This is a genomic window from Mucilaginibacter lutimaris (assembly GCF_042676625.1).
In the GTDB taxonomy this organism is placed as follows: Bacteria; Bacteroidota; Bacteroidia; order Sphingobacteriales; family Sphingobacteriaceae; genus Mucilaginibacter; species Mucilaginibacter lutimaris.
In genome coordinates this window covers 1,898,738-1,939,380 of the sequence record NZ_JBHTIA010000003.1, presented here as the reverse complement: position 1 = coordinate 1,939,380, position 40,643 = coordinate 1,898,738, and the positions used below count along the sequence as shown (strand labels likewise).

Here is a 40,643-nt window from a genome sequence, read left to right as displayed (position 1 = left end):
AATTTGTGTAAACCTATTTTAGTACTTAACTTTAAAGTGTAAATCAACCCCAGTATTAACAACCAATAGTGTAAACTTTTTTCAGGACGGGTCATTTTTGAGGGTGTCCCATTCCGTCCCGTTTTTTAACCAGTGGGACACCCTCTCATAAAACCATAATTATTTGAACCATAATACATTACCTCTAATTAGCAAAGTTGAAGTTTAACTGAAATTAATAGGAAAAAAATTCTAAAGCATTGTATTGCAATATGTTACTATTTTGTATCGTACAGTGACGCAAATAGTGGGACACCATTATATAACCCTGATAGTTTAAAGCTCAGATCAATCACTTTCGGTTTTGTTTTTAATAAATTGTAATTTTTTTGTTGGAAATGATTATTTATATATATTTACGAAGTAATCCTAATTAGTGCAAGCGCACATACCCGATAACGTGAAAAGGTTTTTTGCTTTATTTCTGCTTAGCATACATCTGTTCAACACAGGTGGTTATACCTTTATCTTCCAATATTTCATCCATCAATCAGAACTAACCATTGTTAAAAACATATACGAGAGCAAGGTTGATGCTACCCAGCTTGTACAAATTAAAGTGCCTGTAAATAACAAAGGCATAACCGATTGGCCCGATTATGAAAAAATACAAGGCCAGATACAGCTTAAAGACGGCTTTTATAATTTTGTAGGGGTTAAAATGACCCGCGACACCATGTATCTGGTTTGTGTGGCAAACAGTGTAAAAACCCAGTTATTTAAGGCAAATACAATTTTAGCAAAAAACGTAAGCGATGCGCCGTTAAGTAAAAAGGGCGAAGCGCCTGCAAAGAAAGCTTCCTCATCAGTTTCGGATTATAACTACCCTGTGGTTACTTACACCTTCCTGAGCTTTGATGATACTATTGAAAGGATAGTAAACCCTGTATCTTCTAAATTAACAAGTCCGTATATCGAATCGCCGGGTAAACCCCCCAACCACATCGGCTGATTAATATATCCCAAAAGATTTATTGTTTCTTAATTTCTGCGACACAAAGCCGTGCATTTGTCGTAATGCATCATATTTTTTGTTAGCAGCAGTTAAATAAAACCTATAAGCATCAGCTACTGATTTGTGAGATTTTTAGCAGCTGATGCTTATTAAACACTTGTTAAGCCCATTACTTTAAATTATTATATGAAACACTGTTTACTTAAAATAAACAGGTGCTTTATTGCTCTTTTGGCCTGCGCGGCATTCTCTCAGTCGGCAAGCGCGCAAACCGAAAATGATGCATTAATGATACCTAAAAACTACTTCTGCGCCGCCGGTGTGTACACCCATAATAGCTGGGATAAATACTGGGAAGGCACCTTCAAACGCGAAAACTTAAACTTAGGCACTATTAGCAGCAATGTATACGCTGTTGGCGGTAATTATGGTTTAAGTAACCGGATCAACTTATTGTTCATGATCCCTTACATCAAATCAAACGCCTCTGCGGGTACTCTTAGAGGTCAAAGCGGTATACAGGACATCTCTTTAGCTTTTAAATGGATGGCTGTAAAACAAGAGCTGGGTACAGGTTTATTAAGCGTACACGCCATTGCAACCGGTAGCCTGCCTGTTGGCAATTATCAGGCAGATTATTTGCCGCTTTCACTGGGCTCGCGCAGTAAAAGCGTTGGTTTAAAAGCTTTGGTAAACTATCAAACCGGCCGTTTCTTCGTAGCAGGTTCCGGTCAGTATGTACGCAGGAGCAACATTACCCTCGACCGCGACTCTTACTACACTACCGAAATGCACTACACCAATCAGGTTGCATTACCCAACATGACCAACTTTTTGTTCAGCACTGGTTACCGCAGCTTAAAGTTCAATGCAGAGGCTGTTGTTACCCGTATGAATACTATTGGTGGTTTCGATATCACCAAAAACAATATGCCTTTCCCAAGCAACAACATGGATGCTACGGCGGTGGGCACCGTATTTAAATACATGTTCCAAAAATTACCGGGCCTTGAGCTTACGGCAGGCGGCAACTACGTTGTTGATGGCCGCAACGTTGGGCAGAACAAGTCTTTTTTTGCCGGCGTGTACTATGTATTTTCTGTTAAAAAGGATAAATCTGAAAAATAAGATAAGTGATGAAAAAGAATATATATAAAGTTTTACCTGTATTGATGGCGGCCCTTGTGGTTTTCAGTTCATCATGTAAAAAAGATATACAGGAAAAGGACCGCAGCCAGGATTACCCGGCTTTAGCCCCGGTTAACCTGGACCTTAATGCCGATACCTGGACGCCTATACTTACCGGCTCAAGTACTTTTACAGTGGCTACGCCTGATGCTATTACCACGCCAAACTACCTGGCAGATCTTAATGAGATTAAAAGTTACCAGCGTAACCTAACGCAAGAGCAAAAGGATATTATCAAGTACTGGAGCGCAGGTTCGGTATTGCGCTGGAATGAAATTTTACGCGAACTGGTTGCCAGGCATAACCTGCCGCCATACCAAAAAGACGACGGCACTTACCCTGCGCCAAGCGCGGCGAACCCTTTAGCTTATCCTTTGTTCCCGTTCTCTAATCCGCCTTACGCGGCACGTGCATACGCTTACGTTAGCGCGGCACAGTACGATGCATTGGTACAGGCCTGGAAATTTAAAAAACAGTTCAATCGTGCAGCACCATACATTAATGATGCCGGCGTACAGGCATTAGTGCCCAAATCAACCCTGCCGTCGTATCCAAGTGAGGACGCAGTTGTTGCCGGTGTTACAGCCAAAATGATGGAGTTACTGTTTCCCGGCGATCTGGATTTCATCCAGAAGAAAGTTGCCGAAGAAAAGCTTTATCGTATAATGGCAGGTGCCAATACCCGCTCTGATATGGATGCCGGCGAAAGTTTAGGTAAACAAGTTGCCGCGGTATTTTTAGCCCGTGCGCGTAGCGATAAAGCCGGCGCTGCCATAGGTACACAAGCCGATTGGGATGCTTTAGCTACCAACACGGCAGCAGCAGGTAATACTCCGTGGAAAAGCTTGGAGTTACCTTTGCGCCCACCAATGCTGCCTTTATTCACCAAGGTTACACCATTCTTGTTCCCTACTACTACAGTTGTTGCTTTGCGCCCTGCGCCGCCATATAAACCCGGTACTCCGGAGTTTCAGAAAGAGAGCGACGAGGTTTTAGCCATGAGCAAAGATCATAGCCGCGAACACGAGCGCATTACCGCTTTCTGGGCAGATGGTGTAGGTACGGTAACGCCTCCGGGCCACTGGAATACCATTGCCGCCGATGAGTTTGTAAAACACAATTACAGCGAGGTGCGTTGGGCGCGTAACTTTGCATTGCTAAATATGGCCGAAATGGATGCCGCTATTGTATGCTGGGATGCCAAGTATGCTTATTTTAACCCGCGCCCAACGCAAATGGTGATGAACATCAAAACCCTTACAGGTATACCAAACTTCCCGTCGTATACATCCGGTCACTCAAACTTTAGCGGCGCGGCTGCAACAGTATTGGGTTATTTAGTGCCCGAAAAGGCCAGTGCTTTTATGGATATGGCTCGTGAGGCGGCAATGTCGAGGTTATATGGTGCTATCCATTACCGTAGCGATTGCGAAGTTGGTTTGCAAACAGGTATAAAAGTTGGCGAATACGCTGTTGCCCGTGGCAAAGCAGACGGATCTAACTAATAGACAGATAATGCTTAGGACCGAACAAAAGATACACTATGTTTTGCGGATAGCCATAGCTATGTGCTTTATTGGGCATGGGGCTTTTGGCATCATTACCAAGCCAATATGGTGTAACTATTTTGCAGTATTTGGTATTGATACTAATGCCGCTTATGCTTTAATGCCATGGGTAGGCGGGGTTGATATATTAATGGGCGTTATAATGTTGTTTTACCCTATGCGTGCCATTGCCTTATGGCTGGTAGTATGGGGTTCTTTAACAGCATTTTTACGCCCGGCATCAGGCGAACCATTTGCAGAGTTTATTGAGCGCGCGGGCAACTTTGGTGCCCCGCTTGCTTTATTGATCCTTTCTGGTGGTATCAAAAACCTGCGCCAGTTATTCGTGCGGATAGATGCTGATGCTATGGTAGACGATAAAACGATTAACAATGTATTTAATTGCCTAAAGATCATCGGCTTCCTGTTACTGGTAGGTCATGGTTCCTTAAACCTGATACAAAAAAAGGGCTTACTAAGCCAATATGCGTCTCTTGGTTTTACAAACCCGGCTAAGGTGGCCCTGTTTGTCGGTGTTTTTGAAATAGCTGCGGCTTTAGTAGTATTAATAAAACCCATCCGTACGGTACTTTTAGTATTTATCATCTGGAAGATCTCAAGCGAATTACTCTATCCGCACTATGAAGTGTTTGAATGGATTGAACGTGGCGGAAGCTACGGCACCCTAATAGCTTTATGGTTTGCAACTAAATACGTTTCCTCAAATCTCACAATAAATTCTTTACAGAAACAAGACTTTCAACCTAAATAAAACCCTGTATTACAGGTTGCGGCTAACCAAGGTTAGCCGCATTAAACATTTACTTATAACAAATTATCAAGATGAAATTCACTTACAAATTCCTTTTAGGGAGTGCTATATACTTATTTTTAAACAATACGAATGTTAACGCGCAGGGTTGCGTGGCTATACGCAGTACAGGCGGTTTATGCGCAATGGATGAACACCCCGATAGCACCACATCCGGTGGTGCATGGCTTTTTAATGCCAACAGCAGGTACTACCGCTCATACAAACACTTTGTAGGTAAAGAGGAACAAAAACAGCGTATTGAATTAGGTACAAACGTTATCAATCATTCATTCGCCCAGGATTTTACGCTTACCCGTATTTTTAACAACCGCTGGTCGTTTTCGGTAGATCTGCCTGTTCTTAACAACGTCCGTTCATCACTGTACGAGCATGGCGGTAAAGAGCGCCACGAAACACGTTCATTCGGTATTGGTGATGTTAGCGTTAAAGTATATGCCTGGTTATTAAACCCTGCAAAAGCCCGTAAAGGGAATATACAGGCAGGCTTAGGGTTAAAATTACCTACAGGCAGCTACAACTACCAGGATTATTTTCAGAATACGGGGCCAGGCGGCACAAAATTATTAGGCCCTGTAGACCAGTCTATACAATTAGGAGATGGTGGTACAGGTATTATTACCGAGCTTAATGGTTACTATAACTTCTCTCACAATTTTGGGCTGTATGGCACCTTCTATTATATGATAAGCCCGCGCGAGCAAAACGGGGTATCATCTGCACGTGGCGGCACACCATCAGCCAAAGCTGTTGCCAATGGCAGCGATATTATGAGTGTACCCGATCAGTTCATGATAAGGTTTGGTGCTAATTACGGCGTGGGTAAATTTAACTTTTCGGCAGGTGTGCGCGAAGAATGCTTACCGGCAAAAGATCTTGTAGGTGGCAGTAACGGTTTCCGCAGGCCGGGTTACATTATCTCGGCAGAACCGGGCATAACTTACAGGTTAAAAAGATTTTCGGTTTACACCTACGTGCCAATTGCCGTAGTACGCGACCGTATACAAAGCACGCCGGATAAGATAACAACACAAACCACCGGTGTTTATACTCAGGGCGATGCTGCGTTTGCAGACTATGCCGTTAACGTAGGCGTATCGTTTAAACTTTAATAGTAATGGTTATATATGTTAAGGCCGGGGTGGTTCCCGGCCTTTTTTGTTTAATTAATTATGCTTTTTACTTTTAAATAATAGCTTTACAAAATGAACTCAGCTGAACAAAACTTTAAAGAATTAGGCTTAAACCTACCGCCTGCGCCAAAACCGCTTGGTGTTTATAAACCCTGTTTAATTGATGGTAAATACCTCTATTTATCGGGCCACGGAACCGTTCAGGATGATGGCAGCCTTATTATTGGCCGCATAGGCGATACCATTAACCAGGAGGATGGCAAGCTTGCCGCAAGGCAGGTGGGCTTGGCCATGCTGGCAACCATTAAAGCCAACTTAGGTAGCCTGGATAGGGTGAAACGCGTTATAAAAGTATTGGGTATGGTAAACTGCACGTCCGATTTTGAAAAGCACCCATATATCATTAACGGAGCAAGCGAGCTGTTCGCCAAAGTTTGGGGAGAAGAAAACGGAATTGGTGTACGCAGCGCTGTTGGTATGGGTTCGTTACCCGATAATATACCGGTAGAGATAGAAGCCTTATTTGAACTGGTTTAAGCGGCATGGCATCGACAGAATGGTATATTATAGATAATGTTGACGAACTGGACACCCCCGCGCTGGTAGTTTATCCCGACAGGGTGAGGTATAACATAGCACTGGTGAAAACCATGATAGACGATGTTGACCGCCTGCGCCCTCATGTGAAAACGCATAAGAGTAGGGAGGTGTCTGAGCTGATGATCGGGGCAGGTATCACCAAATTTAAATGTGCCACCATTGCCGAAGCAGAAATGCTGGGCATGGCTGCCGCGCCGGATGTGTTGCTGGCTTATCAACCTAATGGGCCAAAGCTTAAGCGCCTTTTACAGTTAGTTAAAGCATATCCTCAAACGGCATTTTCTTGCCTGGTAGATAATCAAGAGACTGCAATAGCAATTTCAGCGGCAGCGCAAGCCAACAAGATCATTATACTTGTTTATATCGATCTAAATATCGGCATGAACCGTACAGGGATCGTTCCTGCAGAGGCCTTAACATTGTACGGGGCGATTGCGCAACTACCGGGTATCAAGATTTTAGGCCTGCATGCTTACGATGGCCACATTCACGATAGTGACTACAGCATCCGTGAGCAACGCAGCGAAGAAAGCTTCGCCCCGGTTTTAAAGCTGGCGGATGAGATTATGGATAAAGGGTATCCAAAGCCCATTGTTATAGCAGGGGGCTCGCCAACGTTTCCTATCCTTGCAAAAAGGAAAGAAATGGAATGCAGCCCCGGCACGTTCGCGTACTGGGACAGAGGGTACCAGCATGCTTTTACAGAGCAGCCTTTTAAAACTGCCGCATTGGTAATAGCGCGTATTATTTCATTACCGGACGATGGCAAGATCTGCATCGATGTCGGTCATAAATCTGTTTCTGCAGAAAACGAATTAAACAGACGCATTCACTTTCTTAACGCGCCTGAATTAAAATTTATCAGCCAAAGCGAAGAGCATTTAGTAGCCGATGCAGGTCCTGATCATCAATATAAAATAGGTGATATATTGTACGGTTTGCCTTATCACATCTGTCCGACAGTCGCTTTATACGAACGTGCCATAACAATCGAAGATTATGTAATTAGCGGCGAGTGGAAAACAACAGCAAGGGACAGAAAAATAACTATTTAACCACTTACTTAATTAACCACCCGCAAAACCCATGTTTATCATAGATGCCCACTTAGACCTTAGCATGAACGCGCTGGAGTGGAACCGCGACCTTACCCGCCCGGTTGTTGAAATTAACCAACGTGAAGAGGGAATGACCGACAAACCCGATCGTGCAAAGGCAGTAGTTTCGCTCCCCGAATTACGTAAGGGTAATATTGGGTTGGTTGTGGCTACACAAATAGGCCGCTATGTTGCACCCGATAATCACTTACCCGGCTGGCACTCACCTCAACAAGCCTGGGCGCAAACACAAGGGCAGCTCGCCTGGTATAAGGCAATGGAAGCGGCGGGGCAAATGACACAGGTTACCGATCTGCAGAGTTTAAATAATCACCTTGCTGTTTGGTGCGATGGTAAAGAAAATACTGATAAACCTATAGGCTATATCCTTAGTCTTGAGGGGGCCGATTCTATTGTTGATATAGGTTATTTGGAAGGCGCTTATGATAGTGGCTTACGGGCACTTGGCCCTGCGCATTATGGCCCGGGCAGGTATGCTAATGGTACCGATGCTACAGGTAAAATGGGGCAGAATGGACTAAACCTGCTTCGGGAGATGGAGCGCCTCAACATCATTCTTGATGCCACACATTTATGCGATGATGCCTTTTGGCAAGCTTTAGATAATTTTAACGGCCATGTTTGGGCCAGCCACAACAATTGCCGCGCACTGGTAAACCATAACCGCCAGTATAGCGATGAAATGATAAAAGCCTTGATAGACCGTGGCGCTGTAATAGGCGCGGCCCTCGATGCCTGGATGATGGTGCCCGGTTGGGTGAGGGGACAGTCAACCCCACGTCAAATGAATTGCAACCTTGAGGTAATGGCACATCATATTGATCATATTTGCCAGATAGCAGGTAATTCCCTGCATGTGGGTATGGGAACCGACCTTGACGGAGCTTTTGGCCGTGAGCAATGCCCTTACGATCTGGAAACCATTTCCGACATGCAAAAGGTACCTGCCTTATTGCAAAAACGGGGTTATACCGATGCCGACACTGATAATATGATGCATGGCAACTGGCTGCGTTTTTTAAAGAATGCCTGGAAATAAGAATATGGGTGCAGAACAGGATAGATTGAATAGTACCGGATGGAAAAAATGGGGGCCTTACGTAAGCGACCGCCAGTGGGGCACCGTTCGCGAAGATTATAGTGCCGATGGCAATGCCTGGAACTACATTTCGCATGATATTGCACGCAGCAAAGCCTATAGATGGGGCGAAGAAGGGATTGCCGGGATTTGTGATAATGAGCAGCTATTGTGCTTTTCTATAGCATTATGGAACAAGAAAGATACCATCCTTAAAGAGCGCTTTTTTGGGCTTAGCAATGCCGAGGGTAACCATGGGGAAGATGTAAAGGAATTGTATTACTACCTGGATAATACGCCTACACATTCGTACATGAAAATGCTGTACAAATACCCGCAACAGCAATTCCCATATGTGCAATTAGTTGATGAAAATAGAAAGCGCGACCGCACACAGCCCGAGTATGAGCTGATGGACACCGGCATCTTTAACAACAACGAATACTTTGATGTTTTTGTAGAGTATGCCAAGCAGGATGTTGATGATATACTGATAAAGATAACTATACACAACCGGGGCAAAGCGGCGGCAAGCTTAAACCTGCTGCCAACCGTTTGGTTCCGTAACACGTGGGATTGGGGTTATAATGATTATAAACCACAGCTATCTACCAGTGGTGATAATATTATTAAGATAGACCATAAAGAATTAGGTACGCTAAATTTGGTGACCGATGGCACACCCGAATTACTTTTTTGCGATAACCAAACCAACACCAAACGGTTTAGTAATATTGATGATGGCAACTCTTTTTACAAGGACGGCATTAACGATTATATTGTAAACGGTGGCCAAACTACTAATCCGGCTAAAACGGGTACAAAAGCTGCTTTTAATTACGACATAACCATACCTGCCGGAGAAAGCTATACCATTAAATTAAGGTTGGCAGAAAATACAGAAAACAGCTTTACGGCCTTTGACGATATTTTCGCTTCGCGATTACAGGAGGCAGATGATTTTTACGCTGCTATTCGCCCTCATGATGATAATAGCGACAAGGCAAACATACAGCGGCAGGCTTTTGCCGGGATGCTTTGGAACAAGCAATTTTATTATTACAATATTCACCAGTGGTTAAACGGCGACCCAGCCGAACCCGGGCCGCCGGTACAACGCCAACATCAGCGTAACAGTAAGTGGCAACATTTCAATAGTCAGGATATTATATCGATGCCAGATAAGTGGGAGTACCCTTGGTTTGCCGCCTGGGACCTTGCCTTTCACTGTGTGCCATTAGCTGCTGTGGATATGGCCTTTGCAAAACGGCAATTAAATCTATTAATTAAGGATTGGTATATGCACCCCAACGGACAGTTGCCTGCTTATGAATGGGATTTTAGTGATGCCAACCCACCGGTTCATGCCATGGCCACCTGGAAAATTTACCAGATTGATAAGAAAGCCAACAACGGCAAAGGGGATACCTTTTTTTTAGAGCGTATTTTTCATAAACTAATGCTAAACTTTACCTGGTGGGTAAACCGCAAAGATGAAGCCGGTAACAATGTTTTTGAAGGCGGCTTTTTAGGGATGGATAACATAGGCGTGTTTGACCGTAATACCAAATTTGCTAATGGCGCTCATTTGGAACAGGCCGATGGCACCAGCTGGATGGCCATGTACTCGTTAAACCTGTTGCGCATAGCGGCCGAGCTGGCCGAAACAAATAAAGCATATGCAGATATAGCTTCCAAGTTTTTTGAGCATTTTATTTATATATCCGCAGCCATGTCCAGCCTGGGCGAGGGGGGCACCAGTGGCTTGTGGGATGAGGAAGATGGCTTTTTTTACGACCAGCTACGTATGCCCGATGGCAGCGCGGAAAAAATGCGCATCCGCAGTATAGTGGGATTAACGCCTTTGTTTGCCACTGAAGTACTGGATGAAGTAACAATTGCCAGCAACCCAATATTTCGGGACAGGATGGATTGGTTTGCCGCCAACCGGCCAGACCTTGCGGGTTTGGTATCCCGCTGGGATGAACGCGGCGCAAACAATAAGCACCTGATAAGTTTACTACGCGGCCACCGTATGAAGGGCATCCTTAAATATATGCTTGACGAGAACGAGTTTTTAAGCGATTATGGCATCCGCTCCTTATCTAAATACCACCTTGGTAGTCCATTTAGCGCAAACATAAATGGTACCCAATTCAGCATTAAATATGTGCCTGCCGAAAGCGATAGCAATATGTTTGGCGGTAATAGCAACTGGCGCGGGCCGGTGTGGATCCCGATCAATTATCTTATTATAGAAAGCCTTAACGACTTTTACCAATATTACGGCGACGAACTTACCGTAGAGTGCCCTACAGGATCGGGCAATATGATGAACTTAAAGGAAGTCGCCAATGAGATATACCGCCGTATCTCAAAGTTATTTTTGACTGATGAAAATGGCCGCAGGCCAAGCAACGGAACTGATGATAAGGTACAAACCGATCCCTATTTTAAAGATCATATCCTTTACTACGAATACTTTGACGGCGACACAGGCCGTGGCTTAGGGGCTGCCCACCAAACCGGGTGGACGGGGCTAATAGCGAACTGCCTGTACCATTAATCGCTGTAAGAAACCATCATCGCTTTTTTTCTAACTTTAGAATAAGCTATTCCTATTAAGCCTTCATAACCTTCACGATGGCGAAATACTACAGCCTGTTTATCGGCTTTAACTTTCAGCCAGTCGGCTCTGTCTGCTTCGTTGAAGTTTGGAAAAGCATCTTCAAAGGTTTGTTTATCACTTATAGCAGGCGATTCAAAATTATCTTCATCAAAATAATGTTTGAAGATCCCGTTAATCTGTGTTGTTTGCTCACTTGCAGAGATCGAGTCAGGATCGATCAAAAGATCGATAGTAGTAAAGCGGTACTGGTATAATAAATCGCCTTTCGAATTCTTAACTTCCAGCAAACCTTTTGATGTTAAAAGGCTGTCGCCATAAACTCTAAGTGTAAAAACATCTTTATCGGTTAAGTTCGAAAAAATATGTTTTGCAGAATATTCTTTTAACAATTTGGTTGTATCAATACGGGTCGCTATATCATCTTCAGATCCCGGCTCTGGCGGAACATTAGAACTCACAACAGCATCGGTTTTAATGGTGTCTATCTTTTGGGCGTGCTGTTTACTGTCGCCACATGAGGCGAGTGCAAAAAGTAATATAAATGAAGCTATTGTGTTTTTCATGATTTAATATTGCTGTAAACAACAACCTATTTTGTGACCGATGGTTTTGTTTACAAACCAATGCGTTGTTTTGACACAATAAATTTTTTTGTTCGAATTATTTGATTTAGATTTACTTACCAAGTAAACTAAATTATAAATTAATGAATTTTAACAGGCGCAAGTTTTTGCAAAGCACGGGCACTTTAGTGCTTAGTGGTGCGGTATTATCGGGTAAAGCAGCATCTTTTTTAAATCTTAAGCACCCAATAGGCGTACAGTTATTTACGTTTTTTAACGTAATGGATGCAGACGTTAAGGGTACTTTAAGCAAGGTGGCAGCAGCAGGATATACCGAAATAGAATCGGCATTTAGTAAAAAAGGCGGCTATTATGGCTTAAAACCTAAAGAATTTAAGGCTTTGGCAAACGGGTTGGGATTAACCTGGAGATCTCACCACGTGTTGGGTGCGCCCTTTAAATTACCTGCCGGTGCAAAAATGCCTACCACGCCAGATGGTAAACCAATAGTGATACCACCAATGTTGAACCTGCAGGATAATATGCAACAATTGGTTGATGAAGCTGCAGAAGGCGGTGTAAAATTCCTGGTGTGCGCCAACACACCAACCGGCACGCCCGAGGAACTAAAAGCATCCATAGCGGTATTAAATAAAACAGGAGAGGCCGCCACCAAGGCAGGTTTAACGTTTGCCTATCATAATCATGATATGGAGTTTAAGATCCTGAGCGATGGCACCATACCATATGATCTGCTGCTTTCTGAAACTGACGCCAGGCACGTTAAAATGGAACTTGACCTTGCCTGGGCAGTTAAAGCAGGTAAAAACCCGGTAGATCTGTTTAAGGCAAACCCCGGCCGTTTCCCATTATGGCACGTTAAAGACCTTGATGCAAGCCGCGAAAATATTTTACCAGTTGGCAGCGGCACTATTGATTTTAAGCCAATATTCGCGGCGGCTAAAACCGCCGGCATGCAAAGCTTTTTTGTGGAACATGATATGCCGAAGGACCCTTTTGCAAGCATCAACAGCAGCATAAAATACATCAATAAAAATATAAATGTGTAGGTAGATAGGGTTTGTACAGGCTATTGTAAATAAGACTGTACAAACCCATCGTTATTTATGGCGCCTATCAGGGCGTTTATAACAGCTTTCTCGGGCGCGTTAGCGTCGAGGTCTTCGGCATAATCTTCCAGTTCATCAAGATAAGCTACCGCTTCTTCTTCATCTTCAAAAAGCAAAACCAAGTCACCGTTTACTTCTGTTTCCGTCCCGTTAGGCGGGCTTGGCAGGTTTGTTTGCTCGAATGTATGATAAGCTAATGTTTGAGATGGTATATCTATTTTAAGCATGGTAGTTTAATTTATATGCTTTAGCTCAACACATTAACTTAAGCTTTGGTTTTGCCCCGTTCTTTTATATAACCGGTAAAACGGATCTGCTGCCTGTTTTGGCTGATTACGCTTAAGTCGGCATTGCCGTTACTGTAAACCTGTAACGTCATTTGTGTGCCGTTACGGGTATCGTTGGTTTTAATACGGATAATATAGCTTCCATTCTTTTGAGCGGATGTATTGTAGTCAAACTTTGTTGATTTGAATTTGATGCCATTATCCTCATTATTATTATAACCGGCGCTTGAATAGGCCACACCGAAGTAAGGCAAATATGCCTCAACAGTATCAGGCATAACTGTAAGATCATACGGAGTGGTTAAATAACGCGACCCGCCGCCAAGGGGGTACATATAATTTGCCTGGAATATATACTCCTTAGCTTGTACAAGTTGTTTTACTTCCGCCGCTTTTTTGGCTTCCTTTTGAGCTTTAGCGCTCTGGGCCTTTGCCGGCACGGTTGCGGCAAAGGCAACCATTGCCACAAAAAATATTTTAATTAAAGTTTTCATTGTTAACTGCTTATATAATATAACGTTGTTTTTATTAGACTTAATATCTTCTTAGAGGTTTAATATAAATACTACGTTTGGCGGCGACTTACTGTTTGATTTATAGTGTTTCATCTTATGTTTTATAATAAGATGCAGGCAATGGAGATATTCCACAAATGAGAAGTAAAATAGTCTAGTCAGTCTGAGCCCGTCGAAAACATGGGCACTTTGCAAAATGGTTCGGAAAGCTAATGACGTATCTGATGAAAAAAAAAGAGCCGCTCATATTTTGAGCGGCTCTTAAAGTTTATCCCCTTTAAGGGGATAGGGTTATTATATAAGGCTAACGCTGCGGTTAACAAACTCGGTAAGTTCTGCACCGGTTAGTAAGCCTTGCGATAACAATGCAAGATCAAAAGCTTGTTTGGCAAGCTTTGCCTGCACGGTTTCGTCTTCGCCCTCTAAAATGCGGCTTATGAGTTTGTGGTTACCGTTAACAATTACTTTGTAATTATCGGGCATGTTACCGTAAAAGCTCATGCCGCCGCCCATGGCTGCCATATCTTTCATACGGCGCATAAACTCGTCCATGGTAACGGTTACCGGTAATTCTTCGGGGTTTAAGCTTTCTAACTCAACGCGGTAAGCCGGTTTGTTAATAGCTTTATCGAAAATGGCTTTTATTTTGGTCGATTGCTCTTCTGTTAAAACATGCTCAGGCGCATCGTCCTTTTTGATCAATTTATCGGCAACATCGGCATCAACACGTTTAAGAGATGTTTTCTCCAATTTTTGCTCTAACTGGCTAATAAAATGGTTGTCGATAGGGGAATTCATCACCAAAACATCGTAACCCTTTTTACCAGCCGACTGTATAAACGCGTCCTGTTTCTCGGCGTCGTTGGTGTAGATGTAAACCAGCTGGCCGTCTTTGTCGGTTTGTACGCCTTCTACTTTTTCTTTGTATTCGTTTAGCGTAAAGTTTTCTTTGGCGGTGTTAGTTACCAAAACAAAATCTTTGGCTTTGTCGTAAAATTTTTCTTCGCTTACCATACCGTATTTTACAAACAGGCCAATATCGCCCCATTTTTCTTCAAAACCTTTACGGTCTGCTTTAAATAGCTCGGCAAGTTTGTCGGCTACTTTTTTAGTGATGTAGCTGTTTATCTTTTTAACGTTGCTATCAGCCTGTAAGAAGCTACGCGATACGTTCAACGGAATATCCGGCGAATCGATAACGCCATGCAGCAACATCAAAAATTCAGGAACAATGTCCTTCACCTCGTCGGTAATAAATACCTGGCGCGAGTATAGCTTGATCTTGTTGCGGGTTATCTCAAAATCATTCTTTAGCTTAGGGAAGTATAAAACACCTGTCAAGTTGAACGGATAATCAACATTCAGGTGGATCCAGAACAGCGGATCTTCGCTGTATGGATAAAGCTCTTTGTAAAACTTCAGGTAATCCTCATCTGTTAACTCATTTGGCGCTTTCGTCCAGATAGGGTTGGTATCGTTAATGATGTTATCAACCTCAACAGATTTGTATTTCGGTTTACCTTCGTCATCAACACCATCTTCTTCTTCCTGTTTAGTTGTACCAAATTTAATGGGCACAGGTAAGAATTTGGCGTATTTATCTAATATCTCTTGTAAACGGTGCTGGCTTAAGAACTCTTCCGATTCGGCGTTGATATGCAGAGTTATTTCTGTACCGCGTTCTTCCAGGCTGCCTTCGCTAATTTCAAACTCGGTGCTACCGTCGCAGATCCAGTGGGCCGGGGTAGCGCCATCCTGGTAGCTCAGGGTTTCAATTTCAACCTTATCGGCAACCATAAACGCTGAGTAAAAGCCTAAACCAAAACGACCGATGATCTCATTGGCGTCTTTAGCCTCTTTGAATTTCTCCATAAACTCGGTAGCGCCGGAGAAGGCTATTTGGTTGATGTATTTTTTTATTTCCTCGGCCGTCATACCAATACCATTATCAGAAATGGTGATGGTCTTTTTGTCGGCATCAAAGGCAACTTCAACGCGCAGTTCGCCAAGATCGCCGTTATATTGCCCTAATGATGCAAGGCGTTTGATCTTTTGGGTAGCATCAACTGCATTAGATACCAGTTCGCGCAGAAATATCTCGGTATCAGAGTATAAGAATTTTTTAATGATGGGAAAAATGTTCTCGGTATGTATCGAGATGGTTCCTTTTTCTTGCATTGTATGATATGTTTTAGTTTGAATAAATGATATGTAATGCAGATATCAATGGCCGTTCCAAAGGGTGTCTGCTTGCCAAATTGGCAGAGAGATATTGGGGAGGTAAGAGGCAGGACAGAAAGAAGTAAGAAATAAGAAACATGAGTCATTGCCAGCTTAGCGTGGCAATCCTCGATAGAAAAGCAAGCGATGTACCTATCGAAGATTGCCACGTCGCTATCACGCCTCGCAATGACGCGTTTTTATTTCGACCCCACGCTTGCCGGTGAAGAAGGTGCGGCAGGAGTAGCAGGTTGCGCCGCAGGTGCGGGTGCATTTTGGGCGAAGCGTTTGGCTATTACAGCTAATTGCTCATCATTTAGCTTTGACGTGGCTTTAAGCAACTTAGTGAAATAAGCAACTTCTTCGGCGCTTGCAGGGCAGCCTACATTATCGCCGTAGGTATCTAACGATGCACCGGCAGGGCGTACCTGGCTATCACCTAAAACTTTACCTTTTGCATCCATTATCACCCAAAACGGCAAGCCGGATTTTTCGCCTTTCAGCCTTGTCATTACCTCTAATGCACCAGGGTTTTCGAGGTTCTTCTTGGCAGGCTGCTCCATTACGTCAAGTGTGGCTATAACGTAGTTCTTGTCTATTAACGGCTTAATAGCAGCATCGGCAAGGGATGCTTCCATCTTTTTACACCAGCCGCACCATGAGGCATGGAAGATGAGCATTACTTTTTTATTTTCTTTAGCGGCTTTGGCATAAGCCTCCTTTAATACAATTTCACTTGCAGGCAAAGCGGCGGTTTGTGCAAACCCCGACTTAACCGCGAACAGCACAAATAAGATAAATAGTAATTTTTTCATGGCGATCGATTTTAAAGCAATTTACAAATTATTAGATCAAATAAAAATATACTGCTCTAAATCAGTCATTAAGCTTTAGTTATTGGCAAACTGCAATATAAACGATGCGCCCTTACCCTCAACAGATTGTGCCTGTATATTGCCTTTGTGCAGCAGCATGATCTGTTTACAAAGGCTAAGGCCAATACCGCTGCCGGTTTTGCGGGTACTAAAGAACGGGATAAAGATCTTATCCAGTAACTCGGGCGGCATACCAAGGCCATTGTCTGTTACTTTTACCAAAATGCGGTTGCTGCTTTGCGTTTCGGCAGATAAGGTGATGCGGGGTTCTTCTTTATCTTTAACAGCCTCAATGGCGTTCACCAGCAGGTTTATCATCACCTGGTCTAAAAGGTTAATATCCGCTTCTATTGACAGTGCAGGATCTCGCAAAATTATCTCCAGTTCGATATTCTTTTTCTCCAGGGTTGGGCGCATTAAGCTGGCAAGGTTCTCAAACATGTTACGTACCAATATCTTGTTCAGGTCGAGCTTGGTTATTTTATTAAGGCTGCGGTAACTTTCGGTAAACTTAAGCAAACCTTCGCTGCGGCGTTTTATGGTATCTATACCGAGGGAAATATCCTCCAGGTCATCGCTCTCGATACTGTCGGCAATTTCGGGGCTTTGCAGGCGGTTCTTTAAAGTATCTGCCAATGAGGAGATAGGGGCCACGGAGTTCATGATCTCATGGGTCATCACGTTAAGCAGCTTAGACCATGCCTTTGATTCCGTTTCGTCTAAAGCCTCGCTCACGTTTTGGAACGCTATAAGCTTATATAGCTTTTCATCGCTACGCATAATACTGGCGGTAACCAGCATTTTAACCTGCTGCTGGTCGCGGGTGATGGATAGTACCTGCGCTTCGCCTGGCTTCATTTTCACTACATCTTTGTACAAACCCGGCTCGCGCTTCTCAAGCGAATGGATAGTTTTTAAATATGGGATACTGATGAGCGATTTAAAAGCCTCATTTATCCAGGCTATCTCTCCGGTTTCTTCCTCGTACGACAGGATGCCCGTATCTACCAATTCCAGTATCTTTTGCAGGTAATGGTATTGAGTTTCGCGCTCGCGGCTAATGAGTTTAAATGTGGTATTAATATCATTAAAACCTTTGCGCAAAGGCTTTAACTCGTTTGGTGCCTTGCGCACATCGAAGTGCCGCGAAAAATCACGGTAGTGGATAGACTCCACGAACTGGTTCACCTCATCCTGCGCTTTTTTATTAAAACGTATCAGATCCAGTACCGAATAAACTACCAGTGGCACAGTAATTACGCCGTAAAGTATTTGCCCGCTGGTTGCCACTATGGTAGTAGCCAACACAGCAACAAATAGTAAAAGCACACGCAGCACCAGCCGCCATTCGTAACGGTTAAATATCATATTTACTTAATCTGCGGTATAAGGCGGTACGGGTAAGCCCCAGTTCTTTGGCGGCGCGGGTTATGTTGCCGTTGTGTTTTTCAATTACACGTAATATGGCGTTCTTCTCCAGCGTACTTAGTTGGATATTATCGTCGTCAATAATGTTTTCGCCGGGAGATTCCAGTACCGAGAATAACAGGTCATCTGCTTTTAAGAGCTGGTCATCTGCCATAATTACTGCGCGCTCAATAGTGTACTGTAACTCGCGCACGTTACCCGGGTAGCTGTAACTGCGTAATTTATTCAGGGCCGTAGCATCAAAATCAATTGCGGGCTTAAGATATTTTGTGGCGTACATTTTAGCAAAGTGCTTCGCCAGTACTACAATATCCTCGGCGCGTTTGCGCAACGGTGGCATGTTTATTTCTACCGTATTTATACGATAAATTAAATCCTTACGGAATTTATTTTCGTTGGCCAGTTCCTGTAAAGGCACATTGGTAGCACATATCAAACGGATATTAATATCAACCGGCTTGTTCGTACCCAAGCGTGTTACCTGGCGGTTTTGCAGCACGGTTAACAGTTTAGCTTGCTGCTGCAGGCTGATGTTACCAATCTCATCTAAAAACAATGTACCGCCTTCCGCTTCTTCAAAACGGCCCATGCGGTCCTCTCGGGCATCGGTATAAGCGCCTTTTTTATGGCCGAACAGTTCGCTCTCGAATAAAGAATCGGTTAATGCGCCCACATCTACCTTAACAAACGGCTTGTCGGCACGTAAAGATCGCTCGTGAATGGCCTTCGCCATCAGATCTTTACCGGTACCGTTCTCGCCTAGTATCAGTATATTGGCATCGGTAGGGGCAATCTTATTTACTTTATGGAAGATGTCTTCCATCACCTCGCTATCGCCAAGTATATTGGTTTCGCTGCTACTGCCTTTGCCCGATGCTTTTGTGCTTTTACCGGTACCGCCCTCTTTTTTATCAAGCAGATCTTTAATGGTATCTATAAGCTTCTCATTATGCCACGGCTTTACCACAAAATCGTTAGCACCCTCTTTAAGGGAACGTACGGCAAGGTCAATATCGCCGTAAGCGGTTATCATAATAACGCAAACGTTGGGCTTCCATTCTTTTATCTTACGGAGCCAGTATATACCCTCGTTACCGGTGTTTATTGCGCTGTTATAATTCATATCCAGCAACACCAGGTCAACTTCGTTCTTTTGCAAAAGCCAGTTGATGTTTTCGGGGTTCTTCTCGGTAATTATTTCTTTGGTCTCTGTTTTAAGCAATAACTTAACAGCCGTAAGCACATCTGGGTCGTCGTCAACAATTAAAACGGTTGCTTTCTTAAGTATCATTTATTGATAGTGATTTAGTTCTGTGGTTAATAGTAATACAGGTATTTATACCCGCACAATTACCCCTGCAATTTAGTTGTTTGATACGAAATATCGTACCAATTGGACTATAATAAGTATAATTTTGCTATTCAACTATGATTGGTAAACTATAAGCCGCAACGCCTAAAAAAGCATTGTATCATAACCGAACACTTGCTGTAACAGAAGCGTACGGTGCAATATTGCAATTTTAGCACAAGTTACTGTAATTCAGTATTTTAATTTGTGGCATGTGTTTTTGTATCTAATCATCAAATATTTATAAAACACAGTGGATAGAGTTATACAAAAACAGAAATGGAGCACTAAGCGCCTGATGACCATAGCCGGTATTACGGGTGTAGTAGTATTAGTTGCCGGCAGTATATTTTTTACATCGGGCAAAAGCAAATTGAATGTAGATACAGAACGTATCACCGTAAGCGAAATAAAGAAAGGCGCTTTTCAGGAGTTTATCCCTGTTAACGGCGTTGTATTACCACTTACTACCATATACCTTGATGCGGTTGAAGGTGGCCGTGTAGAAGAGAAATATGTTGAGGACGGCGCCTCACTAAAAAAAGGCGACCCTATTATCCGTTTATCAAACACCGACCTGGAGCTGAACCTTGCTAACCAGGAAACAGCAGTATACGCGGCACAAACGCAGATGCAGATCTCGCATAACAACGCGCAGCAAAATACCATTACTAAATTAAACCAAATGGCCGATGTGGATAACGCCTATAAAGAAGCAGAGCGTGTTTATACCCTCGATAAAAAGCTGCTAGACCAAAAAGCCATAGGGTTACAGGAGTTTAAAGCTGCCGAGAATGCTTATAACTACCAGTTGCGCCGCAAAAGGTTAACTACCCAGATATTAAAACAAGACACAACCTTAATACGCCAGGAAGACCAGCAGGCCAAAGAGCAATATGCCCACATGGCAAGCACCCTGCAACTGATGCGTAAAAAAGTGGCCGACTTAACCGTTCGCTCACCTATAGATGGACAATTAACATCAATGGACGCCGAGGTTGGACAGAATAAGAACAAAGGCGAGCACCTGGGCCAGATAGATGCACAGGGCGGCTTTAAAGTACAGGTTGATGTTGAGGAACATTACCTGTCGAGGATCTATAATGGCTTAATGGGCGATTTTGCCTTTGCCGGTAAAACTTATAAATTAACCATTAAAAAGGTGTTTACACAGGTTACCAGCGGCCGTTTCAAGGTAGATATGCAGTTTGTAGGCGAAGTGCCTAAAGGCATCCGTAAAGGCCAAACCTTACAAATACGCCTGGCTTTGAGCGACGAAACTACAGCTACATTAGTACCTAAAGGCGGTTTTTACCAGCAAACAGGTGGTAACTGGATCTTTAAGGTGAGCGAGGATGGTAAAACAGCCTACAAAACCGACATCCAGATAGGACGCCAAAACCCTGATTATTACGAAGTATTACAAGGTTTGAAACCAGGCGACAAGGTAATTACATCAAGCTACGAGAATTATGGCGACATACAGGAGCTTGTACTTAAAAAGTAGCGAAACACTGTAACCTTATGTAACGGGATGCGTCTTGTAGATAGGTAGATAAGAAATTAAAATATAAAAACATAAATCACAATTAAACAAAATGCAGTTGCGCGCAGGCGTTGCTGCTGGGGAGGCCAAATGATAAAAATTACAAATCTTGAAAAATTCTACCGTACCGAAGAGGTAGAAACTATTGCACTGAACAAGCTATCGATGCATGTTGATACCGGCGAGTTTGTGGCCATTATGGGCCCGTCTGGTTGTGGTAAATCAACCTTGCTAAATATTTTGGGTATGCTTGATGACCCGGATGAAGGCAGTTACATTTTTAACGACATTGAAGTAGCTCATTTTAATGAACGTAAACGTGCCGACCTGCGCAAACACAACATTGGTTTCGTTTTCCAGAGCTTTAACCTAATTGATGAGTTAACAGTATTTGAAAACGTTGAATTGCCTTTGATTTATACCGGCGTAAGCGCTGCAGAGCGTGTTAAAAGGGTAGAAGAGGTGCTTGACAAAATGCAGATCATGCATCGCCGTAACCACTACCCGCAGCAGTTATCGGGTGGTCAGCAACAGCGTGTGGCTATTGCCCGTGCGGTTGTAAACAAACCTAAACTGATACTTGCCGATGAGCCCACAGGTAACCTGGATAGCAGCAACGGTAACGATGTAATGGAATTGCTAACCGATTTGAATGAACAAGGTACTACCATTATAATGGTTACCCACTCCGAGCATGATGCCCGTTACAGCCACCGTATCATCCGCCTGTTGGATGGCCAAACTGTGATGGAAAACATCATGGTATAATAACGCCCGATCTTAGTTTAATTTAATATAGTTAAGTGTGCCTCCTGTCTGCCTCTCCGCGCCCTAAACGCGGAGGGGTTGCTTGAGAATTGCCTTAAAAAAGCCCCTTAATGCAATAGATATACTTATGGTTTGGTGGTAATAATTACTACAAAATTTAACATTACCAATTATGTTTAAAAACTACATAAAAACCGCATACCGCAGCCTTTATAAAAATAAAGGCTTTACTGCCATAAATATATTGGGTTTAGCATTAGGGCTTGCCACTTGCCTGTTAATTGTATTTTATGTTGTTGACGAATTAAGTTACGACCGCTATAACACCAAAGCCAGCCGCATTTTTCGCGTAAATGAGGACCTTAAGCTGGGCGAGAACAATGTGCAATATGCCGTTGCCATGCCGCCTTTGGCTAAAACATTAAAAGCAGAATACCCATACGTGGAAGATGCCACCCGGATAAAGGCTGCCGGTACTACTCATGTTAAAAAAGGCAGCATTAATATTGTAGAAAATAAGGTTGGGTTTGTTGATGCCAACATATTTAATGTTTTTACGCTGCCGATGATTGATGGCGACCCTAAAACCGCCCTACTCGAGCCTAATACCGTTGTAATTACCGAAAGCACCGCTAAAAAATATTTTAACACCGTTAACGCCGTTGGCAAAGCTATTGTCTTTAACGATAAAGAAAATTTTAAAGTAACCGGTGTTGTTAAAGACCTCCCCAAACAATCACATTTTAATTTCGACTTTTTTGTATCGCTGGAATCTTTCCCCGATAGCCGTTCTAACGAATGGTTACGTAGTGATTTTAGTACCTATGTGCTGCTTAAAGATGCTAAGGATAGCAAGAAGTTAACTGCAAGCTTCCCGGCATTTTTGCAAAAGTTTAGCGGAGCGCAAATGCAATCTGAGCTTGGCATGAGTATAGCACAATTTGAAAAAAGCGGCAGTCACTTTAAATTATACTTGACAGCACTTACTGATATTCACCTGACATCGAATTTAACAGGTGAATTAAGCGCAAACAGCAGTTCTCAATACATCTACATATTTTCAGCTATAGCGGTATTTATACTGCTGATAGCATGTGTAAACTTCATGAACCTAAGCACAGCGCGTTCGTCAAACCGTGCCCGCGAGGTCGGGGTACGGAAGGTGATGGGATCATCGCGCAAGGACCTTATCTTCCAATTCCTTGCCGAATCTATCATGATCACCCTGGTGGCTACAGTTATTGCTATCACAGCGGCGGCGATGTTACTCCCGGCATTCAACCAGCTATCGGGCAAAGAGATAGTGCTTACCGTGGATACCTTGAAATGGATGATGCCATCATTATTGGCTATTGTATTGATCATCGGTTCGTTGGCGGGTTCGTATCCTGCGTTCTTTTTATCCGCTTTTCAGCCGATAGACGTATTGAAAGGCAAGCTTGCTACCGGGTTTAAAGGCGGCGGCTTACGTAGCTTTTTGGTCGTGTTCCAGTTCTTCGTGTCGATACTGTTAATAATCGGCACATTGGTAATTTATAATCAGTTAAACTTTATCCAAACCAAAAATTTGGGTTATAACCGTAACCAGGTGCTTGTGGTAAAAAACTTGGGCGAATTAAATCAGCAAGCCAAAGTTTTTAAACAGGAACTTACTGAACTGCCCGGTATAAAAGAAGCCACCATGACGGGCTTTTTACCTACTAACGGCTGGCGCAATACACGTATTTATTTTAAAGACACCAATTTTGATCAAAAAAAATCTTTATTCCCACAAAGTTGGGAGGTAGATGCTGATTATATCCCAACCATGGATATGAAGATTGTTAAAGGCCGTAACTTTTCAAACGAAATGATAACCGATTCTACTGCTGTTATTATTAATGAGGCTGCCGCAAAATTCCTTGGATTTGCTGATCCGATAAACAAGTCTATTTACCAATCAAAAGGTGGCGAACGGAAGGGCAGTACTCCAAACATCAGAGAGTGTCGTATTATTGGTGTTGTAAAAGATTTCCACTTCAATTCGCTGCGCGAAAAAATAGAGCCCATTGTATTAACCTATGGCCAAAATAATGGCGCGTTGGCAATTCGTGTAAGTACATCAAACATTACCGGCTTAATGGCGCAGATAAAAGATAAATGGAACAGCCTGTCGCCGGGCGTACAGATCGATTACTCTTTCATGGATCAGGATTTTGACGCGTCCTACCGGTCCGAGCAACGCATTGGTACCATCTTCGTCATATTTACATCGCTGGCTATCATTATAGCCTGCCTGGGCTTATTTGGACTGGCCGCTTACGCCGCGGAACAACGCACCAAAGAAATTGGCATCCGGAAAGTATTGGGTGCCGATGTAAGTGTGATAGTTGCTATGCTTTCAAAAGATTTCATCAAATTGGTTTGTATTGCCATTATAACCGCGTCGCCATTGGCCTGGTATGTAATGAATAAATGGCTGCAGGATTTTGCTTACCGCGTAACTATCCATTGGTGGGTAATAGCGGCTGCAGGTGTTGGGGCATTATTAATAGCATTTGTAACCATCAGTTTTCAATCGGTTAAGGCAGCGCTGGCAAATCCGGTTGATAGTTTAAAAAATGAATGACAGCGCTTGGAGATTTGTTGATCAGATATTAGGACTTGTTAATTAGAAAGTATAGGTTTTAGTATTACCCGTTTAAGAATTAGAGTTTGGAATTTTAATAACCATTATGTTTAAAAATTATTTAAAAGTTACCTGGCGTAACCTGTTAAAAAACAAAGCTTTTACCGGTATAAACATAGCGGGGCTTGCGGTTGGCATGGCCAGCGCGGCATTGATATTGTTTTGGGTACAAAACGAGGTGAGTTACGATCAGTTTCACGCCAATAAGGGCCGCATTTACCAGATGTATAACCGGTCTTTTTTTGATGGTAAGCTCATTTGCTGGGGTACAACGCCTAAACCTATGACCAAGGCATTAAAAATGGAGTACCCACAGATAGAGAAGGCTACACATTACGACAATGCCAACTACCTGTTTACAGTGGGTGATAAACATTTATCGCTGCAAGGCGAACATGTGGATCCCGATTTTCTGAATATATTCAGTTTTCCGCTGGTAAAGGGCAACGCCAATGTTGCTTTGAATAATATGAAAAATATTATCATCACAGAGAAAACGGCCAAAAAACTCTTTGGTGATGCCGACCCTATGGGAAAGTCCATCAAGATAGACAGTGTTGACTATTTCACTGTAACCGGTGTAATGAAGGACCTGCCAAACAATACCCGCTTTAGTTTTGAATACCTGATGCCGTGGACCTACTGGGAAAAATTAAACCAGGGCGAAGACAAAAATTGGGGCAACAACTCGGTGCAAACCTATGTGATGCTGAAGCCCGGCGTTACCGAAGCTTATGCCAATAAGCAGGTAAAAAACATTACCCGTACACATTCCGAAATTAAGGATATTGATGTGTTTATGCATCCTATTACCAAATGGAGGTTATATTCTAAATATGAGAATGGTAAAATAGTAGGAGGAAGGATAACCATCATCAGGCTATTTAGCATTATTGCAGGTTTTATATTATTGATAGCCTGTATCAACTTTATGAATTTAAGCACCGCCCGCAGCGAGAAACGGGCTAACGAGGTGGGTATCCGTAAAGTGGTTGGCGCCTCAAAAACAAGCCTGGTAGCGCAGTTCCTGGGCGAATCTATCATGATCGCGTTAATATCCGGCATAGTGGCGTTAGTTATTATTGAACTTAGCCTGCCATCATTTAATCTACTTACCGAGAAGCAGTTGTACATTCCTTTTTCAAACCCGGTTTTTTGGCTTTTAGTATTGGGCTTTATATTGTTTACAGGAATAGTATCCGGCAGTTACCCCGCGTTATACCTGTCATCGTTTGCCCCGGTAAAGGTTTTAAAAGGCACATTTAAAGCAGCAAGGGCGGTGTTCTCGCCGCGCAAGATCCTGGTGGTAACACAGTTTACGTTTGCCATTGTGCTCATCATCTCTACCATCATTGTAAAACAACAGCTGGACTACGCCCAAAACCGAGATCTGGGGTATAAAAAAGATGCTTTGGTGTACACCTTTATGTCGGGCAATATTACCAAAAACTACAACCTTATCCGCAACGAACTTTTAACAAGCGGGGCAGTTACGGGAGTGGTTAAAACAAGCGCGCCCATGACGGAAGGCTGGAGCGATAGCTGGGACTACAGCTGGCAAGGCAAGCCGGACGGCGCCAAGCTTGATTTTAACATGTTTAACGTTGATGCCGGCTTTGTGAAAACCATGAATCTTAAACTTTTGGCAGGCAGGGATATTGATATTAAAACATATCCGTCGGACTCTACAGCCATTCTGCTTAACGAAGCCGCTGTTAAAACAATGGGCTTTAAAGACCCCATCGGGCAAATAGTTGTTAATGGTAAAACGCAGTTAAAAGTGGTTGGTGTGATCAAAGATTTCATCCTGCAATCGCCATATGAGCCGGTAAGGCCAATGATAGTACAGGGGCCTAAATACTGGTTCAGCGTTATCCATTATAAACTAAACCCGCAGCACAGCACTACCGAAAACCTGAAAACGGTAGAAGCCATCTTCAAAAAATACAATTCGGAGTACCCGTTCGATTATCATTTTGTTGATGACGAATACGCCAAAAAATTTGCCGACGAGCAACGCATTGGCACGCTTGCTACTTTGTTTGCCGGTTTAACCATTTTTATATCGTGCCTTGGCTTATTTGGCCTGGCTACCTATATGGCACAAAACCGCATTAAGGAGATTGGTGTCCGCAAGGTATTGGGTGCATCTGTTATGGGTGTAACCACCATGCTTTCTAAAGATTTCCTGGCGTTGGTAGGTATTTCTTTCCTGATTGCTACACCGGTAGCATGGTACTTTATGCACCAGTGGCTACAGGGGTATTCATATAGGGTAAACATCAGCATATGGGTGTTTACTATAGCCGCATTTGTAACAACGCTTATATCAATTATAACGGTAAGTTTCCAGGCTGTTAAGGCTGCTTTGGCCAACCCGGTTAAAAGTTTGAGGAGTGAGTAGTAGTGATTGGAGAGTGGTTGATTAGAGATTATGTTTATTATTAGTGATTTTACGAATTACTGATTTAGTGATTTCTTTAGAATTTAGTGTTTAGCATTTAGAATTTTCAATAGCATGTTTAAAAATTATCTGAAAATCGCCCTTCGAAACCTTCAAAAGCAAAAGCTTTACAGTTTAATAAACATAAGCGGGCTTGCTGTAGGTTTGGCCGTATGCATGATGATAATGCTATACGTAACGCACGAACTTACCTACGACCGTTTCCATAAGGAAGCGAAACGGATCTATAAACTACAGGCCAGTGTAAAAATTGGTGGCAACACCATGAGCATGAACTATATGAGCTATGCTTCGGGCCCGTTGGTTAAACAGAGCCAGCCCGGGGTGGAGGGTTATATGCGTACCTTAGATTATTTTAAACCTGTTGTAGTTAGTACACCCGCTAAACCCGATCATAAATTTACTGAAGACAAGCTGGTTTTTGCCGACCCAACATTCTTTAACTTTTTCACTTTCAAAGTCATATCAGGCACTAACTCAAGCATATTAGATAAACCTTTTACGGTGGTAATATCGCAGGACATGGCAAAAAAATATTTTGGCGATGCCGATCCTGTTGGCAAAACCATTCGCCTTAAAACCGATAGCGCGTACCTGTACCAGGTTACCGGCGTTGCAGAGAACGCGCCGTCAAACTCTTCCATCAGTTATAATTTTGTGGCTTCTGCAAGCAGTTTGCTGGCCATGAAAGAGGCTAAAAACTATACAGGCGAGCAAAGCATATCGTCGGGCTCCTTTAACCTGTTCTTATTGCTGAAAAACGCCGCCGATACAGCGGGTACGCGTAAAAGCCTGCAGGCAATGGCCAATAAAAACAAGGATGATTTTGAAACGCATTATAAGCTGTCATCCCTTACCAGCCTGCACCTTGACAACAACTTCGGCGATTTCTCTAACCTAAAATATTTAAAAATATTCCCCTTGGTTGCCGTATTGATATTGCTGCTTGCCCTGGTAAATTATATGAGTTTGACCACTGCACGTGCAACTCTAAGGGCCAAAGAAGTGGGCGTAAGGAAGGTATCTGGCGCAAGCCGTAAAACTATTGCCGCCCAGTTTTATGTAGAAACCGGTTTGTTTACCGTACTGTCGTTTGGGTTGGGGTATGTGCTTTGTTACGCATTTAAACCCTGGTTCCTGAATGTGCTGCAACTTAAGATAGATAACTCATTTCTTTATAACCCACAGGTGCTGTTGCTTTTATTTGGATTGCTGCTATTAACAGCTTTTATAGCCGGCATTTATCCGTCAATAGTTTTATCATCATTTAAACCTGTTATTACGCTGAAGGGAAAAATGAGCAGGCAGGCCGGTGGTATAACCGTACGCAAGGTATTTACAACTCTACAGTTTAGCATTGCTGTCGGCCTTATCATTTGCGGTGTGGTTATCGACAGACAATTATACTACTTAAGGCATGCCGACACAGGCCTTAACCGCGAGAATGTAGTAATGATCCCCGTTGGCAATAGCATAGGCAAAAACTACCCGGCATTTAATAAAGATGTTAGGGCGTTGGCCGGTATAAGCACCGTAGCCACATCGCGTTATGCCATGTACGGTGGTTTTGATATGTTTTTTGTTGAAGGCAAAACCAAAGGCGAGAGTACAGCGCTGGCATCATTATCTGTTGATGATAAGTTTATTAACACGCTTGGGCTGGAGTGGAAATTTGAACCTGCCCCAAATACGCAGCTGGCGGGCCGTAATAAAATTATAATAAATGAGACCGCCATTAAAGAGCTTAAACTACCCGCTAATCCTGTAGGGAGTATTGTAGATGCCGGTAACCAGAAGCTGGAAGTGGCGGGTGTTGTCAAAAATTTCAATTTCAGTTCGATGGAAAGCACAATTGGCCCGCTAAGCTTAGCTATAGCTGCTGATACCACACAGTTTTGGGGCCACATAAGCTGCAATCTTTTCGCCCGGATAAAGCCGCATACTAATATACCATCAATGATAGGGGCTATACAGGCCATTTACAAAAAGTACGACCAGGAAACGCCCTTTAGCTATACGTTTATGGATGATGCCTTTGATAAGCAATATAAAGCCGAAGACAGGCTGGCATCCATATTCGGCACTTTTACCTACATCACCATATTGCTGGCTACGCTTGGTTTATTTGGCTTAGCAGCATTCACAATTGAACAACGCAACAAAGAGATAGGTATCCGCAAGATATTAGGTGCAAGCATGGCCACCATAACCACTTTGTTATCTACAGGTTTTATAAAGCTTATTGTGCTCTCGGTAGTAATAGCATCGCCTATAGCCTGGTATGCTATGTATAACTGGCTGCAAAACTTCGCTTACCGCATTGCTGTGCCGTGGTGGGTATTTGCATTTGCAGGTGCGCTGGCGCTAATAACAGCCATAGTAACGATAAGCTATCATGCTTTAAAGGCGGCCCTGGCCAATCCGGTTGAGAGCCTGCGATCGGAGTAGTTGTAAAATATAAGGTAAAAAAGTAGCACGTTTAATAATAAAATCAAACACCATGATAAGGAACTATATTAAAACCGCCTGGCGTAACATCTTACAAAACAAGTTTTACGCTGCTATAAACGTAACAGGTTTAACAATAGGCCTTGTTGTGGGCCTGTTTATGCTGCTTTGGGTGCAGGATGAATTAAGTTTCGATAAAAACAACTCTAATGCACCCAGTATTTATAAAATAGGCATTGTTGGGGGTACAGGTATAAGCAAACAGATCTTTAATAATATTATTGGGCCGGTAGCTACTTTTGCCAAAAACGAAATACCCGAGGTTAAGGATGCCGTCCGCATTATGTCGGTTGGCGACGCGCCGTTTAAATATAAGGACAAAGTGTTTTATGAACAAAATTTTGCTTTTGTAGACCCCTCGTATTTTAGTGTATTTGATTTTAACCTGATAAAGGGAGATACACGCAACCCCTTCCCGGATAATAACTCGGTAGTTATAACTGAAAGTACAGCCAAAAAATTTTTCGGTAACGAAGACCCTATAGGTAAAGTAGTTATTACGGGACAGGACGAGCAGAATAAAGTAACAGGAGTGATACCGGATTACCCGGCTAACTCAAGCTTTCAGTACCATGTAATGTTGCCGATATCGCGTTTTAACTACCTTGCCTACGTAAAAAGTAAAACCAGTTACGATAACAAAAATGTTGTACCATCTATAGACGCCGACTGGTCGGCCTTTAGGTTTCAAACCTTCCTGTTACTAAAGAACAACAACGTAAATACCGCCCTGCTCGAAAAGAAATTGCAGGCTATACACGAACGCCAAAAGCCCGAGGATGCGCCGGTGCCATACCTTGCCCAGCCTTTGCTAAAAATGCACCTGTATAAAGCAGATGGCACAGACGCGGGAATGTCAACAGTGAGCACATTTGCCATCGTAGCTTTAATGATCCTCATTATTGCCTGCATCAACTACGTAAACCTTTCAACAGCCCGTTCTATGCTGCGTGCCAAAGAAGTAAGTATGCGCAAAATAATAGGGGCCGGCAAGTTCCAGCTGTTTATGCAGTTTATGGTAGAAACGGCTTTGCTATTTCTCATCGCGTCTGTTTTTGCCTTTTTATTGATGGTTTTACTATTACCTGAGTTTAACCAGTTTTCGGGCAAGCAAATTGTATTAAGTTTATCTAACTATAACATCTGGCTTTGCATTATTTTAACATTGATAGGTACTCTTACAGCATCAAGCATTTATCCGGCTTTATTGCTGTCGTCCTTTGAACCGTTAAAAGCGTTAAAGGGTAAGATCTCGGCGAGCATTGGCAACGTGGCATTCAGGCGGGTACTTGTTGTATTACAATTCTCTGCATCAATAGTACTTATTGTGGGCACGCTGGTAATTGGTAACCAGTTAAGATATATCCGTAATAAAAACCTGGGGTACGATAAAGAGAACGTGTTCTCCTTTAACATGCGTACCGATATGCAAAAGCATTATGACGTGGTTAAAACCGACCTGTTGAAAAACCCCGCGGTTTTATCTGTTACCCGCGCCGGCGCCAATATCATAGAAAGCGGCAGTTCTACAGGTGATAACGACTGGGACGGTAAACCCAAAAACTCTAACATGTGGTTCGCCCAGATCTATTCTGATAAGGATTTTATACCATTCTTTAAAGTAAAGATGCTGGAGGGGGCAAACTTTACAGGCGCCGTGGCTGATTCGGCCCACTTTATTATTAATGAGACCGCTGTTAAAGAAATGGGCCTTACTAACCCCATAGGTAAGCGCCTGCGCATACAAACCCGTAACGGCACCATTATAGGCGTGGTTAAGGATTTCCATTTTAATACTATTCATAAAAAGATAGAACCCGCTGTATTTCAATACCAGCCAGATTACTCGTGGAGGGTTTATGTAAAAACCACCGGCCGCGACGCGCAAAAAGCTATAGCAGCCGCATTATCCTCATGGAAACAGTACAATAGCGATATACCATTTAACTATGCTTTTTTAGACGATACCTATACTAAGTTATACACCATGGAACAAAAGCAGGGTGCGTTATTTAACCTGTTTGCCACCATTGCCATTGTAATATCATGTCTGGGATTATTTGGCCTTGCCACTTACTCGGCGCAGGTAAAAACAAGGGAAATTGGTATCCGTAAGGTGCTTGGCGCCAGCGTAACCAAAATAATTGGCCTGCTGGCAACAGAGTTTATGGTGCTTATTATAGTTGCCATTGTAATAGCCATGCCAATTGCCTGGTTTGCCATGAATAGCTGGCTGCAGGATTTTGCCTATAAAATTAATATCGGCTGGGTAGTTTTCCTGTTCGCCGGAGGTGGAGCATCCGTCATAGCGCTGTTAACCATCAGCATACAATCTGTAAAGGCAGCAATGGCTAACCCGGTAAAAAGTTTAAGAAGCGAATAATTCAATTAGTGATTTACCGAATTATTGAATTAGTGATTTTCTTTTTTAGAGTTTAGGATTTAGCTTTTAGAATTTAAAAACATGTTAAAAAACCACTTTAAAACCGCGTGGAGAAATTTTTGGAAACACAGGGCAACCGGCTTTATTAATATTGCCGGTTTATCTGTTGGTATGGCTGCCGCCGTATTCATTTTTATATGGGTACAAAACGAGTATAATTTTGATAAGGATGTGCCCTATGGAGAAAACATATACCGCGTTAAAGATTATTTGGCGATAGATAAAACCAGTACCTGGATCTGGGAAAGCTCGCCATATATGCTGGGCGAAGAAGCTAAAAAACAAATGCCGGAAGTTGAAGGCCTTACCCGTTTACAAGCCGTAAACTATGCACCGCTTCAGCTTAACATTCGCGGGGAGTTTTTCCCCGAAACTGCCGCCGCTTATGTAGATAACGATTGGTTCGATATGTTTAAAAGCAAGTTTATAAGCGGCAACGCCATTGCTTTTAAGCAAAATCCGCACAGTATCATTCTATCGGCAAGCAAGGCTAAAAAGTACTTTGCTAATGAAGACGCCATTGGAAAAACGATCCGGATAGATAGTAACGAATACCAGGTGCAGGCTGTAGTGAAAGACGCCCCTGCAAACTCCAGTTTTAAGTATGATGTATTTATCCCCATTGCTGCAAGGCATACCGATATTAAGCAAAAGGAAAACGAAATGCAATGGGGCAATTTTTATTACCTCACGTTTTTAAAGCTTAAAACCGGTACCGATCTTAAAAGTACGTCTACCAAACTACAAAGTATACTTGACAAACATCGCGATCAAAAGAATCTTAAGATAGGTTTAATTAAGCTTGCCGATATCCACTTTGAAAATGATCTGCAAAATTCCAGCATCATCCATGGCGATAAAAAGGTAGTGATGATATTTGTGATACTCGGCATACTGTTGTTGGTAATAGCATGTATAAACTATGTAAATCTCACCACCGCAAGGGCCAGCCTGCGCGCGAAAGAGGTGAGTATAAAGAAAATAGTTGGGGCGGGCAGGGGCAATCTCTTCGCCCAGTTTACAGCAGAATCGGCTTTGATAAGTTTTTTTGCACTTGCGTTAACTATATTTATTATAGCAACCCTAATGCCTGCCTTTAATAGTTTTACCGAACGCAATTTTTCACTTTCAGAAGATTCGGGATACTTGTGGCTAATCATGATAGGTACACTATTGGTAACCATTATTTTAAATAGTGTGTACCCGGCTTTATTGCTATCGTCATTTAAACCTTTAAATACATTTAGAGGCGCAAGCGTGTTAAAAATGAACGATGCTACACTGCGTAAGGGCTTAGTTGTATTGCAGTTCACCTTTTCTATATTTTTAATAGTAGGTGTAATAACCATTTATCGTCAACTGGCATTTATCCGTTCACAAAACCCGGGATACAACCGCTCCCAATTAATGTCGTTTAATGTGCCCTGGGAAGCATTTGATAAATTAGATGATAATGCCAAGGGGGCTATAAAAGCAACCATTAAACAAAGTTTATTACAGCAGCCACCCATTCAGGCGGTGTCGTTAATAGGTGTAAGCTCAATTCAAAATAATGAAAACTACTCTTCGGGAGGAGCCGACTGGGATGGTCGCGCTAAAGATTTTGCCCCGGCTGTATCCTATTTCACCGTTGATGCAGATTATAATAAATTAGTTAAACTGCAATTTATTACCGGCAGGTGGTTTACAGAGGGTAAAAGCGATGAACGTAATTGTATCCTCAACGAAACTGCTGTTAAAGAATTTAACTTACACAAGCCTTATGTAGGCCAGCGTTTTGTATCCAATGGTGATACAGGCGTAGTAATTGGAGTTGTTAAAGACTTTAATTACCGCAGCATGCACGATAAGATAGGGGCGGTTGCATTTAAGCCTAACAATAGTTACAATACTAACTACCTTATAAAAGTTGCGCCCAATAAGCAAGCCCAAGCCGTAAAAGCGGCTGAGGCCATATGGAAACAAAATTTCCCCGGCGAGCCATTTACTTATAACTTCCTCGATCAGGAATTTGATAAGATCTATCGTAACGATGCACGCTCATCGGGCCTTATGTCGGTATTTGCTTTGGTTGCAGTTGTAATATCGTGCCTCGGTTTATTTGGCTTAGCCGCCTTTACAGCAGAGCAGAGAGGTAAAGAAATAGGCATTCGCAAAGTATTAGGCGCTACGGTAACCGGTATAGTATCCCTTATTTCGGTGGATTTTATCGTACTGGTAATTATAGCGCTTGTAATTGCATCGCCACTGGCATGGTGGCTCATGAATATGTGGTTGCAAAACTTTGCCTACAGGATTGAAATGCAATGGTGGATCTTCCTGTTGGCGGGCGTTATTGCAGTATTAATAGCTTTTGCAACCATCAGCTTCCAGGCTATAAAGGCAGCGGTAGCTAACCCGGTAAAAAGTTTGCGCTCTGAGTAGAGATCAGAGCACAGAGATTGAAGATTAGAGATTAAAAAACGTATGAATCATCTAATCACTAATTAAATCTCCCGCACATAGCTGTATCATTACCGAACACCCTGTGTTACAGATACGTACGTACTGCCACGTATATAATTAGCTTAATTTATTGATAATTAAGCCATTATATATGTGGCATTTTATTTAAGTTTATATTGATCAAACAACACTGCCATGATCAGGAACTACTTTAAAATTGCGTGGAGAAACCTCCAAAAACATAAAGCTTTCTCTTTCATAAACATATTTGGCCTGGCTATGGGTATAGCCGCTTTTTGGCTGATAACACTTTATGTTACAGATGAATGGAGTTACGACCGTTATAACACCAAAGCCGACCGCATTTTTCGAGTTGTACAGCACGGGCAGTGGAACGGCGGCAAGTTTGATATAGCCGTAACCTCGCCACCTTTTGCCCCGACTTTAAAAGCCGAGTACCCGCAGGTTGAAGATGCCGTACGGATAGATGCCGAAGGTGGTGGTAAAATTACCTATGGCGATAAAACCATAAACGAAGGCAGCATGTTGCTTACCGATAACAGCTTCTTCAATATTTTCACCCACCGGTTTATTTATGGCGATGCAAAGGATGCCTTATCAAAACCACAAACCATTGTGCTTACAAAAACCCTCGCCGAAAACTTGTTTGGCGATGCATCTACAGCGCTTAACGAAACCATTGATATTGATGGCCAGCCCACTAACGTTACCGGCGTAATTGCGGATGTACCCGTAAACGCCCACTTTACATTTAAGGCCTTACGCGCCCTGCCTGCCAATTATACCGGTGGCGACGCAAATTGGGGTAACTCGGGTATCTACACCTATTTGCTGTTAAAACAGCATAACGATTATAAACAATTAGAGGCAGCATCCGACGCGTTTTTTATTAAGCACCTTAAAGCAGGCTTAGGCTCCATGAAATTCACCATGCAACTGCAGCCATTAACTGATATTCACCTGCGCTCTAACCTAAGCTATGAACTGGGATCTAATGGTAACATCACTTACGTTTATGTGTTTAGCATAACCGCCTTGCTGATATTGGTTATCGCTATTATAAATTACGTAAACCTAACTACGGCAAGGTCGTCTATTCGTGTAAAAGAAATTGGCGTACGCAAGGTTATTGGGTCCGACAGGAAACAGCTTATGGTCATGTTCTTTGCGGAATGTATCTTGTTAACGTTTATCGCTACCCTAATAGCGGCAGCCATTATTCAATTCGCGCTACCGTATTTTAACCAGCTATCTGGCAAAAACCTGGTACTTCTACAGTTTGGCGCTACAAAAACCATCGCCGCATTTATGGGCTTTAGCTTGGTGGCCGGGGTGTTAAGCGGTATTTACCCGGCTTTATTCCTGTCGGGATTTAAAACAATATCGGCTATGAAGGGGCAGTTGGGCAACCAGCTTTCTACCATTCTATTCAGGAAATCATTAGTGGTGTTTCAGTTTGTAATTACCATTGTGATGATAGCCGGCTCGTGCATTATTTACCAGCAATTAAATTATTTCCAAAAACGCGATTTGGGCTTTAATAAGGCACAAACGCTGACATTCCATATCAATAGCCGCGAAGTAAGAGGTAAGGCCGACGCTTTAAAACAACAGCTGTTATTAAACCCGGCCATTGAAGCGGTTGGCATAGCCGGCAACCCTATAGGTAATAACAACATTGGCGGCGGCGATTTTAACCTTGGGCCGGATGGCAAAGCCAATGCCGAAACTAAAATTGTGCAGAACCTGCAAATTGATGAAGATTTTATTCCTACGCTTCAAATAAGAATGGCCGCCGGCCGTAATTTCTCCAAAAATATTACCAGCGATGTTACCGACGCCATATTGGTGAACGAAACCCTTGTAAAAGAGCTGGGTTGGAAAGATGCAGTGGGTAAACGTGTACGCACAGGTGTAGATGAAAAGGGAAAGATTATTGAACAAACAATAGTGGGTGTGGTGAAAGATTTTAACACTTATTCGCTACAGCACAAAATTGCGCCCATGACCATGACGCTGCCTGCCGAAGCAAAGGATAAAGACAATTTGTACATCCGCATAAGCAGGGGCAACGTACAGGCATCGCTGGATTACATCGCCAAAGTGTACAGTACATTTGATATTGAGAACAAAGCTGAGTTTCATTTCCTCGATCAAAATTTTGCAGCGCAGTATCAAACAGAACAAAAACAGGGCACCATCCTGCTCATCTTCACTATACTGGCTATCAGCATTGCCTGCCTTGGCTTATTTGGACTTGTAACCTTTACTGCCGAGCAAAGGGTAAAAGAAATAGGCATCCGCAAGGTGCTTGGCGCAAGTGTCGTGAGCATTGTAAACCTGCTGTCAACAGACCTGATGAAGCTGGTAATTATAGCAACCCTTATAGCTTGCCCTATAGCCTGGTTTGCCATGGATATATGGCTGCAGGATTTCGCTTATAAAATAAACATCAGCTGGTGGGTATTCATACTGGCGGGTACAGGCGCCGCAGTGGTGGCGTTTGCCACAGTGGGCACCCAGGCTGTAAAAGCGGCGCTTAATAACCCGGTAAAAAGTCTAAGGTCGGAATAAAGGTCAGTTCATAGGTAATAGTTTATGGTTAATTGCAGAAAAAAGTCTAAAAACTTTCGTCAATCAACTATGAACCATCCACTATGAACTTTTTCCGCTAACTCATGCAACCAATACCACAATAAAGTAGTCTTACAGATATTAACTTAAACACATTATGAAAAAGTATTTCCTTTTTTTACTTATGGCGTCGTCTGTTTACCTTTCATCGGCACAGGATAACAAAACGCCATATTATACCCGTTCGTTAGCAAATGACGGTATTAAACGCGTATTTTTAAATACCAGTGGTGGTAGCATCAGCGTAAGCGGCGCCGGAGACCAGCAGCCACATATTGATGTTTATGTAACCGGCAACAGGATAGGGCAGTTAAGCAAGGAAGAAATTAAAAAACGCCTTGAAGAAAACTACATCCTTGATATTGATATACATGATGGCGAGCTACACGCTACAGCCAAAAGCCGCCGTAATTTTAACTGGGGTAATAAATCGTTAAGTATTGGCTTTAAAGTTTATGTAAACAACCAAACAGCTACTGCGCTTAACACCAGCGGTGGCAGCATCCACCTGGATAACCTTACCGGCGCGCAAACGTTTGAAACAAGTGGCGGCAGTATTAGTGTAGATAAAGTTAACGGCGTAATTAAAGGCGAAACCAGCGGCGGCAGCATACATGTGTCGAATGCAAAGCCTTCTATCGATCTGGAAACCAGTGGCGGCAGCATCACCGCGGATAATTGCAGCGGCAAGATCCGTTTAGAAACCAGCGGCGGCTCATTAAATCTTGTAGACCTTAAAGGTACCATTGATGCCAGAACGAGTGGTGGCAGCGTAAGCGGCAATAATATAGATGGCGAGATAATTACCGGCACCAGCGGCGGTAGTGTAAACCTTGTGGCCATGAGCGGCAGTGTTGACGCATCTACCAGCGCGGGCAGTATGCATGTGCAAATGCTGCGTGTGGGTAAATACGTTAAAATTGATGCCAGCTCGGGCCATGTTGACCTGCAATTACCGGCCAACCAGGGTGTAGATGTAGACCTTCGCGGCAACAGGGTAAACTTTAGCTTAAATGGCAAGTTTGAAGGCAATAAAGAAAAAGAACGTGTTAACGGCAAACTTAACGGCGGTGGATCATTAGTTGAGGTGCGCGGCGATGGTACGGTAAATGTATCGAGCAAATAGCGGGTTGAGTGTGATTAGTCATTAGAAATCAGAGGTTAAGCTTAATTGCTTAGCCTCTAATTTTTTAAGACAACTTTTAGGATAAAACTAATCTCTAATAACTAACGGCTAATCTTTACAATTAACTGTATCATAACCGAACAATAGCTGTTACGATAGCGAACACAAAATTCACTTAAAAGATAATAAACAATTGATTATCAATAAATTAAAACTTTGGTATCGCTTTTAAGTATATGAATATATTATGATCAAAAATTATATAATAATAGCATGGAGAAGCCTCACTAAAAACAAGATATTCTCCTTTATTAATATGTTTGGTTTGGCTATCGGCCTTGCCTGTTGTATGCTTATTACCGGCTACCTGTACCAGGAGCTTACCTACGATACTTATTCTGCCAATGCCAAACAGCTTTATCGTGTTAACTTAGGCACAATTGGCTCGGTTGGTACAGATACTTATCCAATGGTTGACATTGCCGTTGGCGAGGGCATGAAAAATGCTTACCCAGAAATACTTGCCTCAACACGTTTAAATAGCAACATGCCATCATTTGTAGAATATGGCACCCGCCAGTTTAAAGAAAATGGGTTGGTACGCGTTGATTCAAATTTTTTGCAGCTCTTTTCTCTTCCGTTGATCGAAGGCGATAATAAAACCGCATTGGTCGAGCCTAACAGCGTTGTGCTTACAAAAGAGATGGCCAAAAAATATTTTGGCGATGCGCCTGCAGTGGGCAAAATGATACTGATAGCTAAACAACCTGTAAAGGTTACCGGCGTAATTAATAAAGTTCCGGATAATTCGCATTTCCATGCAGATGCCTTTATAAGTTTAGATACTAAAAACAGGCAGCAAACCTGGAGCAATGTTGGTTTTTACACTTACTTATTGCTCGATAAAAATGCCGACCCTAAAAAGCTGGAAGCACAGTTTCCTCAGCTGGTTGCCAAATATGTAGTCCCCGAGATACAGCGCGATATGGGTGTTAGCCTTGCCGAAGCGCAAAAATCTGTAAATACATTCAAATTTAGTTTACAACCTGTAACCGATATCCACCTGCACTCGCACACCAAATACGAGCGTGAGGCAAACGGCGATATCAATTACATATACATATTTGGCGCTTTAGCGTTGTTTATCCTGGTATTGGCGGGTATTAACTTTACTAATCTATCTACCGCGGCATCAGCCAAACGTTCTAAAGAAGTTGGTATCCGTAAGGTTTTAGGCTCATTAAAAAGCAGCCTGGTTGGTCAGTTTTTAGCAGAATCTATCATGCTGACCACCCTGGCCATGGTATTTGGTTTAATATTGGTTTACCTGTTGCTGCCGTATTTTAATGAAGTGGCCGGCAAAAACACCACCATGCAGTTTTACTTAAACTACAAAGCCATTATTGTTGAATTGGTAATAGCACTAATAGTGGGTATTGCCGCGGGTATTTACCCTGCATTCTTTATCTCATCGTTTAAAATACTAAGTGTTTTAAAGGGTAATACCGGCACGCAAAATAGCAAGAGCTTGTTACGTAGCGGGCTGATCGTATTTCAGTTTGCCATATCAACCATGTTCATCATCGGTACTATGATCGTTTATCAGCAATTGCATTACATGCAAAATCAAAAACTTGGTTACGATAAAGAACAGGTATTGGTTATAAACGACACCTATGCGCTCGGAAATAACCTGGAGCCATTCAGGAATCAATTACTGCAAAACAAGCAGGTAGTAAACGCAACCATATCAAGCGATGTACCTGTACGAATAAGCGACGGTACACAGATCTACCTGAAATCTTCCACTTCTGATGCTTCTCACAGTGAAGTGCATAGCGCGATATATCACATCGATGAAAGCTATCTGCCAACCATGGGCATGAAGATAGCCGCCGGTCGTAACTTTTCGCCTGCCTCTCCGGGCGATTCATCGGCAGTAATCGTAAATGAAACGGCTGTTAAAGAATTAGGCATCGCTGCCGATCCCATTGGCAAGACCATTGTACGTTCGGGTCAGCGCGAGTTTACCATAGTGGGGGTTGTAAAAGATTTCCATTACTCATCGGCCAAAGAAAAAATAGCGCCTTTAATGATGCTTTATGGCCACAGTAATGGCGCTATGATGGTAAAAGTAAAAGCTTCAGACGTAGCCGGATTACTATCAGACATCAAGCAACAATGGGCCGATTTCCACGCCGATGCACCATTCAGCTACTCATTCCTCGACGATCAGTTTGCGCAGCTTTACGTAGCCGAGGCACGCACCGGTAAAATATTTACATCGTTCGCGGTGCTGGCAGTTATCATCGCAAGTTTGGGTTTATTTGGCTTATCTGCATTCAGCATCCGCCAAAGGGTGAAAGAGATAGGCATCCGTAAGGTTTTGGGCGCATCATCGGGCAATATAACCGGCATGCTCTCGGCACAATTTTTAAAACTGGTGGGCTTATCCATTTTAATTTCGGTGCCTGTAACCTGGTATGCCATGCATAAATGGCTGCAAGAGTTTGCTTACAGGGTAGCGATACA

27 protein-coding genes (1 of these 27 cut by a window edge) are annotated in these 40,643 nt (G+C 42.8%); 20 read left to right on the top strand and 7 right to left on the bottom strand.

Translation table 11 applies throughout. From position 1 onward, the window contains the following. Positions 1-439: 439 nt before the first annotated feature. From ACFQZI_RS09605 to ACFQZI_RS09565, 9 genes are all read left to right on the top strand, one after another. Positions 440-991 (top strand): hypothetical protein, encoded by a 552-nt coding sequence (locus ACFQZI_RS09605; protein WP_377141704.1) that lies wholly within the window; start codon positions 440-442, stop codon positions 989-991. A 189-nt stretch (positions 992-1,180) separates the two neighbouring features. After that, positions 1,181-2,122, top strand: a complete 942-nt coding sequence (locus tag ACFQZI_RS09600) for a hypothetical protein (RefSeq protein ID WP_377141701.1) — start codon at positions 1,181-1,183, stop codon at positions 2,120-2,122. Positions 2,123-2,130: 8 nt separating this feature from the next. Then, positions 2,131-3,687 carry a phosphatase PAP2 family protein gene (locus ACFQZI_RS09595; protein ID WP_377141698.1) on the top strand — a complete coding sequence of 519 codons (1,557 nt, stop codon included), beginning with the start codon at positions 2,131-2,133 and terminating at the stop codon, positions 3,685-3,687. Between the two features lie 10 nt (positions 3,688-3,697). Next, entirely contained in the window at positions 3,698-4,501 is an 804-nt protein-coding gene (locus ACFQZI_RS09590; RefSeq protein ID WP_377141696.1) for a hypothetical protein, read from the top strand. Positions 4,502-4,572: 71 nt separating this feature from the next. Next, positions 4,573-5,673, top strand: coding sequence for a hypothetical protein (locus ACFQZI_RS09585; RefSeq protein WP_377141693.1), 1,101 nt, complete (start codon positions 4,573-4,575; stop codon positions 5,671-5,673). Positions 5,674-5,766: 93 nt separating this feature from the next. Then, positions 5,767-6,231, top strand: coding sequence for a RidA family protein (locus tag ACFQZI_RS09580; protein ID WP_377141690.1), 465 nt, complete (start codon positions 5,767-5,769; stop codon positions 6,229-6,231). Between the two features lie 5 nt (positions 6,232-6,236). Beyond that, complete coding sequence (locus ACFQZI_RS09575) at positions 6,237-7,349, top strand: D-TA family PLP-dependent enzyme (RefSeq protein ID WP_377141687.1); 1,113 nt, start codon at positions 6,237-6,239, stop codon at positions 7,347-7,349. 31 nt (positions 7,350-7,380) lie between these two features. After that, positions 7,381-8,451, top strand: coding sequence for a dipeptidase (locus ACFQZI_RS09570; RefSeq protein ID WP_377141684.1), 1,071 nt, complete (start codon positions 7,381-7,383; stop codon positions 8,449-8,451). Beyond that, positions 8,438-11,056, top strand: coding sequence for an MGH1-like glycoside hydrolase domain-containing protein (locus tag ACFQZI_RS09565; protein ID WP_377141681.1), 2,619 nt, complete (start codon positions 8,438-8,440; stop codon positions 11,054-11,056). The genes ACFQZI_RS09570 and ACFQZI_RS09565 overlap by 14 nt, the downstream gene beginning before the upstream one ends. Here the strand turns inward: ACFQZI_RS09565 and ACFQZI_RS09560 are convergent. After that, the gene (locus ACFQZI_RS09560; protein ID WP_377141678.1) at positions 11,053-11,682 is read right to left on the bottom strand and encodes a hypothetical protein; all 630 of its coding nucleotides are present in this window, start codon (positions 11,680-11,682) and stop codon (positions 11,053-11,055) included. The two genes, ACFQZI_RS09565 and ACFQZI_RS09560, sit on opposite strands and share 4 nt — an antisense overlap. 143 nt (positions 11,683-11,825) lie before the next feature. Between ACFQZI_RS09560 and ACFQZI_RS09555 the strand changes: the two genes are divergently transcribed. Continuing rightward, complete coding sequence (locus tag ACFQZI_RS09555; RefSeq protein ID WP_377141675.1) at positions 11,826-12,752, top strand: sugar phosphate isomerase/epimerase family protein; 927 nt, start codon at positions 11,826-11,828, stop codon at positions 12,750-12,752. 20 nt (positions 12,753-12,772) lie between these two features. Here ACFQZI_RS09555 and ACFQZI_RS09550 read toward each other — a convergent pair whose 3' ends face one another. The 6 genes from ACFQZI_RS09550 to ACFQZI_RS09525 all read right to left on the bottom strand — a co-directional run bounded on the left by ACFQZI_RS09550 (position 12,773) and on the right by ACFQZI_RS09525 (position 19,428). Next, on the bottom strand, positions 12,773-13,039 hold the full coding sequence (locus ACFQZI_RS09550) for a hypothetical protein (protein ID WP_377141672.1): 267 nt from the start codon (positions 13,037-13,039) through the stop codon (positions 12,773-12,775). A gap of 38 nt (positions 13,040-13,077) precedes the next feature. Then, the gene (locus tag ACFQZI_RS09545; RefSeq protein WP_377141669.1) at positions 13,078-13,593 is read right to left on the bottom strand and encodes a DUF4251 domain-containing protein; all 516 of its coding nucleotides are present in this window, start codon (positions 13,591-13,593) and stop codon (positions 13,078-13,080) included. A 315-nt stretch (positions 13,594-13,908) separates the two neighbouring features. After that, positions 13,909-15,792 (bottom strand): molecular chaperone HtpG, encoded by a 1,884-nt coding sequence (gene htpG, locus ACFQZI_RS09540; protein ID WP_377141666.1) that lies wholly within the window; start codon positions 15,790-15,792, stop codon positions 13,909-13,911. A gap of 242 nt (positions 15,793-16,034) precedes the next feature. After that, positions 16,035-16,649, bottom strand: coding sequence for a thioredoxin family protein (locus ACFQZI_RS09535; RefSeq protein WP_377141663.1), 615 nt, complete (start codon positions 16,647-16,649; stop codon positions 16,035-16,037). A 75-nt stretch (positions 16,650-16,724) separates the two neighbouring features. Next, positions 16,725-18,077 (bottom strand): sensor histidine kinase, encoded by a 1,353-nt coding sequence (locus ACFQZI_RS09530; RefSeq protein ID WP_377141660.1) that lies wholly within the window; start codon positions 18,075-18,077, stop codon positions 16,725-16,727. Beyond that, positions 18,067-19,428, bottom strand: a complete 1,362-nt coding sequence (locus ACFQZI_RS09525) for a sigma-54-dependent transcriptional regulator (RefSeq protein ID WP_377141657.1) — start codon at positions 19,426-19,428, stop codon at positions 18,067-18,069. Before ACFQZI_RS09525 ends, ACFQZI_RS09530 begins: the two co-directional genes overlap by 11 nt. 313 nt (positions 19,429-19,741) lie before the next feature. On the opposite strand from ACFQZI_RS09525, the gene ACFQZI_RS09520 reads away from it, so the two are divergent. From ACFQZI_RS09520 to ACFQZI_RS09475, 10 genes are all read left to right on the top strand, one after another. Then, the gene (locus ACFQZI_RS09520) at positions 19,742-20,995 is read left to right on the top strand and encodes an efflux RND transporter periplasmic adaptor subunit (RefSeq protein WP_377141655.1); all 1,254 of its coding nucleotides are present in this window, start codon (positions 19,742-19,744) and stop codon (positions 20,993-20,995) included. A gap of 129 nt (positions 20,996-21,124) precedes the next feature. Next, positions 21,125-21,802: an ABC transporter ATP-binding protein gene (locus ACFQZI_RS09515; RefSeq protein ID WP_377141652.1), complete on the top strand. Its 678-nt coding sequence runs from the start codon at positions 21,125-21,127 to the stop codon at positions 21,800-21,802. 172 nt (positions 21,803-21,974) lie between these two features. After that, positions 21,975-24,410, top strand: coding sequence for an ABC transporter permease (locus ACFQZI_RS09510; RefSeq protein ID WP_377141649.1), 2,436 nt, complete (start codon positions 21,975-21,977; stop codon positions 24,408-24,410). Positions 24,411-24,516: 106 nt separating this feature from the next. Beyond that, positions 24,517-26,874 carry an ABC transporter permease gene (locus ACFQZI_RS09505; RefSeq protein ID WP_377141646.1) on the top strand — a complete coding sequence of 786 codons (2,358 nt, stop codon included), beginning with the start codon at positions 24,517-24,519 and terminating at the stop codon, positions 26,872-26,874. A 114-nt stretch (positions 26,875-26,988) separates the two neighbouring features. Continuing rightward, positions 26,989-29,382: an ABC transporter permease gene (locus tag ACFQZI_RS09500; RefSeq protein WP_377141643.1), complete on the top strand. Its 2,394-nt coding sequence runs from the start codon at positions 26,989-26,991 to the stop codon at positions 29,380-29,382. A 52-nt stretch (positions 29,383-29,434) separates the two neighbouring features. Next, entirely contained in the window at positions 29,435-31,825 is a 2,391-nt protein-coding gene (locus ACFQZI_RS09495; protein WP_377141640.1) for an ABC transporter permease, read from the top strand. Between the two features lie 81 nt (positions 31,826-31,906). Next, complete coding sequence (locus tag ACFQZI_RS09490; protein ID WP_377141638.1) at positions 31,907-34,309, top strand: ABC transporter permease; 2,403 nt, start codon at positions 31,907-31,909, stop codon at positions 34,307-34,309. A gap of 216 nt (positions 34,310-34,525) precedes the next feature. After that, entirely contained in the window at positions 34,526-36,925 is a 2,400-nt protein-coding gene (locus ACFQZI_RS09485) for an ABC transporter permease (RefSeq protein WP_377141635.1), read from the top strand. 157 nt (positions 36,926-37,082) lie between these two features. After that, positions 37,083-38,111 carry a DUF4097 family beta strand repeat-containing protein gene (locus ACFQZI_RS09480; protein ID WP_377141632.1) on the top strand — a complete coding sequence of 343 codons (1,029 nt, stop codon included), beginning with the start codon at positions 37,083-37,085 and terminating at the stop codon, positions 38,109-38,111. Positions 38,112-38,358: 247 nt separating this feature from the next. Further along, a protein-coding gene (locus tag ACFQZI_RS09475) for an ABC transporter permease (protein ID WP_377141629.1) crosses the window boundary here: on the top strand, positions 38,359-40,643 show its 5' portion. Its footprint extends 118 nt past the window's final position; 2,285 of the gene's 2,403 nt are visible here — the first part of the coding sequence; its start codon is at positions 38,359-38,361; its stop codon lies beyond the right edge, outside the window.

Bases quoted from the DNA above. Each gene is read 5' to 3' on its own strand.
- ACFQZI_RS09590 (WP_377141696.1), top strand. From the start codon at position 3,698: ATGCTTAGGACCGAACAAAAGATACACTATGTTTTGCGGATAGCCATA.
- ACFQZI_RS09570 (WP_377141684.1), top strand. From the start codon at position 7,381: ATGTTTATCATAGATGCCCACTTAGACCTTAGCATGAACGCGCTGGAG.
- ACFQZI_RS09525 (WP_377141657.1), bottom strand. From the start codon at position 19,428: ATGATACTTAAGAAAGCAACCGTTTTAATTGTTGACGACGACCCAGAT.
- ACFQZI_RS09510 (WP_377141649.1), top strand. From the start codon at position 21,975: ATGTTTAAAAACTACATAAAAACCGCATACCGCAGCCTTTATAAAAAT.
- ACFQZI_RS09530 (WP_377141660.1), bottom strand. From the start codon at position 18,077: ATGATATTTAACCGTTACGAATGGCGGCTGGTGCTGCGTGTGCTTTTA.
- ACFQZI_RS09595 (WP_377141698.1), top strand. From the start codon at position 2,131: ATGAAAAAGAATATATATAAAGTTTTACCTGTATTGATGGCGGCCCTT.
- ACFQZI_RS09560 (WP_377141678.1), bottom strand. From the start codon at position 11,682: ATGAAAAACACAATAGCTTCATTTATATTACTTTTTGCACTCGCCTCA.
- ACFQZI_RS09500 (WP_377141643.1), top strand. From the start codon at position 26,989: ATGTTTAAAAATTATCTGAAAATCGCCCTTCGAAACCTTCAAAAGCAA.
- ACFQZI_RS09535 (WP_377141663.1), bottom strand. From the start codon at position 16,649: ATGAAAAAATTACTATTTATCTTATTTGTGCTGTTCGCGGTTAAGTCG.
- ACFQZI_RS09495 (WP_377141640.1), top strand. From the start codon at position 29,435: ATGATAAGGAACTATATTAAAACCGCCTGGCGTAACATCTTACAAAAC.
- ACFQZI_RS09575 (WP_377141687.1), top strand. From the start codon at position 6,237: ATGGCATCGACAGAATGGTATATTATAGATAATGTTGACGAACTGGAC.
- ACFQZI_RS09580 (WP_377141690.1), top strand. From the start codon at position 5,767: ATGAACTCAGCTGAACAAAACTTTAAAGAATTAGGCTTAAACCTACCG.
- ACFQZI_RS09600 (WP_377141701.1), top strand. From the start codon at position 1,181: ATGAAACACTGTTTACTTAAAATAAACAGGTGCTTTATTGCTCTTTTG.
- ACFQZI_RS09585 (WP_377141693.1), top strand. From the start codon at position 4,573: ATGAAATTCACTTACAAATTCCTTTTAGGGAGTGCTATATACTTATTT.
- ACFQZI_RS09550 (WP_377141672.1), bottom strand. From the start codon at position 13,039: ATGCTTAAAATAGATATACCATCTCAAACATTAGCTTATCATACATTC.
- ACFQZI_RS09545 (WP_377141669.1), bottom strand. From the start codon at position 13,593: ATGAAAACTTTAATTAAAATATTTTTTGTGGCAATGGTTGCCTTTGCC.
- ACFQZI_RS09480 (WP_377141632.1), top strand. From the start codon at position 37,083: ATGAAAAAGTATTTCCTTTTTTTACTTATGGCGTCGTCTGTTTACCTT.
- ACFQZI_RS09565 (WP_377141681.1), top strand. From the start codon at position 8,438: ATGCCTGGAAATAAGAATATGGGTGCAGAACAGGATAGATTGAATAGT.
- ACFQZI_RS09555 (WP_377141675.1), top strand. From the start codon at position 11,826: ATGAATTTTAACAGGCGCAAGTTTTTGCAAAGCACGGGCACTTTAGTG.
- ACFQZI_RS09490 (WP_377141638.1), top strand. From the start codon at position 31,907: ATGTTAAAAAACCACTTTAAAACCGCGTGGAGAAATTTTTGGAAACAC.
- ACFQZI_RS09505 (WP_377141646.1), top strand. From the start codon at position 24,517: ATGTTTAAAAATTATTTAAAAGTTACCTGGCGTAACCTGTTAAAAAAC.
- htpG (WP_377141666.1), bottom strand. From the start codon at position 15,792: ATGCAAGAAAAAGGAACCATCTCGATACATACCGAGAACATTTTTCCC.
- ACFQZI_RS09515 (WP_377141652.1), top strand. From the start codon at position 21,125: ATGATAAAAATTACAAATCTTGAAAAATTCTACCGTACCGAAGAGGTA.
- ACFQZI_RS09485 (WP_377141635.1), top strand. From the start codon at position 34,526: ATGATCAGGAACTACTTTAAAATTGCGTGGAGAAACCTCCAAAAACAT.